At 36.3% G+C, this 56,876-nt stretch carries 64 protein-coding genes and 1 pseudogene (1 of these 65 running past the window's edge); 37 read left to right on the plus strand and 28 right to left on the minus strand.

All coding sequences use genetic code 11. The features are described 5' to 3' along the window. The 6 genes from CYP43_RS09740 to CYP43_RS07180 form a co-directional block, all read left to right on the plus strand. Positions 1 to 569, plus strand: a 569-nt coding sequence (locus CYP43_RS09740) for a M23 family metallopeptidase (protein WP_258032186.1), incomplete at its 5' end; no start/stop codon positions are given. Further along, positions 562 to 771, plus strand: a complete 210-nt coding sequence (locus CYP43_RS09745) for a hypothetical protein (RefSeq protein WP_258032187.1) — start codon at positions 562 to 564, stop codon at positions 769 to 771. The genes CYP43_RS09740 and CYP43_RS09745, both read left to right, overlap by 8 nt. Then, positions 768 to 1,241: a hypothetical protein gene (locus CYP43_RS07160; RefSeq protein WP_103583050.1), complete on the plus strand. Its 474-nt coding sequence runs from the start codon at positions 768 to 770 to the stop codon at positions 1,239 to 1,241. Before CYP43_RS09745 ends, CYP43_RS07160 begins: the two co-directional genes overlap by 4 nt. Positions 1,242 to 1,243: 2 nt before the next feature. Further along, positions 1,244 to 1,711, plus strand: a complete 468-nt coding sequence (locus tag CYP43_RS07165) for a hypothetical protein (RefSeq protein WP_180998661.1) — start codon at positions 1,244 to 1,246, stop codon at positions 1,709 to 1,711. Positions 1,712 to 1,876: 165 nt separating this feature from the next. Next, entirely contained in the window at positions 1,877 to 2,506 is a 630-nt protein-coding gene (locus CYP43_RS07175) for a hypothetical protein (RefSeq protein WP_141089844.1), read from the plus strand. 184 nt (positions 2,507 to 2,690) lie between these two features. Next, positions 2,691 to 2,948 (plus strand): hypothetical protein, encoded by a 258-nt coding sequence (locus tag CYP43_RS07180; protein ID WP_219808135.1) that lies wholly within the window; start codon positions 2,691 to 2,693, stop codon positions 2,946 to 2,948. A gap of 71 nt (positions 2,949 to 3,019) precedes the next feature. On the opposite strand, the gene CYP43_RS07185 is transcribed toward CYP43_RS07180, so the two are convergent. Further along, on the minus strand, positions 3,020 to 4,051 hold the full coding sequence (locus CYP43_RS07185) for a 3'-5' exonuclease (protein WP_103583054.1): 1,032 nt from the start codon (positions 4,049 to 4,051) through the stop codon (positions 3,020 to 3,022). 63 nt (positions 4,052 to 4,114) lie between these two features. On the opposite strand from CYP43_RS07185, the gene waaC reads away from it, so the two are divergent. The 7 genes from waaC to CYP43_RS07220 are packed head-to-tail and all read left to right on the plus strand — an operon-like array spanning position 4,115 to position 9,968. Beyond that, entirely contained in the window at positions 4,115 to 5,089 is a 975-nt protein-coding gene (gene waaC, locus CYP43_RS07190; RefSeq protein WP_103583055.1) for a lipopolysaccharide heptosyltransferase I, read from the plus strand. Continuing rightward, positions 5,082 to 5,975, plus strand: a complete 894-nt coding sequence (locus tag CYP43_RS07195) for a lipid A biosynthesis lauroyl acyltransferase (protein ID WP_103583056.1) — start codon at positions 5,082 to 5,084, stop codon at positions 5,973 to 5,975. Before waaC ends, CYP43_RS07195 begins: the two co-directional genes overlap by 8 nt. Further along, positions 5,969 to 6,673 (plus strand): glycosyltransferase family 2 protein, encoded by a 705-nt coding sequence (locus tag CYP43_RS07200; protein WP_103583057.1) that lies wholly within the window; start codon positions 5,969 to 5,971, stop codon positions 6,671 to 6,673. Before CYP43_RS07195 ends, CYP43_RS07200 begins: the two co-directional genes overlap by 7 nt. After that, entirely contained in the window at positions 6,670 to 7,731 is a 1,062-nt protein-coding gene (rfaQ, locus tag CYP43_RS07205; RefSeq protein ID WP_103583058.1) for a putative lipopolysaccharide heptosyltransferase III, read from the plus strand. Before CYP43_RS07200 ends, rfaQ begins: the two co-directional genes overlap by 4 nt. A gap of 4 nt (positions 7,732 to 7,735) precedes the next feature. Next, positions 7,736 to 8,809, plus strand: a complete 1,074-nt coding sequence (locus tag CYP43_RS07210; protein ID WP_103583059.1) for a glycosyltransferase family 4 protein — start codon at positions 7,736 to 7,738, stop codon at positions 8,807 to 8,809. After that, entirely contained in the window at positions 8,806 to 9,603 is a 798-nt protein-coding gene (locus CYP43_RS07215; protein WP_103583060.1) for a polysaccharide deacetylase family protein, read from the plus strand. Before CYP43_RS07210 ends, CYP43_RS07215 begins: the two co-directional genes overlap by 4 nt. Further along, a complete protein-coding gene (locus CYP43_RS07220) occupies positions 9,603 to 9,968 on the plus strand; it encodes a hypothetical protein (protein ID WP_103583061.1) in 366 nt (121 codons plus the stop codon). Before CYP43_RS07215 ends, CYP43_RS07220 begins: the two co-directional genes overlap by 1 nt. A gap of 189 nt (positions 9,969 to 10,157) precedes the next feature. On the opposite strand, the gene CYP43_RS07225 is transcribed toward CYP43_RS07220, so the two are convergent. The 3 genes from CYP43_RS07225 to CYP43_RS07235 are packed head-to-tail and all read right to left on the minus strand — an operon-like array spanning position 10,158 to position 13,006. Continuing rightward, positions 10,158 to 10,928, minus strand: coding sequence for a polysaccharide deacetylase family protein (locus tag CYP43_RS07225; RefSeq protein WP_103583062.1), 771 nt, complete (start codon positions 10,926 to 10,928; stop codon positions 10,158 to 10,160). Continuing rightward, positions 10,925 to 11,974 carry a glycosyltransferase family 4 protein gene (locus CYP43_RS07230; RefSeq protein ID WP_103583063.1) on the minus strand — a complete coding sequence of 350 codons (1,050 nt, stop codon included), beginning with the start codon at positions 11,972 to 11,974 and terminating at the stop codon, positions 10,925 to 10,927. Before CYP43_RS07230 ends, CYP43_RS07225 begins: the two co-directional genes overlap by 4 nt. A gap of 3 nt (positions 11,975 to 11,977) precedes the next feature. After that, positions 11,978 to 13,006: a glycosyltransferase family 2 protein gene (locus CYP43_RS07235; protein WP_180998662.1), complete on the minus strand. Its 1,029-nt coding sequence runs from the start codon at positions 13,004 to 13,006 to the stop codon at positions 11,978 to 11,980. 86 nt (positions 13,007 to 13,092) lie between these two features. Between CYP43_RS07235 and CYP43_RS07240 the strand changes: the two genes are divergently transcribed. Continuing rightward, the gene (locus CYP43_RS07240) at positions 13,093 to 14,265 is read left to right on the plus strand and encodes an O-antigen ligase family protein (RefSeq protein ID WP_103583065.1); all 1,173 of its coding nucleotides are present in this window, start codon (positions 13,093 to 13,095) and stop codon (positions 14,263 to 14,265) included. Positions 14,266 to 14,323: 58 nt separating this feature from the next. Here CYP43_RS07240 and uvrA read toward each other — a convergent pair whose 3' ends face one another. Then, positions 14,324 to 17,152, minus strand: coding sequence for an excinuclease ABC subunit UvrA (gene uvrA, locus CYP43_RS07245; RefSeq protein ID WP_103583066.1), 2,829 nt, complete (start codon positions 17,150 to 17,152; stop codon positions 14,324 to 14,326). Positions 17,153 to 17,327: 175 nt separating this feature from the next. On the opposite strand from uvrA, the gene CYP43_RS07250 reads away from it, so the two are divergent. The 14 genes from CYP43_RS07250 (at position 17,328) to CYP43_RS07315 (ending at position 29,460) form a co-directional block, all read left to right on the plus strand. Further along, complete coding sequence (locus tag CYP43_RS07250; RefSeq protein WP_021091598.1) at positions 17,328 to 17,612, plus strand: NADH-quinone oxidoreductase subunit I; 285 nt, start codon at positions 17,328 to 17,330, stop codon at positions 17,610 to 17,612. 108 nt (positions 17,613 to 17,720) lie between these two features. Then, positions 17,721 to 18,134 (plus strand): nucleoside-diphosphate kinase, encoded by a 414-nt coding sequence (ndk, locus tag CYP43_RS07255; RefSeq protein WP_087577781.1) that lies wholly within the window; start codon positions 17,721 to 17,723, stop codon positions 18,132 to 18,134. 16 nt (positions 18,135 to 18,150) lie between these two features. After that, entirely contained in the window at positions 18,151 to 18,510 is a 360-nt protein-coding gene (locus CYP43_RS07260; RefSeq protein ID WP_085658309.1) for a hypothetical protein, read from the plus strand. Between the two features lie 12 nt (positions 18,511 to 18,522). Further along, positions 18,523 to 18,669, plus strand: coding sequence for a 50S ribosomal protein L32 (gene rpmF, locus CYP43_RS07265; protein WP_002942540.1), 147 nt, complete (start codon positions 18,523 to 18,525; stop codon positions 18,667 to 18,669). Between the two features lie 3 nt (positions 18,670 to 18,672). Next, positions 18,673 to 19,662, plus strand: a complete 990-nt coding sequence (plsX, locus tag CYP43_RS07270) for a phosphate acyltransferase PlsX (RefSeq protein WP_103583067.1) — start codon at positions 18,673 to 18,675, stop codon at positions 19,660 to 19,662. Positions 19,663 to 19,665: 3 nt separating this feature from the next. Further along, positions 19,666 to 20,673, plus strand: a complete 1,008-nt coding sequence (locus tag CYP43_RS07275; RefSeq protein WP_103583068.1) for a beta-ketoacyl-ACP synthase III — start codon at positions 19,666 to 19,668, stop codon at positions 20,671 to 20,673. A 236-nt stretch (positions 20,674 to 20,909) separates the two neighbouring features. Further along, the gene (locus CYP43_RS07280) at positions 20,910 to 21,509 is read left to right on the plus strand and encodes a peroxiredoxin (protein ID WP_021091673.1); all 600 of its coding nucleotides are present in this window, start codon (positions 20,910 to 20,912) and stop codon (positions 21,507 to 21,509) included. A gap of 123 nt (positions 21,510 to 21,632) precedes the next feature. Beyond that, positions 21,633 to 22,715 (plus strand): PilZ domain-containing protein, encoded by a 1,083-nt coding sequence (locus tag CYP43_RS07285; protein ID WP_103583069.1) that lies wholly within the window; start codon positions 21,633 to 21,635, stop codon positions 22,713 to 22,715. 8 nt (positions 22,716 to 22,723) lie between these two features. Beyond that, a complete protein-coding gene (locus CYP43_RS07290; RefSeq protein WP_103583070.1) occupies positions 22,724 to 25,012 on the plus strand; it encodes a helicase HerA domain-containing protein in 2,289 nt (762 codons plus the stop codon). Positions 25,013 to 25,070: 58 nt separating this feature from the next. Further along, positions 25,071 to 25,682, plus strand: a complete 612-nt coding sequence (plsY, locus tag CYP43_RS07295) for a glycerol-3-phosphate 1-O-acyltransferase PlsY (protein WP_103583071.1) — start codon at positions 25,071 to 25,073, stop codon at positions 25,680 to 25,682. After that, positions 25,679 to 26,005: a dihydroneopterin aldolase gene (locus CYP43_RS07300; RefSeq protein WP_103559762.1), complete on the plus strand. Its 327-nt coding sequence runs from the start codon at positions 25,679 to 25,681 to the stop codon at positions 26,003 to 26,005. Before plsY ends, CYP43_RS07300 begins: the two co-directional genes overlap by 4 nt. A gap of 76 nt (positions 26,006 to 26,081) precedes the next feature. Further along, positions 26,082 to 26,753, plus strand: a complete 672-nt coding sequence (hsrA, locus tag CYP43_RS07305; protein WP_021091657.1) for a homeostatic response regulator transcription factor HsrA — start codon at positions 26,082 to 26,084, stop codon at positions 26,751 to 26,753. 38 nt (positions 26,754 to 26,791) lie between these two features. Continuing rightward, positions 26,792 to 28,009: a sensor histidine kinase gene (locus CYP43_RS07310; protein ID WP_180998663.1), complete on the plus strand. Its 1,218-nt coding sequence runs from the start codon at positions 26,792 to 26,794 to the stop codon at positions 28,007 to 28,009. Positions 28,010 to 28,011: 2 nt separating this feature from the next. Beyond that, on the plus strand, positions 28,012 to 29,460 hold the full coding sequence (locus tag CYP43_RS07315; RefSeq protein WP_103583072.1) for a Ppx/GppA phosphatase family protein: 1,449 nt from the start codon (positions 28,012 to 28,014) through the stop codon (positions 29,458 to 29,460). A gap of 102 nt (positions 29,461 to 29,562) precedes the next feature. Here CYP43_RS07315 and CYP43_RS07320 read toward each other — a convergent pair whose 3' ends face one another. The 10 genes from CYP43_RS07320 to CYP43_RS07365 form a co-directional block, all read right to left on the minus strand. Then, positions 29,563 to 30,441 carry an excinuclease ABC subunit A gene (locus CYP43_RS07320; RefSeq protein WP_103583073.1) on the minus strand — a complete coding sequence of 293 codons (879 nt, stop codon included), beginning with the start codon at positions 30,439 to 30,441 and terminating at the stop codon, positions 29,563 to 29,565. Beyond that, the gene (gene fliN, locus CYP43_RS07325; RefSeq protein ID WP_021091807.1) at positions 30,438 to 30,755 is read right to left on the minus strand and encodes a flagellar motor switch protein FliN; all 318 of its coding nucleotides are present in this window, start codon (positions 30,753 to 30,755) and stop codon (positions 30,438 to 30,440) included. Before fliN ends, CYP43_RS07320 begins: the two co-directional genes overlap by 4 nt. Next, positions 30,752 to 31,171: a chemotaxis protein CheX gene (locus CYP43_RS07330; protein ID WP_054197109.1), complete on the minus strand. Its 420-nt coding sequence runs from the start codon at positions 31,169 to 31,171 to the stop codon at positions 30,752 to 30,754. The genes fliN and CYP43_RS07330 overlap by 4 nt, the downstream gene beginning before the upstream one ends. 78 nt (positions 31,172 to 31,249) lie before the next feature. Beyond that, complete coding sequence (trpA, locus tag CYP43_RS07335; protein ID WP_103583074.1) at positions 31,250 to 31,999, minus strand: tryptophan synthase subunit alpha; 750 nt, start codon at positions 31,997 to 31,999, stop codon at positions 31,250 to 31,252. Continuing rightward, positions 31,992 to 33,173: a tryptophan synthase subunit beta gene (gene trpB, locus CYP43_RS07340; RefSeq protein WP_103583075.1), complete on the minus strand. Its 1,182-nt coding sequence runs from the start codon at positions 33,171 to 33,173 to the stop codon at positions 31,992 to 31,994. Before trpB ends, trpA begins: the two co-directional genes overlap by 8 nt. Continuing rightward, a complete protein-coding gene (locus CYP43_RS07345) occupies positions 33,163 to 33,777 on the minus strand; it encodes a phosphoribosylanthranilate isomerase (protein WP_103583076.1) in 615 nt (204 codons plus the stop codon). The genes trpB and CYP43_RS07345 overlap by 11 nt, the downstream gene beginning before the upstream one ends. Next, the gene (trpD, locus tag CYP43_RS07350; RefSeq protein WP_103583077.1) at positions 33,777 to 35,381 is read right to left on the minus strand and encodes an anthranilate phosphoribosyltransferase; all 1,605 of its coding nucleotides are present in this window, start codon (positions 35,379 to 35,381) and stop codon (positions 33,777 to 33,779) included. Before trpD ends, CYP43_RS07345 begins: the two co-directional genes overlap by 1 nt. A gap of 85 nt (positions 35,382 to 35,466) precedes the next feature. Further along, entirely contained in the window at positions 35,467 to 36,039 is a 573-nt protein-coding gene (recR, locus tag CYP43_RS07355; RefSeq protein ID WP_103583078.1) for a recombination mediator RecR, read from the minus strand. Beyond that, positions 36,036 to 37,292: an ArsS family sensor histidine kinase gene (locus CYP43_RS07360; protein WP_103583079.1), complete on the minus strand. Its 1,257-nt coding sequence runs from the start codon at positions 37,290 to 37,292 to the stop codon at positions 36,036 to 36,038. Before CYP43_RS07360 ends, recR begins: the two co-directional genes overlap by 4 nt. Continuing rightward, positions 37,289 to 37,960, minus strand: a complete 672-nt coding sequence (locus tag CYP43_RS07365) for a response regulator transcription factor (RefSeq protein ID WP_021091583.1) — start codon at positions 37,958 to 37,960, stop codon at positions 37,289 to 37,291. The genes CYP43_RS07360 and CYP43_RS07365 overlap by 4 nt, the downstream gene beginning before the upstream one ends. Before the next feature lie 121 nt (positions 37,961 to 38,081). Between CYP43_RS07365 and dnaJ the strand changes: the two genes are divergently transcribed. Next, positions 38,082 to 39,224, plus strand: coding sequence for a molecular chaperone DnaJ (gene dnaJ / locus CYP43_RS07370; RefSeq protein ID WP_103583080.1), 1,143 nt, complete (start codon positions 38,082 to 38,084; stop codon positions 39,222 to 39,224). Positions 39,225 to 39,857: 633 nt separating this feature from the next. On the opposite strand, the gene pyk is transcribed toward dnaJ, so the two are convergent. Continuing rightward, a complete protein-coding gene (gene pyk, locus CYP43_RS07375; RefSeq protein ID WP_103583081.1) occupies positions 39,858 to 41,309 on the minus strand; it encodes a pyruvate kinase in 1,452 nt (483 codons plus the stop codon). Positions 41,310 to 41,399: 90 nt separating this feature from the next. Here pyk and CYP43_RS07380 point away from each other — a divergent pair, with 90 nt between their 5' ends. Beyond that, positions 41,400 to 42,455, plus strand: coding sequence for a TRAP transporter substrate-binding protein (locus CYP43_RS07380; protein ID WP_103583082.1), 1,056 nt, complete (start codon positions 41,400 to 41,402; stop codon positions 42,453 to 42,455). Between the two features lie 121 nt (positions 42,456 to 42,576). Here CYP43_RS07380 and CYP43_RS07385 read toward each other — a convergent pair whose 3' ends face one another. The 9 genes from CYP43_RS07385 to gatC are packed head-to-tail and all read right to left on the minus strand — an operon-like array spanning position 42,577 to position 50,034. Next, a complete protein-coding gene (locus CYP43_RS07385) occupies positions 42,577 to 43,365 on the minus strand; it encodes a shikimate dehydrogenase (protein ID WP_103583083.1) in 789 nt (262 codons plus the stop codon). Further along, positions 43,362 to 44,207, minus strand: coding sequence for an SPOR domain-containing protein (locus CYP43_RS07390; RefSeq protein ID WP_103583084.1), 846 nt, complete (start codon positions 44,205 to 44,207; stop codon positions 43,362 to 43,364). The genes CYP43_RS07385 and CYP43_RS07390 overlap by 4 nt, the downstream gene beginning before the upstream one ends. A gap of 13 nt (positions 44,208 to 44,220) precedes the next feature. Further along, on the minus strand, positions 44,221 to 44,763 hold the full coding sequence (locus CYP43_RS07395; protein WP_103583215.1) for a DUF1882 domain-containing protein: 543 nt from the start codon (positions 44,761 to 44,763) through the stop codon (positions 44,221 to 44,223). Then, positions 44,763 to 46,007, minus strand: a complete 1,245-nt coding sequence (locus CYP43_RS07400; RefSeq protein WP_084041231.1) for a serine hydroxymethyltransferase — start codon at positions 46,005 to 46,007, stop codon at positions 44,763 to 44,765. The genes CYP43_RS07395 and CYP43_RS07400 overlap by 1 nt, the downstream gene beginning before the upstream one ends. Further along, complete coding sequence (lysS, locus tag CYP43_RS07405) at positions 46,004 to 47,512, minus strand: lysine--tRNA ligase (RefSeq protein WP_223154669.1); 1,509 nt, start codon at positions 47,510 to 47,512, stop codon at positions 46,004 to 46,006. The genes CYP43_RS07400 and lysS overlap by 4 nt, the downstream gene beginning before the upstream one ends. Before the next feature lie 4 nt (positions 47,513 to 47,516). Then, positions 47,517 to 47,984: a Fur family transcriptional regulator gene (locus tag CYP43_RS07410; protein ID WP_021091630.1), complete on the minus strand. Its 468-nt coding sequence runs from the start codon at positions 47,982 to 47,984 to the stop codon at positions 47,517 to 47,519. A 1-nt stretch (position 47,985) separates the two neighbouring features. After that, entirely contained in the window at positions 47,986 to 48,597 is a 612-nt protein-coding gene (locus CYP43_RS07415; protein ID WP_103583085.1) for a CvpA family protein, read from the minus strand. Continuing rightward, complete coding sequence (locus CYP43_RS07420; protein ID WP_103583086.1) at positions 48,597 to 49,736, minus strand: type IV pilus twitching motility protein PilT; 1,140 nt, start codon at positions 49,734 to 49,736, stop codon at positions 48,597 to 48,599. Before CYP43_RS07420 ends, CYP43_RS07415 begins: the two co-directional genes overlap by 1 nt. A 10-nt stretch (positions 49,737 to 49,746) precedes the next feature. Beyond that, the gene (gene gatC, locus CYP43_RS07425; protein ID WP_072594515.1) at positions 49,747 to 50,034 is read right to left on the minus strand and encodes an Asp-tRNA(Asn)/Glu-tRNA(Gln) amidotransferase subunit GatC; all 288 of its coding nucleotides are present in this window, start codon (positions 50,032 to 50,034) and stop codon (positions 49,747 to 49,749) included. A gap of 127 nt (positions 50,035 to 50,161) precedes the next feature. Here gatC and CYP43_RS07430 point away from each other — a divergent pair, with 127 nt between their 5' ends. The 7 genes and pseudogenes from CYP43_RS07430 (at position 50,162) to CYP43_RS09810 (ending at position 53,957) form a co-directional block, all read left to right on the plus strand. Further along, positions 50,162 to 50,725, plus strand: a complete 564-nt coding sequence (locus CYP43_RS07430) for a hypothetical protein (RefSeq protein WP_103583087.1) — start codon at positions 50,162 to 50,164, stop codon at positions 50,723 to 50,725. Continuing rightward, the gene (locus tag CYP43_RS07435) at positions 50,725 to 51,732 is read left to right on the plus strand and encodes an L-seryl-tRNA selenium transferase (RefSeq protein WP_103583088.1); all 1,008 of its coding nucleotides are present in this window, start codon (positions 50,725 to 50,727) and stop codon (positions 51,730 to 51,732) included. Before CYP43_RS07430 ends, CYP43_RS07435 begins: the two co-directional genes overlap by 1 nt. Beyond that, complete coding sequence (locus CYP43_RS07440) at positions 51,729 to 52,061, plus strand: hypothetical protein (protein ID WP_103583089.1); 333 nt, start codon at positions 51,729 to 51,731, stop codon at positions 52,059 to 52,061. Before CYP43_RS07435 ends, CYP43_RS07440 begins: the two co-directional genes overlap by 4 nt. After that, positions 52,048 to 52,677 (plus strand): type III pantothenate kinase, encoded by a 630-nt coding sequence (locus CYP43_RS07445; RefSeq protein ID WP_103583090.1) that lies wholly within the window; start codon positions 52,048 to 52,050, stop codon positions 52,675 to 52,677. Before CYP43_RS07440 ends, CYP43_RS07445 begins: the two co-directional genes overlap by 14 nt. Beyond that, positions 52,674 to 53,282 (plus strand): ATP phosphoribosyltransferase, encoded by a 609-nt coding sequence (gene hisG / locus CYP43_RS07450; RefSeq protein ID WP_103583091.1) that lies wholly within the window; start codon positions 52,674 to 52,676, stop codon positions 53,280 to 53,282. The genes CYP43_RS07445 and hisG overlap by 4 nt, the downstream gene beginning before the upstream one ends. 184 nt (positions 53,283 to 53,466) lie before the next feature. After that, positions 53,467 to 53,645: pseudogene (locus CYP43_RS07455) on the plus strand (cytochrome c3 family protein); the annotation flags it as partial. Positions 53,646 to 53,753: 108 nt separating this feature from the next. After that, the gene (locus CYP43_RS09810) at positions 53,754 to 53,957 is read left to right on the plus strand and encodes a NapC/NirT family cytochrome c (protein ID WP_345917497.1); all 204 of its coding nucleotides are present in this window, start codon (positions 53,754 to 53,756) and stop codon (positions 53,955 to 53,957) included. Between the two features lie 554 nt (positions 53,958 to 54,511). Here the strand turns inward: CYP43_RS09810 and CYP43_RS07465 are convergent. The 3 genes in view from CYP43_RS07465 to rpsB are tightly spaced (each overlapping or abutting the next) and all read right to left on the minus strand, a layout consistent with a single transcriptional unit that may run on beyond the window. After that, a complete protein-coding gene (locus CYP43_RS07465) occupies positions 54,512 to 55,156 on the minus strand; it encodes an ABC transporter ATP-binding protein (RefSeq protein ID WP_103583092.1) in 645 nt (214 codons plus the stop codon). Further along, complete coding sequence (gene tsf, locus CYP43_RS07470) at positions 55,156 to 56,220, minus strand: translation elongation factor Ts (protein ID WP_103583093.1); 1,065 nt, start codon at positions 56,218 to 56,220, stop codon at positions 55,156 to 55,158. Before tsf ends, CYP43_RS07465 begins: the two co-directional genes overlap by 1 nt. Continuing rightward, positions 56,220 to 56,876: the 3' portion of a 30S ribosomal protein S2 gene (rpsB, locus tag CYP43_RS07475; protein ID WP_084109563.1), read on the minus strand. Its footprint extends 132 nt past the window's final position; 657 of the gene's 789 nt are visible here — the last part of the coding sequence; its start codon lies off the right edge, out of view — the gene reads right to left on this strand; it ends in the stop codon at positions 56,220 to 56,222. Before rpsB ends, tsf begins: the two co-directional genes overlap by 1 nt.

Here is a 56,876-nt window from a genome sequence, read left to right on the forward strand (position 1 = left end):
ATAAAGATGATAAGCTTGGTATAAATTTATTAAGTAAAGAGAATATGGATGAATTTATTAGCTCTTTTAATGAATCAAAGAGTTTAACTAGAGTAGATAGTGGTATGTGGGAAGATGGGGATGAGGAAGTCTTAGTAAAAGTGGAGATGAGCAATGAGATAGTTTTTCCACTAAAAATCAAGCCTTTAAATAATAGAGGTATGGAATATGACCGGACGCTTATGTTGGGAGACAAGGGCGAGAGCCAAGCAATATTTGGCAGAAATAGAAACAATGGCAAAAGACAACACGCCGCAAGAGATCTATATACAGATATGCCTTTTAAAAAGAATGTAGACATAAAAACATTTAAGTCAGATGTAGAGATAGTATCTATAGCTGATGGCGAAGTAATAAAGACTGGTAATTTTTACTGTAAAACCGATCACATAACGATACAATACGACACAGTAGAATTTGGTAGCTTTATAATAAGATATGGCGAGGTTGATCCTTCAAGAGTAAAAGTAAAAGCGGGTGATATGGTGCGAAAAGGTCAGGTTATTAGGATATTCTGGACTAATGATTGATAACGGTGATCACCCAAATATAGTTGATAAAAAAATAGTAACCATGCTTCACTTTGAGTGCTTTACAAATGGAGCCAACAAAGATGATCCTTTAACCGTCACCAATGATCCAAACAATAAATTTAAAAGGCGTAAAGACTTAGCAGATCCTATTGAGATATTAAAAGAGGGATATAAAAATACTTTTGGGGAAATATTATGAGGATAATCTTTAAAATAATCTTAGCTTTACTTATAGCTGTAAATTTATCATTTGCAACAGATGATTATATAGATGATTATTATGATAGCTGGAAGCAAAAGACAATATCAAAAAAGTTTTTGAGTCAAGGTTGCAAAACAATATCAAAATACATTTGGAATGAAAGCAAGGTTTCCTATCGTCAAACAAATATATTAAATATATACAAAGAGCCTATTTTAAATTTATATGGAGACTACGACTTAAAAATTAAAGAAATACAACATCTAAAAAATCAAAAATGCAAAGAGTGTAATAAAAATTTTTGTTACGACTTTAATTTTAAGTGGTTAAACAACAAAAGTCTTTTGGTACAACTATATTTTCATGCTGATAAATATTCTAAATCAAGCTGTGAATTATGGCTATATGAAGAAGAAGATGGTAGCGTAGATGTATATAGTTTTACGTCTAAAAATTTACCCGATTAATAATGAACGATATATTTATGAAATCAATCTTTAAAATAATCTTAGCTTTACTTTTAGCTGTAAATTTATCATTTGCAACAGATGATCATGATAATAGCTGGGAAAAAAAGACAATACCTAAAAAGTTTTTGAATAAAGACTGTAAAAAGCTTGCAAAGAAAATTTGGGTTGAAAGTATGGTCACTTACCGCAGAGATACAATATTAAATATGTACAAAGAGCCAATTTTAGATGTTCTCATTTATGAACCTCCTATAAAAGACATAGAATGTATGAAAAATATAAGATACAAGACCTATGATGCAAATAACTATTCTTATGACTTTGATTTTAAATGGATAAACAAAGACACTCTTTTGGTTCAGTTCTTTGACACTAATCCTGAAAATATCTGTGAGCTATGGCTATATGAGGAAAAAGACGGTAGCGTAGATGTTTATAAATTTACATCCAAAAATTTACCTGACTAATAAATTTGATAAAAGAATAGAAGATGTAACCTACTTTAGTAGCCGAATATGGAAAGTATGCGATAATGAGTGCTGCTTGGTTTTGGCTTTCCAATAATTTGCACAAAATAGCAGATGAGAGTAAAAATGACTCAAATAACGAAAATGTAGTGGATAAAATAACTTATGTTATTAATAGGGGGACCGACAACCAAAGCAAAAGAGATAGAAAAGAAAATTACACAAGGATTAGAAATGCTGAAATTTTTCAAATTTTTAAATAGTGCATTTTTATTATTATCATTGCTGGCTTGCAATGGTATGGGAAAAGATGAAATACCAAATTTTAAATACAAAGACACATCTAACTATTATTTTAAAATAGGCAGTGATAGCTATTCTGTAAAGATTTTACGTAATTATAATGAGGACAACCTGGGGCGGGCGATAGACATAAAAGAGTGTGCTATTATTTACAAAGAGAAAATGAAAAAATGGAGTTTTTGTTACGACGATATGTCTATGTGGAGCGTTACGGCTAGTGGTAATATAATTGAGTTTAAAGGCGGAACCCAAGACAGAGATGGAAATATAGTGGACTTTTATATACTTTTTAAAAAATTAGTATCGGAATTTTATTTGTATGAGTACATTTGGAAATTTGGGTATATAGATAAAGCTACAAACGATGAAAAGATTAGTAAAGTAGAAAATTACTATACGAATCATGATAAAGATGATAGACTTTATATAAATCAAATCACTCCAAAAATTCTTAATGACATGAGAAAAAATTTTATGAAAAATAAGCAGTAACTAGGTAATTTGAGCAACATATTAAAAAGTAAATATATTTATAGGACAAAAATTTATATGTTTTTGAGCTCTTAATACTTAGCAAAGCCACTAGAATATCGACCGGAAAATTCAAATAAATAGAAAATAGTGAGGTAAAGGTAACTTAACAGTCATAGATGATCCAATTAGTATCAGAAATATTTTGCAAAAAGCAAATATAATAAAAGATTTCACTACAAATTCTGGTATAAAACTTGGCGACAAACAAGACCAAATTTTAAAGAAACTAGGTAAACCAAACGATCTACAAGAAAAAAACGCCATTTCTATCGTCACCTACATCACTGAGCAAAATGAAAGCAAACTCTTACAAGAATTTGATATGTCACTCTACTATGAGAAATTCATCTTTTCTAATGGAGTTTTAAAAGAGTATGAATTTGGATTTGAGTACCCGTGATATTCCGCGGATCAGGATATTAATTCCATAGAGTAGCAAAAGATATTTTACGGCCTAAAAGCGTAGAATTTTTACTCTTCGTCCAAATTTATTTCAGGTAGTTTTTCTTCTATAAAACTCTTATCTTTTTTGGTAGCTGGTGTAACTTCGCTCGCTTTTTTTAAAAGCCCATCAAGCCCTTGTCTTGCCAAACGCTCATTTAGCTGCTCTGGCGTATCTTTCACACCATCAAGATCGCTTAAATCGTCAAATTCTTCATCGTCTTCTTTTTGGATCTTTATCTCGTAATCAAGCTTGCCATTAAGCCTTGCTAACTCGTCGCTTATCGCAGAGCAAAAGACCTCGCTATATCCCCTGTGAGCGCAGTTTTTGGTTAGAAATTCACTCATCACATTTAGGTGATTTATGTAGTCATCTTGCAAGATATTTGCCTGCAAAAGCTCAAATTTCAAAAAGAGCCAGTAGGTGTTAAGCACGTCGCTTTCGCAGTATTCATTTATCTTATCAAGCTCGCCTGCATAGTATAGCTCAAGCACCTGATCGCCGTGCACGTCGTACTTGCCAGGTAAATTTAAACTAGCGCAAAGTGTGTCAAGCTTTAGTCCTCTTACGCTTCCAAAATCGCTTATAAAATCAAGCAGATCAAGGTGAAATTTAGGCGAATACCTTGCCCTATAATTTTCCCATTTATTTTTATTTAGCTCTTTGTTTTCGCTCTCGTAATACGCCGCTGCATTTAGATTGTAGCGCATCGCACGCACCATTAGCATCGGTAGGTCAAAGCCACGGCCGTTAAAGCTAACAAGCCTTGGGTTATAGTCATTTATAAATTTTAAAAATTTAGCGATGATCTCGCGCTCATCCTTGCCCTCCATCGTGCTAACTTTTAAAAATTTACCGTACTCATCAGCCATTACCGCAGAGATCGCGACCACTCTATGAAACATCACAGGCAAAAAATCACTACCACTGGCCTCTTTTTGCAAGGCCATCGCTTGCACGCTCACATCTTCATCGCTCCCATCAATGCCATAAATTTTTCTTATCAAATTTGCATCAGGTATCGTCTCGCAGTCAAAGACACAGATGTAACTTTTCGCCATTTTAGCCCTTTTTTAAGCATTTTTTTTTAAAATCATACCAAAAATTTATATCTAAAGTGATCAATGCAAAATAAAAATCAACTAAAAATAGCCATCGTCAAACTCTCCGCTCTTGGGGATATCGTGCATGCAGCTATTGTGCTTCAGTTTATCAAAAAGCACTATCCAAATGCTCATATCACGTGGCTAGTTGATGCTCGTTTCGCAAGCCTTTTAAAAGATCATCCGCTTATCGACGAGCTAGTCGTTTTACCACTTAAAGAGAGCTTTAAAAAGAGCTACAAGATCATAAAAACGCTTGGTAAATTTGACAAAGTGATCGATCTGCAAGGACTTTTTAAATCAGCTGTCGTCGCAAAAATAATATGCAAGCAAACTTATGGCTTTAGTAGAGAAAGTATCAAAGAAAAGATCGCAGCTAGGCTTTATAGACATAAATTTAAAATTGATTACAACGAAAATATAATCATTAGAAATTTGGCACTTGTGGCTTTCGCTCTAAATTTTAGCTTTGAAGCAAGTGAAATTTTAGAAAAAGCACCTTGCTTTGAAGTAAGTGAAATTTATAAAAATGAAAGTGGTAAAAAACGCGTTTTAATCGCTGCCTTTGCAAGCGAAGAGAGCAAAATTTATAACAAATTTAAAGATGTGATTAGGCTACTTGATGGATGTGAAATTTACCTTTGCTACGGAAGTGAGAGCGAGAAAGTAAGGGCTGAGGCGATCATCTCAGGCACCTCAGCAAAGCTACTTGAAAAACTTAGCATAAAAGAGATGATAAGCTTCATTACAAGCTGTGATTTAGTAATTGGCAACGATAGTGGCCTAACGCACCTTGCTTGGGCTGTAAATAGGCCTTCTATCACACTTTTTGGCAACCGTCCAAGCCACAGAAATGCTTACATCACGGATAAAAATTTAGTTATAGATATGGGCAAGCAAATAGACGCGAGAAGTATCGATAAAAACGACTTTTGTATAAAAGAAATTTACCCAGAAACAGTTGCAAATTTTGCAAAAAGGCTACTTCATGGATAAGCTATATCTAGCTGGCTTTTACACCTTGAAATTTTTTATATTTTTACTGCCTCACTCACTTCAAAATTTGCTTGCAAAATTTTTAGCTTTTGCGTTTATGAAACTTAAAAAAAAGAGATTTCATATCGTTATGACAAATTTAGATCTTGCGTTTGGCGAGTCAAAAACTAAAGAAGAGAAGCTAGAAATCGCAAAAAAATGCTACTACAACTTTGCAAAATATCTTGGTATAAATTTCATCCTAAATCAAAACACGACAAAGCAAAAGATACTTGATCAAGTTGTTTTTAAAAATGAGCATTTTTTACTTGATGCGATGAAGTCTGGCAGGCCTATCATAGTTACAACTGCGCATTTTGGGCAGTGGGAGATATTTGGCCTAGCAGTTGCAGCTCATTTTGGACCGTCTTCAGTGCTTGGCAGAAGGCTTGATAGCAGCGTCATGGATAAAATTTTAAGAGCAAATAGATCGCAGTTTGACGTGGAGCTCATTGACAAAGATGGCGGCGCAAAAGACATCTTAAAAGCGCTAAAAGCTAGGCGAATAGTGGGAATTTTAGTCGATCAAAATACCGCTCCAAAAGATGGCATAAAGGTGAAATTTTTTGACAAAGATGTACTTCACACACCAGCTGCGAGCGTGCTAGCTCAAAAAACAAACGCCCTAATAATTAATGCATTTATCTATCAAAAAGATGAAAATATAAGTGAAATTTGCTTTTCGCCAGCCATTGATATAAATAAATTTGACAAAGAAGAGGCGGTGCAAAAAGTAACGCAAATGCAGTGTAGCGCGTGCGAAGAGATGGTTAGAGCAAGGCCTGAGGAGTACTTTTGGTTTCACCAAAGGTTTAAGAGATTTTACAAAAATGAATATAAATGCTAAGTGTCGTCATCTTAACTTTTAACAGCCAAAAATATCTGCAAGAAGTGCTAGAAAGTACAAATTTTGCAGATGAGGTCATTGTGGTTGATAGTGGCTCAAGCGATGGCACAAAGCAAATTTGTCAAAATTTTAGTAATGTTAAATTCTACGAGCAAGCATGGCTTGGATTTGGCGCACAAAAGCAAAAGGGAGTGGATCTAGCTAAAAATGAGTGGATCTTTGTGCTTGACAGCGACGAGGTGATCACTGATGAACTTAAAAACGAGATCATAGATACGCTAAAAGAGCCAAAATTTATGGCTTACAACGTAGCTAGGCTAAATTTTTTCTTTGGTAAAGCGATCAAAAATATGGGGCTCTATCCAGACTACACAGTGAGGCTTTTTAACAAAAATTTTGCCAAATTTGATGGCAGAGCCGTGCATGAAAAGGTCATTTTAAATGATGACTCACAAAAGCTTGGAACGCTTAAAAATCACTTCTTGCATTACGCATATGAGAGCATCGAGCAGTTTATCGCTAAGCAAAATCGCTACTCAAGCATGGGCGCAAAAAAGAATTTATTTAAAGCTCTAACAAGCCCAGCGTGGACATTTTTTAAGCTTTATGTGCTAAAAGGCGGCTTTAAAGAGGGCTTTGCGGGCTATGTTATCGCTAGACTTTACGCTCAGTACACATTTTGGAAATATATAAAATGAAAATACTTGTAATTAAATTTAGAAATATCGGCGACGTACTTTTAACCACGCCACTCATTGAAAATTTGCACCACTACTACCCAGACGCAACCATCAACTTTGCCCTAAACAAAGGCACAGAAGCGATGATAGAAGGAAATCCTTACATAAACAAAATCCACATTTACGATAGACAAAGTGCAAATTCTGGCTTTTTTAAAAAACTAATTACTGAGATAAAATTTATAAAAGCCATCAAAAAAGAAAAATACGATATGGCCGTACAAACAACCACAGGGGATCGCGGCATCATCATCTCAAAATACGCAAAGATCAAAAAAATAGTAGGCTTTCTTGGCAAAAATCAATCAATAAATAAACTTCTAAACGTCAAAGCGAAATACTATGAAAATTTTTCACATACGATCGATCATAATCTAAACGCTTTAAGAGCTTTGGGGTTTGAACCGGTTAGCAAAAAGGTGAGCGTATTTTCAGACGAGAGCGTGGAGCATCTAAATTTACCAAAACGCTTTGTACATATGCATCTTACAAGTCGCTGGATGTTTAAATGCGCAAACGATGAGAGCATGGCAGAGCTCATTGACTACTGCGAAAATGAGCTTGACGTAAAGGTCGTGCTAACAAGCGACAATAAAGAAAATGAGCTAGAAAAGCTAGCAAGCGTACTAAAAATTTGCAAGAGTGAGCCCATAAATTTAGGCGGCAAGCTAAATTTGAAACAAACGATCGCCCTATCAAAGTGCTCAAGCCTTTTTATCGGAGTGGATACAGCTATCATGCACATCGCTGCGGCAAATGACGTGCCTGTGATCGCTTTTTTTGGTCCAAGCAATGCTTTTGAGTGGGGGCCTTGGGATAACTCACTCATGGAAAATGGCTACACAGCGCAAAATGGCATCCAAAATATGGGCAAACACATCGTCTATCAAAAAGACTGGGACTTTGTACCTTGCGATAAAGAAGGTATAGCAAAGCATGGCATAGAAAAGACCTTGATGGATTTTAGCGACGAAATGCCAAAAATAAAAGCCAAAATAAAAGAAATTTTAGGATAGACGGATGAATATTCTTCACACGCAGACACTTTTTAACTGGGGTGGCGAGCAAAATAAGACGCTAAACGAGATGCGTTTTATGCGCGAGATGGGTCATAATGTCATACTTTTTTGCAACCCAAACTCTCAGATAGAAAGCATTGCAAAAGAAGAAGGCTTTAGTGTTATAGTACAAGAGATGAATAAGAAAAATTTTCATAAAAGCGTGCCAGCACTTTGCGAAGCGATAAGCTCAAACAAGATAGATGCCTTGATCACGCATGGCTCGACTGATAGCTGGGTTGGAGCCGTTGCTGGACTATTTTACCGAAGCAAAGGCGTTAAATTTTACAAGGAAAGGCATAATCTTTTTCCTATAAAAGGCTTTCTCTCAAAACTCATGCACAAAAGACTATTTGATAAAATTTTATACATCTCAGATAGTGTCAAAGAGTACCTGCTAAGCATCGGCGTTAGCAAAGATAGGCTAGTTTTTATGCCGAGTACGGTCGATGTGGAGGCGATAGATGCCACAAAAAGCACATTTAGAGATGAGTTTAATATATCTCAAGATGAACTAGTTATCGGTACTTTCACCTCTCTTTACCGCAAAAAAGGCGTCTTTGACTTTGCAAGTGCCGCAAAAGAAATTTTAAAGTCAAAGGATGCGACTATTGTATTTTCTGGCAACATTAGTGACAGCACAAAAGAGCAGATCGCCTCTATGTTTGATCAAAAAGATAAGATTATCTTCACTGGCTTTAGAAATGACGCAGCAAATATTATAAAAAGTTTTGATATCTACGTCTTTGCATCGCACTCTGAGGGGCTTGGTACAGTTTTACTTGAAGCGATGAGCTCAAAAGTGCCAGTCGTTGTCTATGACAACGCGCCGATGAACGTACTAGTTAAAGATAGAGAGCGTGGGCTTTGTGCTAAAAATTTAGATGAAATTTCACTAAAAGAGTGCATTTTGGAGCTGATAAATGAGCCTGAAAAAGCTAAAATTTACTCTCAAAATGCCTTTAAATTTGTGGATGAAAACTTTAGCCATAAAGCGCTAAAAGAAGCTATTAAAAATTTACTGGAGCAAAAATGAACTACCCAGTTTGCGTGCTAACGATGCACCACTGTAATAACAATGAAAATGACTTTGCCATTAAACCAGAGCTATTTAAAAAGGCGCTTTTGATGGCGTTAAATGAGGGCTATAAATTTATAAACTACAACCGGTTTAAAGATATAGCTAGTGGCCGAGCAAAAGCCTCAAGAAAGAGCATTTTACTAACTTTTGATGACGGATATTTTGATAATTATAAATTTGCATTTCCTATCCTAAAAGAGCTAAAAATTCCAGCTGTTTGCTTTTTGATAACAGATAAGATCAAGGATTTTAAAAGACAAGATTACGACTTTGCATTTAAAAAACATAAAGAAATAGACTACGAAAAAGATGCAGAGTATTTTTTAAATTTAGACGAGATTAGGCAGATGCAAGAGAGCGGGCTTTTTGAGTTTGATAGCCATACAGCGAGCCACTTTTCTTGCAAAAGTAACGATGAAACAAAGTTAAGAGAGGAATTTTCAAGCTCGCTAGCCAAGATAAAAGAGCTATTTCCTGAAAAAAAAGAATTTGGCTTTTGCTTTCCAAAAGGGCACTTTAACGAGCTTTCACTAAAAGTTGTGAGAGAGTATTATGACTTTGCCTTTAGTGTGATAGATGGTGGATTTTGCGCAGGAGATGATAAATTTAAGATAAGACGTATCGATATATCAAACAATGCAAAGAGCGAGAGTGACTACATTTTTAGGATCAAAAAGAAGCTTTTTATCTATTCTACACCAGTGCTAGGAAATTTGTATTCAAATTTTAGAAATAGAGGATATAAATAATGCTTGAAGCATTAAATGAGGCTTGTAAAGAAATTTTAAAAGATAAAAAACGAGCCTTAATCGCTCTCACTGGGCTTCACGGCAGTAGCAAAAGCACACTTGCAAAGCAAATTAGAAAAAATGGATTTAAAAACTTTAAACCTTACCAAATCGCTGTAATCGATGATGATGTAATGAGCCTAAATTTATTTATAGCTCGTCCAAAGATAAAGATCAAAAGTGATCATCAAGATGAGTTAAAGCCATTTTTTAAATTTATCATGCCGTTTGTAAAAGTCGTAATATACGTAAGCGCAAATCCACTTTTACGTATAAGTAAATGCGACATTCTTTGTGTTTTAAATGCTGATGAAGAAGCTGCTTGAATAGCTGGAATTTATAAGAAAACTTGAGCAAGTATTCAAGCAGCACACAAAAACAAATAGATAAAAAAGAACTTGATCTAGCGGGTCTTGAGTATAAATTTAAATTAGAGTTCAAATCACCAATAAAGCAAAATCTTACAAAAACATATAGCCAAAAATGAAAAAATTTTTACCAAATAATTTAGCCCATTAAGACCTTATCGCCGCGTAGATAGAGCCTAAAATATCATTTTGATATATAAACATGGTCTTTTTTAGCCATTTCTCATCACGTTTTGTCACTATCCGTTTTATCTCTTCAAGATTGCCGTCAGCTTTATTAATGCCACGTTTTGTAGTAAAAAACGCGCTGTATCCGTGCTTTTTAGCAGTACTTAGATACTTGTCATTATATTTGCCTCTTGGCCAGCAAAGTGCGTTGTCTTCAAAGCCAAAGTTTTTCTTCATAAACTCACGGCAAAGGCCAAATTCCTCGTCCAAACTAAGCTGCCCAAAATATCCATCAAAATGACCATGCGTATGTGAGTGAAAGTAAAAACAATCACTCATTTTCTCGATCTGCTCTAAATTTAATATTACATCTTGCGGCCTACTTGGAGCAAGCCTCTTGCACTCGTTGTGATCAACATTTAAAAAGTTAGCAGGCCTCATCTCGTGTGCCTTTTGTGCCGCTTCTATCCAGCCAGTAATTATAAAAATATTTGCCTTTAGCCCAAATTCCTTCACAATAGGATAGGCGTAAATGTAGTTATCCATCCAGCCATCATCAAATGTTATGCAAACGCTCTTTTTTGGCACCTCAAGCTCGCCTTTTTTATAAGCGATAAACTCATTTATACTTAGCGTTTTGTAGCCATTTTCAGCCAGAAATTTCATATGCGATCTAAACTCATCCACGCTACTAGCGATAAAGCCGCTCTTTTCAAGCACGTGGTGATACATCAAAACCGTTACGCTCATTTTACAAGTTCCATATATAAATTTTGTGTGTTTTCTATCATTTTTTCGATGCTAAATACCTCTTTTACGTACTCTCTGCCAAACTCGCCCATCTGTTTTCTTAAATTTTCATCCAAAATGAGCCTTTCAAGCACCTTTTTTAGCCCCTCTTTATCGCCATTTTGAAATAAAAATCCACTCTTTCCGTCGCTTACTGCCTCGCCAAGACCACCCACGTCGCTTCCGATGGTAGCCAGCTTACACGAAGATGCCTCAAGCAGCGCTCCACCGATAGCCTCCATATCTGAAGGCAACACACAAATATCAAGAGAGCCCAAAAAATCGCTCACATCGGTTCTATTGCCAAGCATAAAGATATTTTTTTTATCTTTTATATATTCTTGTAAATTTTTATTTTGCGGGCCATCACCTACGATAAAAAGGGCTGATTTTTCTAAATTTAACTCGCTAAATGTATCGATTAAGAGCTTATGATTTTTAGCAGCTCTTAACACTGCTACAATACAAATGCCTATTACATCGTCACTTAAGCCAAATTCTTTTTTCATATTTATCTTAAATTCTGGTGTATATTTTTGCGTATCGATGCCTGTATAAATTTTGACAACTTTTTCTTTTTTCACGCCTCTTTTTATAAGATCCTCGCATACTGAGTCACAAACGCCGACTACTTTTGTACTTATATTATAAGGCAAAGGCGATGTTATAGGAAGCTGCAAATGCCTAGTACGAACCACACTAACGCCACAAATTTTACCCACAATCGCCCCAATGGTACCATCTTTCCCTGAGTGTGTTGAGATGATTTTTATATTATTTTGCTTTACAAATTTGCAAATTTTTAAAATTTCAAAGATATTGAAAGACTTTTTGAGATTAAACTCAACGAATTCACACTCTATTTGCTTCTCAAAGCTTTTTGAGCCAGGATTTAGCCCATAAAAAACCTTAAATTTACTCTTATCTAGCCCATTTATCACACGCTGTGTACGGTGTTCTTGCCCACCAAATCCAAGAGAGCTTTCAAGCTCAAGTATATTTATCATTTTCTACTCTTTAAATTCTTTCATTTTTTTATTTGACAAAAAGCCATTTATTGTATTAAAGATTTTTAAAATTTTTGATACATTTTCGTACGATTTTATATTTTTTAGCACTTTAAGCAAAATTCTTTGTTTTAATCTAAGCTTTGAAAAACCAGATGAGTTTATGATGCTATCACTATCTGCATAAAAAAGATCAAGTGCCTTTACATAGCTACTATTTTTTAGATTTGGTCTCGCTAAAATAGCTGGCATATAGACGCTTTTTATTTTTCTAAGCTCTAGATCTGACACCATTTCAAGAGCTAAATTTTTGTTTTTTAAAATTGAGATTATGTCGTCATAGACAAATTTATGATCCATCACAGCTTTTAGTTTTTCAAAGCCAGCAGTGTTGTTATCTCCGATCTTATAATAATAAAATGCCTTATTTAGCTTTACAAGAGTTTTTGAAGCGATAACATTTCTCACTACAGTGTGAAAGTCTTCAGCTTGTGTGATCCCAACTGGAAATAAATTTTCTTTTAAAATTTTAGTCCTAATCGCCTTGTTTGCCGCATTATGCAAGACTTTGTTGTGCCTTGAGGCTAAAAGTCTTTTTAGGTACTCATTTTTATCGATTGCACCATCCTCTTTTGTCTCAAAATCCTTCAGAAGGAGCTTTTTATGACCATAGACCTTACACATATCTGTTATCACTATGTCGGCATCAAATTTCTCTGCAATATCATAAACACTTGAAGCATAATCTTTTTCCACATAGTCATCAGCATCTACGCAGATAGTATATTTGCCACTAGCTAGCAATATACCGTCATTTCTAGCAGCACTAACACCGGCATTGCTCTTTGTTTTTAATATTATTTTATCTTTATATTCTTCTAATATTTCTAGCGTATTGTCAGTACTTCCATCATTAATAACTATAATCTCAATATCATCCATGTCTTGAGATATAAGCGAATTTAAACAATCCCTAATGTGCTCTTTTTTGTTAAAAACAGGCACTACAAAGCTTATTTTCACATTAGGCACGATACTTCCTTTTAATTTTTGTTTAATTGTATATTATTTTTAGTTCAGCAATGATAAAATGTCCACTTAAATTTTAAAGGATCTGCATGAAAAACGACATTGTCTCTAAGCTCTACAATCTCTTTTTGGTTATTGTCTTATTTACACTGCCGGTAACTGAGGGTTTAAAACAAATTTCACTCACACTTTTCGTCTTGGCTGGAATTTATATTTGCGTCAAAGAAAAAAGGCAATTTAAATTTGATCTCATAAATATCTCGCTTTTTATCTTTGTTTTGGCTACTTTTATAAGCTGCCTTGTAAATGGAGTTTCTGCATCAAGAGCGCTTGATCCACTAAGGTGTATGCTATTTTTCTTTGTGGCTAGAAGTGTTGGTATAGAAAAAATAAATTTTAAATTTTTATTTTTTGCCTTATTTGCCGGTTTTATCGCTGCATTTATTCCAGCTTGTATTAAGAAATTTACATCAAGTGATCCGACTGCACTTTTTGAGCTTAAATCAATAGGGCATGTAAATCATAGTGCTATTTTTATGCTACTAGTTTTTTGTGTAGCATTAGTTTCGATAAATAGCAAAGAAATTTTTGAAAAGTATATAGGCATAAGTGTTGCCGGATTTTGCGTCCTTGGTATAATGATAGCTGGCTCTAGAGCTGCAATGTATCTTTTGCCAATCATTATTTTTACTTGCTTGCTTTTTGAAATTTTAAATAAACAGATAAAAATAAAATTTTTATTAAGTTTGATAATTTTATTTGGTGTAATAGCCATTTCTTATATGTACATATCAACAAATATCACTCAAGATCAAAGATTGTATAGTCAACTAACAAAGGGGGTCACTGGATCAGAGACTAGATATCCAATCTTTGCTAGCGCATTTTATACGTGGTTAGAACACCCTTTATTTGGGATAGGTTCTGGTGAGTTTAAGATCATTGATATAACAAAATATTTTCCAGGCAATGTTGAAGTTCATGTTAGTCACGCACACAATACCTTTTTAACATTTTTAACCGAAAAGGGTATCATTGCATTACTTTCATATTTGGTATTTCAACTATCACTATTTATAAAATTTATTAAAAATTTTAGACAAAATAGCATAGTTTTTCTTGCACTTTTAATGCTTGTTTTTCAAAACGTCATCTCTCTTGTAAATACAACGTTTCACCATGAAAATGCACTTTTAATGCTGTTATTTTGGGCACTAGCTACAAGTGCTATAGATGAAAAATCGACCTTAAAAATTAGCTAACGCTCCAACATGCCTCAACCGTTTTAAATTGTATAAAGAAACGGTTGAAGCAAATTTTTTATTTTTTATTCATCTCCTCAAGCTCTTGTGCTAGAAATTCCCCTGTGTAGCTGCCAGTTTTTTTATAGTTTTTAGCTACTTCTTTTACGTTGCCGCATGCTATCACTTTGCCGCCTTTTGCGCCGCCCTCTGGTCCCATATCTACGATATAGTCGCAGTTTTTGATAACATCCATATTATGCTCGATCACAAAGACTGAATTTCCAAGATCAACTAAGTGATTTAGCACCTTTACTAGCCTATCGACATCGGCAAAATGAAGCCCAGTCGTTGGCTCATCAAGGATATAAAGCGTATTTCCGGTATCACTTCTACTAAGCTCTTTTGCTAGCTTCACACGCTGCGCCTCGCCACCACTAAGTGTGACTGCATTTTGTCCAAGCGTGATGTAGCCAAGCCCTACATCTTGCAGTGTGGTAAGTTTTGAAGCGATCTTTGGCACAGCCTTGAAAAACTCAACCGCCTCATCTATGCTCATATTTAGTACTTCGGCGATGTTTTTGCCTTTGTATAAAATTTCCAAAGTTTGAGCGTTATATCTAGCACCATTACAAACGTCACAAACCACGTTTATATCAGGTAAAAAGTGCATCTCGATAGTGATCTCGCCCTCACCTTGGCACTTCTCACAGCGCCCACCTTTGACATTGAAGCTAAAGCGCCCTATTTTATAGCCTCTAAGCTTTGCCTCTTTGGTCTGTGCAAATAAATTTCTTATCTCATCCATCACGCCAGTATATGTCGCTGGATTTGAGCGTGGGGTGCGGCCGATCGGGCTTTGATCAAGATATATGACCTTGTCTAAATTCTCAAGTCCGCTTAAATTTACCCCAGCTATCTTTTTTACCTTTTTGGCTCTATTTAGCTGCTCCTGCGCCTCTGGAAGCAAGGTCTGAAGTATTAGCGAACTCTTACCAGATCCTGAAACGCCAGTGATACCCACAAGGTTTCTAAGTGGAAATTTTGCGGTTAAATTTGAGATATTGTTGATATTTACATTTGAAATTTCAAGCCACTTCTCAGCTTTTCTATTTTTTTGATAGTCGATCTTTTTCTTACCGTTTATGTATTGTGCGGTCTGAGTGTTTGAGCTTAAAAGCTCTTTTGCCGTACCTGCAAAGACCACATTACCACCAAATTTACCAGCTCCAGGGCCGATATCTACGATAAAATCAGCCTCTTCTATCGTCTTTTTATCATGCTCGACGACGATTACAGAGTTGCCTTTGGCTTGTAAATTTCTAAGCGTTTTTATGAGTTTTAGTGTATCTCGCTCGTGTAGGCCAATACTTGGCTCATCAAGCACGTACATGACGCCACTTAGCCCACTTCCTATCTGGCTGGCGATCCTGATGCGCTGTGCCTCGCCACCGCTGATCGTCCTAGCATCACGTCCAAGCGACAAGTAGCCAAGCCCCACGTCATACAAAAAGAAAAGCCTCTCGTTGATCTCTTTTAAGATAGGCTTTGCGATCGCCTTGTCGTAGTCGCTAAGATATGCGAAATTTTTCTCATTCGAGAAAAAAGCGGTGCAGTTTTCTATGCTCATATCTAAAATTTCACCAAGTCCAAGGCCAGCGACCTTGACCGCTAAACTTTGAGGCTTTAGCCTGTGACCGTTACAAGCGTCACAAATTTTCTCACTCATATACTCATCAAAGTCTTTATAATCCTTCAAAAGCCCGTGTGAAATTTTAACAACACCATCAAACTTTCTAAGTAGTTTATTTCGCTTCCAAAAAAACTCAACTTCTTTGACATTTCCATATAAAACAAGCCTCTTTTCATCTTCGCTAAGCTCATAATAAGGCTTTTTGATATCGATGCCATTTTGCTCGCAAAAAGCAAGTAAAAATTTATAATAATAGCTCATGTTATAGCCATAAAGTAGCTTGATAGCACCGTTTTCTATCGACTTTTCCTCGTCGATGATCTTGCTCATATCTAGGCTATATCTTATGCCAAGTCCGTCGCAGTGCTCGCAAGCACCCTTTGGTGAGTTAAAGCTAAAACTAAGTGGCTCAAGCGGCGTAAATGAAATTTTACAATCAAAACAAGCCATGTGCTCGCTGTAATGTATAAAGCTCTCTTTTAAGCCCAGCTCATCAGCGTTTGCGATCTCTATCTCGACCTCGCCAAAACTCTCATTTAGCGCCTTTTCTACGTCACTTGCAAGGCGTTCGTGATTTTGCTCATCGATAGCGATCCTATCAACGATGACCTTGATCGTATGTTTTTTCGTTTTTGCAAGCTCGATCTCCTCATCAAGCCTCACTACCACGCCATCTATCTGCGCTCTCACAAAGCCTTTTTGACGTAAATTTTCGATCAAATCCGCCCATGTGCCCTTTTTCTCACGCACTAGCGGCGCATAAATGATCACCTTTGAACCAAGCGGGAGCTTTGAAATTTCATTTATGATATCGCTTGCACTCATTTTTGAGATAGGTTTGCCACATTTATGGCAGTGCTGCACGCCGACCCTTGCGTACAAAAGCCTTAGATAGTCATAAATTTCTGTAATAGTACCAACTGTCGAACGAGGGTTTTTAGAAGTCGTCTTTTGATCGATCGCAATAGCCGGCGTTAAACCCTCGATCTTATCGACATCAGGCTTGCCCACACGGTCTAAAAACTGCCTAGCATAGCTGCTAAGGCTCTCCATATATCTTCTTTGCCCCTCAGCATAGAGTGTATCAAAGGCTAGCGTGCTCTTGCCACTGCCACTAAGACCGGTAAAAACTACTAATTTATTTTTTGGAATTTTGAGATTTATATTTTTTAAATTATGTTCTCTTGCGCCAGTTATTTCAATAATATCGTTCATTAAATTTATACAACCTTTTTAAAATTTTTAATCTGTAAATTTAGTCTAAAAGTGATAAAAGATTTATAAAGTAGTTTTTCTAAAATTCAAGATCGTAGTTAAATTTAAGGGCTTATTTATATCATTTTCAGCTTTTTTTGATATTCTACACCAAATTTTAATCTAAGGAGAAAAAATGTCTGTAAAAATAACTGATATATGCATAAGCTGTGGTTCATGTATTGATGAATGCCCAGTTTCAGCTATCGTTGATGATAGCGACAACCCAACTGGAGCAGATACATACTATGTTTATTCAAATAAATGCGTTGAGTGCGTAGGCTATAACGATGAGCCAGCCTGTGCTTCTGCCTGTCCAACTGATGGTTGTATCGTATGGGACGCTGTTGTAGCAGGACAACCTTCTCGCGATCAGATCGGTGCTGATGCACGCAATGGCTCTATTCCAGTTATTCAATAAATTTATATTTATAAATTTTAGGCTCGATTTGAGCCTATTTTATTTTTAAGCTTTATTTGATATAATTGCCAACTTCAATTTAAATAACCTAGATTTAAGGAAAAATTTATGCAAAGAACACTTTCTATTATTAAGCCTGATGCTGTTAAGAAAAATGTTGTTGGAAAAATTATAGATAGATTTGAAAGTAACGGCTTAAGAATCGCAGCTGCAAAGAAAATCCAACTTAGCAAATGCGATGCAAAAGCATTTTATGCAGTTCATAAAGATAGACCTTTCTTCAACGATCTAGTCGAATTTATGATAAGCGGGCCAGTTGTGGTTATGGTTTTAGAGGGCGACAATGCAGTTGCTAAAAACCGCGAGCTAATGGGTGCAACTAACCCAAAAGAAGCAGCTCCTGGCACTATAAGAGCTGATTTTGCTGATAGCATTGATGCAAATGCGGTTCACGGAAGTGATAGTCTAGAAAATGCTGTGAATGAAATAAATTTCTTCTTTGCTTCAAGAGAAATTTGCTAATTTTAGGTCAAGAAAATTGATTATATCTTTTTCTAAAATAGCAAACAAAGATATAAGCTTTGAGCTAGTAGGAAATGATAATTTAGTTTTTATTGGAATTTTAAAAAGAAAAGACCCTTTTTTGGTAAAATGCCAAGGCAAAATAAAAGGGAATATAAATTATGTTTGCGATCGATGCGGTGAAGTATTTATGCTACCTATCGATCAAGATGTAGAGCTAAATTTAAGTGACGGTATTTATAAAGATAGCGAAAATGAGCTTAGCGATACGATGGAATTTTTTGATGGCAATATTGATTTAAAAGAAGTCCTTGAGAGCGAGCTAGAAGCTTTTAAGAGTGATTATTTCTATTGTGAAAAATGTAAAAATTTATAAAGGAGAGTAAAAATGGCAGTACCAAAGCGAAGAGTGAGTCATTCTCGTGCAGCAAAACGCAGAACACATTATAAAGTTACACTTCCAGTACCTGTAAAAGACAAAGATGGTTCTTGGAAAATGCCTCACCGTATAAACAAAACTACAGGTGAATATTAAAATATGATTCGCATTGCTATCGATGCTATGGGTGGTGATTTTGGTGCAGATCCTATAATATTTGGTGTTATTGATGCACTAAAAGAGACAGAATTTAAAGCTGTATTAGTCGGCGATAGCAGTGTCATCAAACCACTCATTCCACAATCTTATTTAAAAAATATCGAATTTTTAGATGCTAGCGAAGTTATCTCAATGGCAGATGGCGCAACTGATGCGCTTAAAAGAAAAGATAGTACGATCTACAAAGCAATTGAACTCTTAAAAAATAGGGAAGTTGATGCTGTAGTTTCTGCTGGTCATAGTGGTGCAACTATGAGTTTAGCTACTCTAAGAATCGGCAGGCTAAAAAATATCTCTCGTCCAGCAATTGCAACACTTATGCCAAATTCAAAAGAGTCTGCGACTTTGGTTTTAGATGTTGGTGCAAATGTTGATTGTAGAAGCGAGCATTTGTTTCAATTTGCCATAATGGGTGAAGCCTATGCAAAAGAAATTTTAGGTAGAAAAGAGCCAAAAGTTGGTCTCTTGTCAAATGGTGAAGAAGAGAGTAAAGGCAATGAAGTTAGCAAAGAAGCATTTAAATTAGTTTCTAGGCTTGATAGCTTTGTTGGTAATGCAGAAGGCAATCAAATTTTTGATGGTAGTATCGATGTAATGGTTTGTGATGGTTTTATGGGAAATATTCTTTTAAAAACTAGCGAAGGTGTTGCAGATGCGATAGGCAAAATCATCAAAAAACAAATTAAAAAATCACCTCTTGCTATGGCTGGCTCTGTACTCATGAGAAAAGTTTTTAAGACGCTTAAAAAGCAGGTTAGCTATGACGAATATGGCGGTGCACCACTTCTTGGCGTAAATGGTTGCGTTATCATAAGTCATGGTAAAAGTAATTCAAAAGCTATAAAAAATGCAATTTTTCAAGCAATAAAATTTGCTAATTCAAACATAAATAAAGTTATCGAAGAAGAACTTTCGCACTTTGCAAGGTAAAATATGCCAAAAGCTTCACTGATTTCTATCGCTTCTTACATTCCAGAAAAAATTCTGACAAATTTTGACTTTGAAAAGATGGTTGAAACGAGTGATGAATGGATAGTAAAGCGAACAGGTATCGAGCAAAGGCATATTGCAACTAACGAAACAACAAGTGACCTTGGTACAAAAGCTGGTGAATTAGCTATAAAACGCTCAGGACTTGATAAATCTCAAATCGATGCAATCATCTGTGCCACAATATCTCCGGATCATCTTTGTATGCCTTCTACTGCTTGCAAAATAGCTGCAAATTTGGGTCTAAATTATGGAGTTACAGCATTTGATATAAGTGCGGCTTGTACAGGTTTTATTTATCTTTTAGAGCTTGCAAATTCTCTCATTGTTAGCGGTGCCAAAAAAAATGTATTAATTATCGGAGCCGAAAAATTAAGCTCTATTGTTGACTATACAGATAGAAGCACTTGTATACTATTTGGTGATGGAGCAGGCGCGGCTGTAATTAGTAGTGGTAATGAAAATGAGATCATTGATATCCATACAGCAAGTGACGGCAAGCAAGCTGAACTTTTAATAACTCCAGGATGCGGGAGTGTATTTCCAGCCAGTGAGGAAACACTAAAAAATAGATTAAATTTCATTCATATGAGTGGAAATGAAGTTTTTAAAATAGCAGTTCAAACACTTAGCAAAAGCGTAATAGAAATTCTGCATGCAAACAAAATGCAAAGCGAAGATATCGATTTTTTTATACCTCATCAAGCAAATATAAGAATAATAGATGCAGTAAAAAATAGATTAAATTTTAAAGATGAGCAATGTGTCTTGACTGTTGCTAAATATGGCAATACAAGCTCTGCTTCAATTCCGATGGCTATAAATGATGCCTATGAAGACGGCCGTATCAAAAATGGTTCAATTTTGCTTCTTGATGCATTTGGTGGCGGCTTTACATGGGGATCAGCGATTCTAAAATTTGGTGGAAAAAATTTTAGCGACTTACAATAATTACAGCAAGTAATTTTCTAAATTTTTAGTAACGCTTTTACTAATTTCTTTCAAGTATTCTCATCAATAAAATTTTTAAAATTCAAATTTTTAACACTTTTAACAAAAATCCATTTTCTACTCTTATCAATAACGCTAAATTTACTACAAAAAATTTCTAAAATATGTTTAAACTAAATTTAATTTTGAATAGATATAATTTCGCAATCAATAAAATTTATTATTAAGGAGAACAAATGTTAGTAACAAAAAAAGCACCTGATTTTACAGCTGCAGCAGTTTTAGGAAACAATCAAATTGTAAATGATTTTAATCTTTATAAAAATATTGGTGAGAAAGGCGCGGTTGTATTTTTCTATCCAATGGATTTTACTTTTGTTTGCCCAAGCGAAATTATCGCATTTGACAAAAGATATGACGAGTTCAAGTCACGTGGTATCGAAGTTATCGCAGTTTCATGCGACAACCAATTCTCTCACTTCGCATGGAAAGAGACCCCAGTAAACAAAGGCGGTATTGGTAAAGTTCGCTTCCCTATCGTAGCTGATATGACAAAATCAATCGCTCGCGGATTTGACGTACTTCTAGAAGATGCTGGTGTGGCACTTCGTGGCTCATTCTTACTAGACAAAGATGGCACTGTTCGCCATGCAGTTATCAATGATCTTCCACTTGGTAGAAACATCGATGAGATGATAAGAATGGTAGATACTATGCTATTTACAAATGAGCACGGCGAAGTTTGTCCAGCTGGCTGGAACAAAGGTGATGCTGGCATGAAACCAAGCACTGAAGGTGTTGCTGACTACCTTTCACACAACGAAGGCAAACTATAATCAACAGAAATTTCTAGGTATCCTTTACCTAGAAATTTCTCCTCCAAATAAATTTAAATACTTTTTTAATATAACTTTTTATATCATAGCCTTGGCTTTAATCAATAACATTCCGGAGACTACATGGATTTTAAAGGCAGGCAAGAGCTTGTAATAAATTGCGAAGATAGCATACTTAAATTAAGAGATAAATTTATCGATGACGGTATCAAATTTTGTAGGCAGCTAACATTTATCGTGCCGCACGATCAGGTAAAAATTTGTCTTGAAAACATTTTTGATACACTGCTTATTCAAAAGCCAAATGCTACGCAGCTACAAGATGATTTAAATAATCTAATACTAAAATCAAATGCAAGAGATGAATTAATCAATTTTCTACTTTTAAATTTGACCTTAAATTTTAGTCACTCTTGCGACAACAGTACCTTCGTAGGCTATTTCGTAAATGCCGTTTCAAGAATCAAAGAAATTTTATGTGGTGCCAAAGACCAGCAAGAAACAAATGTAAAAGATATGATTGAAACCGGAACATTTTTTTATGAAGATCCGATCAATACATTCACTCGCATGAAAAAGGCCAAGGTAAGGCCAGAGCTTTTAAATTTATATGATGGATTAAATATAAAATATGAGGCTGAAATTTTAGAAGTTAAAGAAGATAGTGTCGTTTTTCGCGTGGATATGATGCAAATTTTAGCCATGAAACAAGACGGCAAAGGTTTTATTTTGCCAAATAGCTTTTTCTCAAAACCATTATGCGCTGATATTGTTAATTACAATATAGTCAATAAAGGTGTCACTCTTTCAAATTTCTTACGAAATACGACGATGTACGCATATAAAAGAAAATTCCAACGTATCTTGCCAAATCGTTTCACCAAAACTATTATCAAAGGCAAGCAAGACAAGATCGAAGGTAGCCTTTATGATGTTTCCGAGGGTGGCATAAGCGTATTAAGCCCGCAAACTACAAATTTTCAAGATGGAGAAGAACTAGAAGCGACCTTTGATATCTCAATCGCGCCAGATAAAGTAAAAAACGTGACTTTAAAGCTAAGACTTGTTACAGAGCTAGCATATAAAGGCTACATTAGATACTGCATGAAGCTTATCGATGATGATGAAACGATAAAAGATTTTACACAAAAGCGCATAAAAGAGACACTTGATGAGCTTCGCTCACGTATAAATTTATACGAATAAGGCAGTTAGTGAAAACAATACAAGAAAATTTAAAACTTTTTTATATCGGATTAAAAGATAAAGAGCCATTTTTTTATAAAAATAAGGATCTAACCACCCACGCAGCTATCATAGGTATGACAGGTAGCGGTAAAACAGGCCTTGGTATCACGCTTTTAGAAGAAGCCTGCATAGACAATATACCTTCTATCATCATCGATCCAAAAGGCGATATCACAAATTTAGCCCTCACTTTTCCGCAGATGAGGCCGGAGGATTTTTTACCATACATAGATGAAGCAGAAGCGGCCAACAAAGGTCAAAGTGTAGAGGAATTTGCCACTGCTCAAGCCGAGCTATGGAGAAACGGCATAGAGTCGAGCTTTCAAGATCTTGAGCGAGTAAAAATTTTAAAAGAGAGCGCTAACTTTAACATCTACACACCAAAAAGCTCAGCTGGCATAGGCGTGGCGCTACTTAGCGACTTTGCCTGCCCAAATATCACTGATGAAGAAATTTTTAGCAACTATATAAATTCGCTTGCAGCCTCGGTATTATCTCTTGTAGGTATAAATTCCGAGGACATGAATTCAAAAGAACAGCTTCTCATCTCAACCATATTTGATACTAAATTTAAAGAGCAAAAAGACGTCAGTATAGAAGAGCTCATAAATTTCATCGCAAATCCGCCTTTTAAAAAGATAGGCGTCTTTGACGTGGATACCTTCTATCCAAGCAGTGAGCGCCTAAAGCTTGCCATGAAGATAAACGCACTTATCGCAAGCCCAAGTTTTAAAGGCTGGACGCAAGGCATTAGGCTAGAAATTTCAAAGATGCTTTTTGATGAAAACGGCAAAGCAAAGTGCAATATCTTTACGATCTCACACCTAAATGACGCCGAGAGGATGTTTTTTGTCACCCTTTTACTAAACGAGATCATCGCGTGGATGCGCGGCACCGAGGGTACTAGCTCACTTAGAGCGATCCTTTATATGGATGAAATTTTTGGATTTTTCCCACCAAACGCAAACCCTCCATCAAAAACACCGATGCTTACACTATTAAAGCAAGCTCGTGCGTTTGGCCTCGGTTGTATATTGAGCACACAAAATCCAGTCGATCTTGACTACAAAGGCCTTAGCAACATCGGCACTTGGTTTATCGGCCGCTTGCAAACAGCCCAAGACAAAGCACGCGTTATAGATGGGCTAAGCGGCATCTCTGGCTCAAACCTAGATAAAGCCTCGCTTGAAAATCTCATATCAAATTTGGCAAAGAGAAATTTTTTAGTTAAAAATATAAACGAAGACGGGCTAAGCGTTATTTCGACACGGTGGGCATTAAGCTATCTAAAAGGGCCACTTAGCCGCGAACAAATTTCAAATTTGATGAAAGAGCAAAAAGAAAATTTATCTGATACAAGGATCGATAAAAGTGAGATGAAATTTAGCATAAAGCCTATCATTTCAAATGAAATCACGCAACTTTATGCTAATTCAAAAAGCCTCACGCCAAATTTACTAGCAAGCGCAAAAGTGAGAATTTATGATGCCAAAAAAGGCATAGACAGCGTTTGTGAGGTGAGCTATCTTTACGAGCTTAGTGAAAATGACAAAGAGCCAAACTGGAGTGAGGCTAGTGAAGGCATGCATGTTGATGTAAGCAAAAATGAACCAAGTGACGCAAGCTTTGCAGCCGTGCCAAATTTCATCTTAAAAGCTAAAAATTTTGATAATATCCAAAAAGATTTTAAAGAGTATCTGTATAGAAATTTCAAATTTAACATCTTTGAAGCATTGGGAATTTATTCAAAAAACAATGAAACAAAGGAGCAGTTTTATATTAGGCTTCAAGATAAGTGCAATGAAATTTTAGAAGAACAAACTGCAAAACTCACGGCTAAATTTGAAAAAGAGCGAAAAAGCTTGCAAGATAAGCTAAACAAGGCTCTAGCAAAGCTTGATAAAGAGCAAAAAGAGATGACCACAAGTGGGCTTGATGCTGCCATAAATATAGGCGCTAGCATACTTGGAGCGATATTTGGCAACAAGCTTTTATCTCGTCAAAATGCGGGTAAAATCGCATCAAGTGCAAGAAGCGCTAATAGAGTCTTAAAAGAGCGAAGTGACGTCAAGCTTAGCGAGCAAAGCGTAAATGATATAAATTTAGCCATTATCGAACTTGAAGAGAAATTTGCACAAGAGTGCGATGCGTTAAAAGAAGCAAATGATGTTAAAAACATCACGATAAACGAAACGCAAATTTCACCAAAGAAAAGCGATATCTATGACGACAAAATCGTACTTTTGTGGAGATGATTTATAAAATAATTAGTATTTTTTTACTATCATTTCTGTTAAATTTAAAAGGTAAAATATGCAAAATTTAATACTTTATGCCATTAGTTATTTACTTGGAAGCATTCCGTCTGGCCTTATTCTTGCAAAAATTTTTGGGCATGTTGATATAAAAAATGAAGGTAGCAAGAGCATCGGTGCGACAAATGTTTTAAGAGTTTTAAAACAAAAAGATCCAAAACTAGCCAAAAATCTAGCCATTTTAACGATAGTTTGTGATGTTTTAAAAGGTGTTTTACCACTCATGGTCGCCTCTTCTCTTGGTGTAAGCCAAAGCGTGCTTTGGACTATGGCGGTTTTAAGCGTGGCTGGACATTGTTTTTCAATATTCTTAGGATTTCAGGGCGGCAAAGGAGTCGCAACTGGAGCTGGTGTGATAGCATTTTTCTTACCAGTTGAGATCATAATCGCTCTAGCTGTTTGGTTTGTGGTCGGAAAATTTTTAAAAATTAGCTCTCTTGCCTCACTTTGCGCGTTGATAGCTCTGATCGTATCAAGCTTTATAATCCATCCAGAGTTAGATGAAATCTATACACACGCTCCGATACTAATCATCGCATTTTTGGTGGTTTATAAACACATACCAAATATCGTTCGTTTAATATCCGGTAAGGAGAAAAAAGTCGTATGAAAAGCGAGATGACGACGATCATTAAAGATTACAAATTTGAAACGATCATCGGAATGCTTGATTTTGAGCGAGTCACTAAGCAAGAGGTGCAAATGAATCTAGAAATTTGCTCAACTAGTTTTATTGATTATGTTTTAATTATTGACTTTGTTAAAAATTTTTATAATGAAAGACAGTTTCAAAGCGTTGAAGAGTCGCTTGAAGAAACTAGCAAAGCGTTAAAAGAGAAATTTGGCTCACTAACTAGCCTTAAAATGGAAATTTTAAAAACTGAAATTTTACCAAACGCAGTTGTTGGAGCAAAAATAAACACTATTTTTTAAAAATTTATTAAACTATCTTGAAATATTGCTTAATTTATGATACAATCGCCCATAAATTTTAGTTTAAGGAAGCAAAATGCGTATTTTAATAGTTGAAGATGAAGTGACGCTAAATAAGACGATTGCTGAGGGCTTGCAAGAGTTTGGCTATCAAACTGATAGCTCTGAAAATTTTAAAGATGCTGAGTACTATATAGGTATCAGAAATTACGATCTAGTTTTGACTGACTGGATGCTCCAAGATGGCGATGGCATAGATCTTATAAACATCATCAAACATAAATCTCCACGCACTTCAGTTGTAGTTCTTTCTGCAAAAGATGACAAAGAAAGCGAAATAAAAGCACTTAGAGCTGGTGCTGATGACTATATCAAAAAACCATTTGATTTTGATATCTTAGTAGCTAGACTTGAAGCAAGACTACGCTTTGGCGGCACAAATATTATAAAAATTGATGAGCTTATCATCAATCCAGATGAGGAAAAAATCACATATTTAGGTCGTGATATTGAGCTTAAGGGCAAACCTTTTGAAGTCCTAACTCATCTTGCAAGACACTCAGATCAGATTGTATCTAAAGAGCAACTACTTGATGCTATCTGGGAAGAGCCAGAGCTTGTAACTCCAAACGTCATTGAAGTCGCTATCAACCAAATCCGCCAAAAAATGGATAAACCACTAAATATTTCAACAATTGAAACTGTTAGAAGACGCGGATATAGATTTTGTTTTCCCAAAAAAGCCTAAGGAATAGATTTATACTACAATTAGCATCTGGTGCTATGATGCTAATTGTAGTTATTTCGGTAATGCTTTATCACTATATAAGGGTTACCGTTTTTCAAAGTGTAGTTAATGAGCTAAACTATCAAGCAGAAGCTTATAAAAAAAATCCTCAAAATTTCAATCCTTTAAATTCAAAAACATTTACGATAGAAAATCCAAATAAAACTCTAGCAACGATAAAAACAGACGGGCCACAAGATAGAGAAACATATATCGTAACACGAAAATCAAAGGATCAGAGTAAAACTTTTTTAATAACAAAACTTGATGAAAGCAGTTATTTAAGCCTAGAAAAAGATACTACTCTTCAAGCCCATATAGTAGAAGAAATTTTTATAGATATTATAATCGTAAATGTATCAGCGATACTTTTGGTACTTTTTTATGCACTATTTTTATCAAGAATGCTTTTAATACCTATAAAAATTTTAAGTCACAAGCTTACAAATTTAGATGAAAAATTTCTTCATGAGATCGATATAAAAAGTCTACCAGATGAGTTTTTACCACTTGGACAGAGCATAAATAGGCTAATCTCTCGTATCCAAACATTTGTCTTATACCAAAAAGAGCTTTTTGTAGGCGTGGCACATGAGTTAAAAACACCGTTGGCCGTAATGAAAACAAAAAATGAAGTTACGCTTTTAAAGCCACGCGAGAGCGAAAAATATATCGAGGCACTAAAATCAAACAATGAAGCTATAAACGGCATGAACGCGATGATAAGTTCTGTGCTTGAGATCGGTCGCCAAGAGGGAGTCCAGTTTGAAGAGCCAGTAAATACCGATGTCATAGGATTTTTAAAAAAACTTGTGAAAAACTATGAGATACTTGCGAAAAATGATGAAAAAAATATAAAACTGGACCTAAAACCAGAAATTTTAAATCTAAAAATACAAACTAGCTTGCTAACTCACATTGTGCAAAATTTTGTTCAAAATGCCATTAAATTTTCACCAAAAAATAGCACCATTACGATTAGCTCTAAGCTTATAAAAAATAAATTTATCATCGAAGTAATAGATGAAGGAATAGGCATAGATGAGAGTAAAGATTTATTTGCTCCATTTAAAAGATATGGCGACAAAGGTGGTGCTGGACTTGGATTATTTCTAGCTAAAGGTGCGGCACAAGCTCTTGGTGGCGAAGTAGACATTAAAAATAGAAATGATAGAAGCGGTGCAGTCGCAAGCCTAGTTTTAAATATAAAAGGATAAAAATGGCAAAAAGAACCGCAGTAATCGACCTTGGCTCAAATTCTATGCGAATGGCGATATTTGAGAGAACGTCACGCTTAGCGTTTTTTATACTAGCTGAATATAAAACAAAAGTGCGTCTAGGCGAAGGCGGATATGGCTCAAACAATAAAATATCCGAAAGCTCAATGGAAAAAGCGCTAAAGGCTTTTAGCGAATTTTCAAATATCATAAAAAGCTACAAATGCAATAAAGTCTTATGTGTTGGAACTTCAGCGCTTAGGGACGCTCCAAACTCAAATATTCTGATCTCTCTTTTAAGAAAAAAGCTTGGTATAAATTTAAAAGTCATTGACGGCAAAGAAGAGGCTACTTTTGGTGCGATCGCAGCCAAAAATTTACTCCATAATATCGATGAATGCGTCACTATCGATATCGGTGGCGGATCAACTGAACTTGCCAGAATAAGCAAAGGCAAAATAATAGATACGCTCTCACTTGACATTGGCACAGTTAGGTTAAAAGAGCTTTTTTTTGATAAAAAAAACTTAAATAAATTGCCAAAATTTTTAGAACAAGTTACAAAACAGATAGATGAGCGATTTAAATGCCAAAATATAATCGCTATTGGAGGCTCTCTTAGAGCGATATCATCTGCCATAATGAGCAAAAATTTATATCCGCTCTCTTCACTGCATGGCTTTTGCTATAAGTTTAGCGACGAGCAAGCCTACATCGAGAGCTTCGCAAACGTTAGCGTGCTTGAACTAAATAAATTTCCTATAAAAAAAGATAGATACGACACCATTAGAGAGGGTGCACATATCTTTTTAGCCCTTGCCAAAGCTCTAAATGCCAAAAATATCATCACAAGCGGCGTTGGTGTAAGAGAGGGTGTATTTTTAAAAGATTTTTTACGTCCAAGTCTTAAATTTCCACAAAATTTTAACCCAAGTATTAAAAGCTTGCAAGATCGCTTCATACTTTCCTGCAACAAGACTGTGTCAAGATATGCAAAAGATATATTTATGGTATTAAAAAAACTTCACGGTCTAAGCGATAACTATCTTGAAGTGCTTTTAGTTGCTACAAAACTTCACAATGTCGGTCAAGAGATTGGCTTTTATGGCGATCATAAAAACTCAGCCTATATAGTCCTAAATGCCTTAAATTATGGCTTTTCGCATGAACAAAAAGCATTGATTGCAGTAGTAATTGGCACAAACGGAAAGAAAAATATCTATGAATTTGAGCGATATAAAAATTTACTTCCAAAAGCCGAGTGTATAAGATGGCTAAGCTTTATACTCTCACTAGCAAAGGCACTTGATCTAACCTGTGAAAGGCTAAATTTAAACTTCGAATTTAGTGGGCATACGTTAAAAATAGAAGGCGCAAAAGAATTTGCTATGGCAAAAGAAGAGATAAAAAAGATCACAAAACCTGAAATTTTTGCTATTTCGTTTGTATAAATTTTGAAACTAGCTTTAACGTATAAAAATTTTAGGCAAGTAAGGTTAAAAATTTACTCAGAATAAGACCTGATTATTGGATGAGAATTTTAGCTAAAACTACTAAAATTCTCCACTCATCTTATCTTTATAGTTACTTAAACTATTTTTTCGCTCTTCTAAAAATGAGCTTAGTTTTTTCTTGTTCTCTTCGAAAAATATAGCAAAATCTTGCTCGTTTTGGATCTTGTCCTCACCAAAGCTATCAAGCATTACATTTGAGCTACCAACTATCACTAAATAACGTCTATTTTCATAGCTTAATAGCATTAGTTTATTAGTGCGATCAAGATATTTTTCATAGATGATATTTACGCCACTATTTTGATTTTTAAGTAGCCAGTTCATTGATTTTGTATCATTTTGAGACTGATTTCTAGGTGTTTTAAACCCGCTAAAATCATTACTCTTTGAAGTAATATATCTTTTAAATACATATAAAAATACAAGAAGCACAATAAGCACACTTAAGACTATAAAATACCTTGAGTCTATATTCAGCATAGGCTCTTCATCTATCTTTGGTGTGCTAGGAGTCTCTATTTTTGCACTAGCTTGAGGCATATTTTGTATTTGAGGTTTTGTATTTTTTAGAGTTACACGAATGCGGAGCCCAAAACTATCAGTCGTCTTTGATGCATTTACGATAATAGCATCATTTGAGCGCAAATTTAAGACAAGCGAGTTTTGCTTTGGCTCTATCTCAAGCTCTTGAATAATCTTTGAGTTTATGTCTTTACTAGCACTTTGATCGTAATTTAGCGAATTTAATATCAAAGATGTTGTGTCTTTTTCGCGCTTTTGAAAGATATTGCCCTCGTAAGGCGCATCAAAACTAAGCATGATATCGACCCTGTCGGTGCGCTCATAGATGTTATACGTTAGCAAGTTAGAAGCTAAAATTTGTGTCGCAAAAAGCAGAAAAAATAGTATAAATTTCATAAAAGTTCTTTTTTGAAGTACTGAATAACTGACTTTGAGTCCAAAATTTCATTTATCCTGATGGCTAAATTTTTCTCATAAACCATTACTTCGCCTTTTCCAAAAATTCTATTATTTATATATAGCTCCACACTCTCACCAGCTGGCTTTTCAAGGTCTATGACCGAGCCAGCTTCAAATTTCAAAAGCTCATTTATGCTAACCGTGGTAGTTCCTAGCTCAGCTATAAAATCAACGCTTATATCCATAAGCTCATCATAGCTCTTAAAAAGCCCTAGCTGCTCTAGCGTCTCTATCGCACTCTCGTCGTTCATTGTATGTCATAGCCTATTTGAAATGTTCTATTTTTTATTTTATATATAAATTTTTCTTTTAGCTTTATGCCAAAATTTTCAACTTCGCCTAAAAATTCAGGCGTTCCAAGCTTATAAGCATTTGGCTCTTTTTCATTTAGTAAATTTTTAGCTTTGCCAATGATCTGATTTGCTATCTCTTTACAAAGATCGTCTAGATCACCACCATCAACATCTTCGTGACCAAAAAAGGCATTCATAAAAATTTTCAAAGTATCTTTTTTAAAAAATAGGTAAAAATGATACTCGCTTTTGCCCTTATAGACTGGTATGCTAGCTCCGTAAAATCCTTTGCCCAGACTCTTGCCAAACTCTAAATCTAGCCCTAAAGTATCCTTGCAAAGATAGCTTGTAGCTTCATCTATAACTTTTCTCATATCTCTTCCTTAAGACTTGAAATGCATTTTCAATTATACTTTGGCTTTACTAAATTAGCTATAAATTTATTAAGCATTTTAAAAGAGTTTATCTATCTCTTTTGCTAGCTTTTCACCGCTAAATTCGGCACAAAGCTTAACTATTTGCGTACCTATGATTGCTCCATCAGCATATTTTTTTACTTCATTAACATCATCTTTGTTTTTGATACCAAAGCCAACAGCCACCGGTAAATTACTCTTTTTCTTAAGCTCTAGGACCAAATTTTTTATCCTATCTTCATCAGCCCTTTTTGAGCCACTAACGCCTATCGCACCAAGAGCGTAAATAAATCCTGAGCCAAATTTTAAAATTCCATCCGCTCTACTACCAGATGTGACGCTGATAAGTGGTATCAGGCTTAAATTTAGATCCTTGCACTTTAGAGCAAATTCCTCGCACTCCTCGCAAGGCAGATCCGGCACGATAAAGCCGCTAACTCCAGCTTCAACTGATCTTTTTAGAAATTTATCAACGCCATAAGCAAAGATGATGTTGTAATAAACCAAAAATACAAGTGGCTTTGTCACTTTTGCCTTACAACTCTCAAGTATGTCAAAGACAACGTCGGTATTTACGCCATTTTGCACCGTCTCAAAGCTAGCTTGCGCTATGAGTTTGCCATCAGCCAGCGGGTCAGAGTAAGGGATGCCGATCTCGACTAGATCAAGCGTGCTCTCATCTAAATTTTCTAAAAATTCCTTCGTTTTTTCTAAGCTTGGATATCCAGCCACTATGTAGCCGATGTTTGCCTTTTTGCCGTTAAATGCACTTTTTATCTTATCCATAAATTTTTCCTTTTTCGTAGCCGATAACTGTGTTTATGTCCTTATCGCCCCTGCCTGAGACGTTTACAACTATGACGCTTTTTTTATCTAGTTTTGGGCAAAGCTTTTCTAGATATGCCAGTGCATGCGCGCTCTCGATGGCTGGGATGATACCCTCCATCTTGCTTAGAAAATACAAAGCATTTATGCATTCATCATCGGTTACGGCTTCGTATTTTACCCTTTTGATATCGTTTAGGTGGGCGTGCTCTGGGCCGATGCCTGGGTAGTCAAGACCAGCTGAGATACTATGTACTGGCGAGATCATGCCATACTCATCTTGCAACACGGTCGTTTTCATACCGTGGATGATGCCGGTTTTGCCTTTGCTAAGCGTAGCTGCGTGATAAGGTGTCTCTATGCCAAGACCGCCAGCCTCAATACCTACCAAATTTACGCTCTCATCGTCCAAAAACGCACTAAAAACGCCAATAGCATTACTGCCGCCGCCGACGCAGGCGATGACGTAGTCGGCCTTTTTGCCGTAGTCTACAAGCTGAGCTTTGGCCTCTGTGCCGATGATGCTTTGGAAGTCACGCACGATCTTTGGATATGGGTGCGGGCCAACGGCTGAGCCAATGACGTAAAATGCGCTCTCTATCTCATTTACCCACGCTTGTATGGCCGCCGTAGTCGCCTCTTTTAGCGTTTTTAAGCCGTCTTCTACGCTCACCACCTTTGCGCCAAGAAGCTGCATACGAAAGGCATTTAGCTGCTGTCTAGCCATGTCTGTTGCGCCCATATATACATCACACTCTAAGCCCAAAAGTGCCGCTGCAGTCGCTGTTGCCACGCCATGCTGACCAGCTCCAGTCTCAGCTAAAATTTTCCTTTTACCCATTTTTTTAGCAAGCAGCGCTTGAGCAAGAGCGTTATTTATCTTGTGTGCACCCGTGTGGTTTAGATCCTCTCTTTTTAGATAAATTTCATGTCCGTAGTGCTCGCTTAGGCGCTTTGCAAAAAAGAGCGGACTAGGCCTGCCAACGTAGTTTTTAAGCAGATCATCAAGCTCGACTTTAAACTCTTTTGTCTTTGCGATGCTCTCATAAGCATTTTCTAGCTCATCAAGTGCAAACATCACCGTCTCAGGCACAAACTGCCCGCCAAATTTTCCAAAATATGCTTTACTGTTCATATTCTACCTCACCTATGATCTTTAAAATTCTCTCTATCTTTTGTGCATCTTTTATGCCGTTTTCGTCCTCGACTTTTGAGTTGATATCGACTAGAGCTGGCTTAAATTTGAGTGCCTCTTTTATGTTGTGCTCGCCTATGCCCCCAGCCATGCCAAATTTAAACTTGACCTCTTTTAAAATTTCCCACTCAAAGCTAGTGCCGTTTCCACCAGCATTTTCGCCCTTGTAGTCAAAAAGCGCCATGTCAAAATGCTTAAAATCAACCTCTGGCAAGCTATCTTTCACGCTAAAAACCTGCCAAATCTCAAGCCCCATATCTTTTAAATTTGCACCTAAATTTTCACTCACCACTCCATGCACCTGAGCCACGTCAAGACCAGCAAACTGGCAAATTTCCATTATCTCGCACTCACTTTGCTCCACAAAAACGCCAACTACTTTTTTGCCATTGCTGTGAGCAAATTTTGCTATCTGCCTAGCTAAATTTAGCTCGACCCTTCTTTTACTTTTGGCAAATATCAGCCCTATAAAATCAATCTCCAAAGCACAAACCGCACTCGCCTCATCTAGCGTTTTGATGCCACAAATTTTAACTAGCGCCATTACACTTGCGCCTTTATAAACTCTTCATAAAATTTATACGCCTTGCCAGAATTTATCGCTTCAAGCACCATTTTTTTGGCCTCGTCCGGGCTCTTTGCGCCATCAGCCGCGTAGAGCGCAAACATCGCGTTAAAGACCACGATGTCAAATTTTGCCCCCTGCTCCTCGCCTTTTAGCGTGCGGATCAATGTTTTGGCGTTTTCTTCAGGCGTGCCGCCCTCGATATCGCTGTGAAGCGCTCTTTTAAAGCCAAACTGCTCTGGCGTGATGCTGTACTCAAAAATTTCGCCATTTTTTAGCTCTACAACGCTTGTTTCACTACAAAGCGTGATCTCGTCTAGTCCGTCATCGCCACGGACGACCAAAGCGTGCTTTCTGCCAAGGATTTTAAGCGTCTGGGCGTAGAGCTTTAGCACTGGTTTGTGATAGACGCCAACTAGCTGATTTGTAAGGTTTAAATTTGGATTTAAAAGCGGCCCAAGCACGTTAAATACGGTCCTTATGGCAAGTCTTTGGCGCACTTCTCTCACCTCACCAACTAGCGGATGGAAAAATGGTGCGTGAAAGAAGGCTAAATCTTTACTAGCTAAATTTTCACGCTGTTTTGCCAGTGATTTTTCACTTTTTACGCCTAAAATTTCAAGCACATCAGAGCTGCCTGACTTGCTTGAAACTGCCTTATTGCCGTGTTTTGCGACCTTTATGCCAAGACTTGCAAGGATAAATGCCACCGTGGTTGAGATATTTATCGTCTTAAAGCCATCGCCTCCAGTGCCGCAAAGATCGATCATAGGCGTATCGTCGCGGTAAGTTTGCGAGTATTTTAGGATGTTTTTTGCAAGCGCAGCGAGGCTTTTTGGGTATAAGCTCTTTTCGCTAATGAGCACCAAAAGGGCTGAAAGCTGCACGATCTCGTACTCTTTGCTGGCTATTATCTCGCAAATTTGCTCAAAGTCACTATCATCAAGCGGTATGCTCTCTTGAAGCTTGATAAGATATGGCTTAAGCGAGCGAATTTTTGGCTCTTTTACCTCATCTTTTGCCTTGTGATTTACAAAATTTTCAACGATCTTTTTGCCGTATTGTGTGAAGTAGCTCTCGGGGTGAAACTGGATGCCAAAGATCGGCTTATCTTTAACGCTAAGTGCCATAACTACGCCATCATCGCTTACCGCATCAGCGCTTAAGCTAGCTGGGAGCTCATCTACATAAAGCGAGTGGTAGCGCATAACCTCAAAGCGCTCAGGTAGCCCTGCAAAAAGTGGCTCTTTGTTTTTCACATCAATAAACGAGGTTTTACCGTGTAATGGGTTATCTAGTCTTTTTATCTTTGCGCCAAAACTAAGTCCTATAGCTTGGTGTCCGAGGCAAATTCCAAGCACCGGCACGCCAAGGTCGGCTTTTAGAATTTCTAAACAAACTCCGCTATCTTTTGGGTGCTTTGGCCCTGGGCTTAAAATGATCTTGCTTGGGTTTAGTTTTTTGATCTCGTCAACCGTGATCTTGTCATTTCTAACACATCTAACCTCTTCATCTGTAAGCTCTTTTACATACTGTTCAACATTAAAAACAAAACTATCGTAATTATCTATGAGTAAAATCAACCTATATCCTTTAAATTTAGCAGCCGTTGAGCCTTAGCTAAATTTCTATAAATTTAGGCAAAATTATAACTAAAAGAAAGTTTAATTAGGCTTTTGTACGGCTTTCGTAGGCTTTTAAAAGTGAAAGCATGTCAACGTTTTCTAAATTTACACCAGTTGGCACGCCCTGAGCGATCTTACTAAATGAAATTTCACTCATGGCAAGCTTGTCCTCGACGTAAAGCATAAGCGCGTCAGAATTTAATCCCGGCGTAAAGGCAAAAACGACCTCTTTTGAGCCATTTTGTTTGATAGCATTTCGCAGCCTCTCTATGGCATCCTCGTCGATCTCGTCAAGCACGAAGTAAAGGCCATTATAGATGCCATTTTGCTCAAAAACTAAGATATCTTTTGGGCTCTCAACCAGCAAGATGACCTCACTGTCTCTGCTCTCGTCGCTACAAATATCACAAATTTCATTTTCACTTAGCCCACCGCAACGCTCACAACGTTTGATAAATCTCACCGCATCTTCGATATTTTGGGCAAGTCTTAGCCCTGTAAAGCTATCTTGCATGCAGACAAAATAGGCAAACCTTGCGGCTGATTTTTTACCAACACCAGGGAGCTTAGCAAAAGACTCGGTTAGCTCGTTAAATTTTTCTAAGCCTCTTTTCATGCTCGCTTCGCCTTTGATCTAAGTAAAATTTTAAATACATGATAGCCATCCTCGTAGTCGTAGGCAAGCTCAAATTTTTGCATCTGACAAATTTGCTCAATGATATAAAGTCCAAGCCCCATACCGCTTCCCGCACTCACCTTATCACCGCGCACAAAAGCTTGTTTGTAGTAGTCAATCGGATGATTTAGCTTTTTGCCTAAATTTTTAACCGCTATAAATTCGCTATCGCAGATCAAAATAGCCTTTTTATCCTCTGCGTATTTTAGGGCATTGTCTATCAAATTTTTAATCGCTAAACTAAAAAGCTGAAAATCCACTCTTAATATGACGTCATCTCTGATATCACAGCTCACTCGCTCTTCAAATTTATCAAGCATGAGCATATCTTGCACTTGCTCTAAAATGAGCGAGAAATGACACTCTTGATAGTTTAGTGCGTAGCTTTTAGAAAGGAGCTGCTCGACCTTGCTAAATTCATTTATCAGCATCTCAAGGCGCTCAAACACATTGATGAGCCTCATTTTTTGAGTCTCATTTGCGACCATTTCAGAGACGATCCTGCCTTTGCCAATCGGAGTCTTTAGCTCATGCATGATCGCACGTAAAAATAGCTGCCTTGAGCGGATAAGCTCTCTTATCTTGCAAACGGCATTATCAAACTCAACCGCGACCTGTCCGATCTCATCTTGCTCGTTTTCATTTAGCCTAGCCGTCATCGCCATTTCCATATTTCCACTGGCAAATTTTCTGATATCTTTACTAAGCCTTCTAAGCGGCGAAAGACTTCTAAGAACAGAAACATAAAGTGAGATGAGAAGGGCTGAAACTATCAAAAATGCGACCCAAAGTGGATCATTTACGTGTCTTGCGTCGTTACTTTCAAGAAGCAGCTGAAAAGACGGATTTTTAATAAGCAAATACAAATCGCCTTTATAATTAACCGATTGCACCACTCCAAGAGGCGTGTGCTGTGTAAAAACAACAGTCCCATTTGTAGCTATTGAAGTAGCTAAATTTTTATTTCCAACATACTCTAAGTAAAAATTTTTAAAATAATGTTCTAAATCTCTTGGGGGATTTCCGCGTTCATAGAGTGCGACAAGATAGTTCATCGCACTTATTTGTCTATCCTTTAGTTTTTCTAAAGCGCTTTCTTGCTGAATGTTTGCAAAAGTTACAAAGAGCAAGCACATCAGCGAGAAAGCTATGGCAAAGATAATAGTTATCTTCGTAGTTATGGAATATTTCATCCGATAAGCTTATATCCTATGCCTCTTACTGAAAATATATGTTTTGGGGCTTTTGAGCTATCACCGATTTTTGATCTAAGGCGTCCGATAATAACATCTAAGCTCTTTGAATCTTTATCTTTTAGGCTTTTGCAGTTATAAACTAGCTGTTCGCGTGATACTGAAAAGCTGTGTTGCTTAATGAGATAAGTTAAAATTTCATACTCAGCTGGAGTAAGCGCTAAAGGCTCATTGTTAAAGTAAATTTCGTGACGTTTATCATCGATCCTGAATGCGCTATCAACGACCTCTTCTTGTACTTCATTTGTCTTTTTATATCTTCTTATAAGACTTGTGATACGAGCATACATCTCTTTTGGATCGTATGGTTTTGGCAAATAATCATCTGCTCCTAGTTGAAGTCCAACAACCTTGTCGCTAATATCGCTTCTAGCTGAACTTATGATGATAGGAATGTCATATTTTTGGCGAATTTCTTTACAAACCTCAAGCCCATCAATACCCGGCAAAGTAAGATCAAGTATTAGCAAATCATAGTTTTTTATTCCAGCACTAAGCCCTAAATAAGGATCTTCAAAATTCGTAACTTTTATATTAAAACTATCAAGATATTCAGATAAAATTTGCGCAAATTCTGGATCGTCTTCTATCATTAAAACATTAACCATGAATTATCCTTTTTATTAAAAATGTAGAGATTATACGGCAAAAATGTAAATTCTTTTTTAAATTTAAACTTTTTTGGGTAAAATCCCATATTTAAAATAAGCTTAATTAACAAGGAAAAATGTGGAATTTGACTATTACGAAATCCTTGAAATTTCAAGAAATGCAAGCGGAGATGAGATCAAAAAAGCCTTTAGAAGACTTGCTTTAAAATATCACCCAGATAGAAATTCTGGCGACAAAGAGGCTGAACTAAAATTTAAACAAATAAATGAAGCTTATCAAGTTTTAAGTGACGAGCAAAAACGCTCTATCTACGACAGATACGGCAAAGAAGGCCTTGAGGGTCGATTTGGTAGCGGTGGCGGATTTAGTGCCGATTTTGATCTTTCAGATATTTTTGACTCATTTTTTGGTGGCGGTTTTGCAAGTAGTTCTAGGCAGAGAAAAAGATACTCTGAAAAATACTCAGCCGATCTTGAAATTCCTATAAATTTGGAGTTTAACGAAGCTATTTTTGGTTGTGAAAAAGAGATAAAATTTGATCAAAAAGTGCCTTGCCCAACATGCAATGCAACTGGCAGTAAAGACGGCAAAAGTAAGACTTGCCAGCACTGTGGCGGAAGTGGCAGGATAACACGCGGAAATGGCTTTATGAATATCGTCCAAGAGTGTCCATATTGTCACGGAAGCGGTGAAGTAATAAGCGAACCATGCCCCGATTGTAACGCGAAAGCTTATAAAATCCAGCAACAAACTGTAAAGATTACCATCCCTGAAGGCGTTGATAGCGGCATGAGAATGAGAGTGGCTAGCAAAGGCAATATCGGTACAAACGGCGTTCAAGGCGATCTTTATGTAAGCATAAACGTAAAAGAAGATAAGCATTTCATTCGCCACAACGACGATGTTTATCTAGAAATTCCTGTCTTTTTCACGCAAGCTATACTTGGCGAAAGTATAAAAATTCCAACTCTTCGAGGAGAAACTGAGCTAAAACTACCTGTTGGAGCAAAAGATAAGCAGCAATTTATCTTTGAAAATGAAGGTATTAAAAGCGTAAATTCGCGTAAAAAAGGTAGGCTCGTAGCACAAATTTCTATTCAAACGCCTGAAAAACTAAGCGATGAGCAAAAAGAGCTTTTAAATAAGCTTCAAGCTAGCTTTGGTATAGAATCGGGCAAATCAAATACTGATGAAAGCGTCTTTGATAAGATAAAAAGCTGGTTTAAAGGCGATGAGCCAAAAAGCAAAAAGAAAAAATAAATTTAGATTTGTGGCGTTAAATTTTGCGTCACAAATTCTTTCAAAATAAATTTTATATATCCTAATTTTTACAAGTAAATTTCATACAAATTTTAAAATTTCATAAGCGAGCAATTTCAGCTCTAAAATTTGAGCTAAGCGGTAAATAAAGTCAAATTTTAGTAGTCAATTCTTGCGAGTGAATGAAAGTTTTAAAATTTACAAAGCAATCTAGTTAAATTTAAATGTTTGTTTCTTTTGTTAAGGGGGAAGAGGCTTGAATTACGAAGTCGCTCCCTTCCCCCTTAACAATCCCCTAACCCAGACGACGTTAGAAATGGCATGCCTCAGTACTAACGCACTGCATGTGTTATATTAAAATTATAAAATTTATTATCGAGCATATCACAGCCCTAAATTTAGTGCTAAACTAAGTGTAGCCTAAATTTAGTAGTTTGCTAAGGTGAGAGAGTAAGATTTTAAAATTTGCAAAATTGCTTTGTTATATTAAGTAGGCATCAGGCAAATTTTAAAATTTCATGAGCGAGTAATTTCGGCTATAAAATTTGAGCTAAGCAAAAAGCAAAGACAAATCTTAGCAGTCAATTTTTACAAGCAAGCAAAATTTTAAAATTTACAAGAGAGTATATAAATTTACTCAGTTGCAAGCTCCAAATAATAATCAAGCTGATCGCGTCTGATGATGCGTATAAGGTTTGTGCTACCCTCAACGCCCGTAGGGTGACCTGCTGTGACAAGATAAGTCTTGTCGTGTTTGACATATCCCTCTTCATACGCCTTTTTCATGACATTTGCCAAAAGTGAGCTAAGCTTTGTTTTTTCTAGTACAAGCGCTGGCGTAACACCCCAAGCAAGGGTAAGCATGTGTGCCGTTTGCTCATCGTGAGCGACTGCAATGATGTCAATGTTTGTGCGGTTTCTAGCTAATTTTATAGCCGATTTTCCTGAGCCAGTGATTGAGATTAATGCATCTGCTTTTATGCGAACAGCAAGAGATGCGGCGCTACTTGCCACCATATCAGTCTCGTCAAAAAAGTCAAACTCATCAAATTTATTATATGGATAGATGCTTTGAGTTTGGATAATCGTTTTACTCATCGCCTCTACGACCGCGACTGGGTTTTTACCAATCGCACTCTCCTCGCTTAGCATAACAGCATCAGTACCGTCTAGCACGGCATTTGCCACATCACTGATCTCCGCTCTTGTGGCAGTCTCATGCTCCGCCATGCTTAGCATCATCTGGGTTGCTGTGATGACTGGCTTGCTTGCTGCATTTGCTTTTTTGATGATGAGCTTTTGGATAGTTGGGACCTTATAAAATGGCACTTCTATGCCAAGATCGCCACGAGCTACCATGATACCATCGCTCTTTGCAATGATATCGTCTATATTTTCAACCGCGTCAAATTTCTCGATCTTAGATAAAACAGCAGCTCTTGAGCCAAATTCTTTTAAGATATTTTTTGCCTTTATTACGTCATTTGCATCTTGCACGAAGCTAATAGCAACAAAATTTACACCATGCTTTGCGCCAAATTTCATATCTTCTTTGTCTTTTGGTGTGATGATATCGATGCCAAGAGCCGTATTTGGGAAATTCACGCCTTTATTTGAGTTTAAAATTCCATCATTTTCAATGATAGTTTTTACTATTTCTTTACCTTCGCTGACAACCTTTGCTCTTATAGAGCCATCATAGAGATAGACATACTCGCCAACTTTCAGCATAGGCAAAATTTGAGGCTGGTTTAGGCTTACTTTATAAATTCCGTTTTCCACTTTTTCACCGATGATCTCATCAGCATGGATACTAAGTTCATCACCAGCCTTTAGATAAAATGACTCACTAAGCTTGCCAACTCTGATCTTTGGCCCGCAGATATCTTGTAAAATTCCTATTCTTTTATTTAGCTTTTTTTCGATATTTCTTATCTTGTCAATGTTTGATTTATGGTATTCGTGTGTCCCATGGCTAAAATTTAAACGAAAGACATTAACACCTGCTTTTACCATCGCTTCCATTGTCTCTTCATTATCACTTGCTGGCCCCAAAGTAGCTACGATTTTTGTCTTTTTTATCATTTTATGCCCCATAAATTTGATTTTTGCGATTATAACACATTTTAATAATGTAATTTTTTGTATAATAGGCAAAATTTCAAAGGAGAAGATATGAATAAATTTTTATTAGCGTCTCTTGGTCTAGCAGCTTTTGCTTGCGTTGCTATGGGAGATGATAAAGTTTATAAGCTAAAGCTTGCTAGCTCATGGGAGAGCACCATGCCAGTGCTTGGTGATGTGCCAAAAGAGCTAAAGGATAAAGTTGAAAAGATGAGTAATGGCAGACTTGAGCTAAGGATTGATTATCCATCAAAACATAAATCACCTTTTGCGATGCTTGATTTTGCTAAAAGCGGTCAATACGACATTACCTACACAAGTAGCTATTATTATAAAGGCAAAGATGCTAAAACTATATTTTTTACAGCAACTCCATTTATGATGAATACTGATGAGCAAACAGCTTGGTATGAATTTGGCGGTGGTAAGGAGCTTGAGGCAAAAGTTTACGATCCATACAATATCAAAATTTTTAGAGCTGGAAATACCGGCATGCAAATGGGTGGCTGGTTTAAAAAAGAGATAAAATCACTAGATGACATCAAAGGCTTAAAGATAAGAATTCCAGGCTTTGGTGGTGAAATTTACGCTAAACTTGGTGCCAACATCAACACTATCCCAACAGGTGAGCTTTACATGGCCCTTGAGATGGGAACGATCGACTCAGTCGAATGGGTAAGCCCAGCTTATGATATGGCGCTTGGCTTTCATAAAGTGGCAAAATACTACTACACAGGCTGGCAAGAGCCAAACGGTGAAACTCAGTTTTTCTTTAATAAAAAATCATACGAAAAACTTCCAGATGACCTAAAAGCGATCTTTGAAGCAGCTGCAGCCGAAGTAGCAAGAGATGCGAATACAAAAGTATTTTATTCAAATGTCGAGTACTGGGATAAAATGAAGAGCGAGTATCCAGACATCCAAGTAAAATCTTTCCCACCAGAAGTAATCGCAGCTCTTAAAAAAGCCACAAATGAACTTCTTGATGAAGAGAGTGCTAAAGATCCATTATTTAAAGAGATCGTTGAGTCTCAAAGGGCCTTCCTTAAAAAAGCAAGAGAATGGACTAAAATTTCAGACTACGCTTATATCAAAACAAACGAATAGTAAAATTTAGCAGGGATTTTCCCTGCTTTTTATATTTATTCTAATTACTTTCAATAAAATTTTTAATCAAAACGTTTTTATGCAAGCCATAAATTTTTATAAAAATAAATACTGGCGGCTATTATAGATAGAAAATTTCTCTCATTGAGCGCTCGATCTTTGACTCATCGAGTGTATTGTTAAAAAATAAATTTAGTGCTAGAACTGCTTGATATAAAAGCATATCGGCGCCATCTTTTACGTCAAGGCTATTTTGCTTGGCCATTTCTAAAAATGGTGTTTGCTTACCATAAATCACATCAAATGCGAATCTAGCATCTTTAAAAATGCTTTTTAAAATTTCTTTAGGTGCTGGTAGAAAATTATCCTTTAAACCAGCAGAGGTCGAGTTAATAACTAGATCAAATTTTTGCTCTTCGTAGTTATCCCAGCTAAAACATTTGTACTCATCTTTAAATTTCTCAAGCCTATCTTTGCTTCTATTTAGTATGCAAACATCAATGCCTTGTTCTTTTAATGCATAAGTTATGGCATTTGCAGTACCGCCAGCTCCAAGAACAATAGCTTTTTTTACATCTTTAAAATTTTTTATTGCTTTTAAAAATCCAGGTGCATCTGTATTATATGCATAAATTTTGTCATTTTTAAGCACAAGCGTATTTGCAGAGCCTATTTTACGAGCTATATCTGAAGCTTCATCGGCTAAATTTAAAGCCCACTCTTTATGTGGAAGAGTTACGTTTGCACCGTTTAATTTTAAGGATTTAAATTTATTGATTAATTTGCTACCATCTTTTAGCAAGACTCTTGTGTAAAGTGCTTTTAAACCCAGGTCTAAAATGGCTTTGTTGTGCAGCCTCGGAGATACCGAGTGAGCTATTGGATCTCCAAAGACTGCGAATGTTTTCATTTTGCTCTAAAGATAAAAGCGTCTTTATTGATATCTTTTCTAATATCGCCTACTACTTTTTGAAGTATTTTTTCATCAAATGGACCAACTAAAATTTTAGTCAACTCGCCAACTTTTATAGTCTTGTAGCTATATCCCTTAGCAGCGATCTTTTTCATATATTCAGCATTTGGATTAAATTTACTAGTCACAAATACTTGAACATAAGAGCCTTTTGTAGCAGGTTCAGTTTTAGCTACTTCAGTTTTTTTATCCGTTTTTTCTATTTTGGTTTCAGCCTTTTTTTCAATCTTTTTATCTACTTTATTTTCAGTCTTGGCTGGTTTTGCCTCACTCTTTTTATCAGTAGCTGCTACTTTTTCGACTTTTTTAACTGAAGTATCTACCTTTGTCTCAGCTTTTTTTGCTGGTATTTCAGCAGGCTTTTCAATAGGCTTAACTATCTCTTTTGACTCTTCAGTTTTAGAAACAGGCTTATTGTTTTCTTTATCTTTTAGCTTTTTGATCATATCTTCAAATTCGTCTTGTTGCTTATTTTCAGGCACGATCGGTACTTGCTCAAAGAGCTGTGTATCGCCTTTTTTATTGTCTGAATTTGTATCAGCTATCGGAGCTTGTCTATCTACTGGCTGCTCAGCTGGTACTGGAGGAAGCACTAGTCTTGAATCAGCTTCATTTTGCGCTTGTGAAGGGTCGCTTGAATTTACTAGCTTCATAGCCACTACAATGATCAAAAAAAGTATAATAAGAGCTGCTATAAATATAAGAAGTTTTTTTAGCTTCAATCCTCTTGCATCATCGTCTCTTTCTAAAAGAATATCTTTTAACTCATCATTTTCCACTTTTTATCCTTAATTACATATATTTTGACCAACTTGCCCCGCGCTCTTTTTGATAGAGTTTATAAGGTAAAGTTAGTATGTTAAATTCTTTTGGCATATCGATATTTGGAAACATCCTCCACTCTTTAGGCAACTTCTGTGAAAGCTTTGCGTTGAGTACGTTTGCCAGCTGACAAGCCTCATTTAGCGTAGTGTGACCTTTATGCACATAAAGATGCAGATGCCCTGGCGTCCTACTCTCGTAGGCTGTAAAATTTATAAATCCCTCTTCTCTTAAAAGAAGCTGTGCTTTATGCCAAAATCTATCTGGGGTTCTGCCGTTATAGTCAAAGACTATATTTTCAACTTTATCGTATGCATTTATTAAAGAGTGTGCGATAACAGCTTTGCCCTCTTCATGCTCTTTCATAATATTATAGGTCAGTGGCTCATTTATCTTTTCAAATTTATCAAAGAAAATTTTGCCTCTATATTCTATTTTATTAACGATCGTATCACGCTTGATATAGTAGTGAGTTGTAATAATCTTTATAAGTGCCGTATCAATACTTTGCATCAAAATGTCGCTTTATCATAGATTATAAATTTATGAGCAAGTTCAACTAGCTCAGCTTTTGTCTTTTCTTGCAAAGATGTGTTGTTTATATCGCTTAGCACATCAGCTATTTTGTTTGCTATTAGTTCAAACTCAGCCTCTTTCATACCACGAGCTGTAAGCGCAGGACTACCAACACGTATACCACTTGTGATAAATGGGCTTCTTGTCTCGCCTGGAACCGTATTTTTATTTACTGTTATGCCTGCATTTCCAAGAGCGATATCAGCGTCCTTACCGCTAAAATCTCTATTTAAAAAGCTCATCAAAATTAGGTGGTTATCAGTGCCACCACTCACTAGGTCAAAGCCTCTTTTTATTAGCACTTCACCTAATTTTTTAGCATTTGCTTTTACTTGTTTAGCATAAATTTTCCACTCAGGGCTAAGGTTGTGCTTAAAGCCAACTGCCTTTGCTGCGATGACATGAACTAGTGGTCCGCCCTGAATGCCTGGAAAAATAGAGGCATTTATCTTCTTAGCATACTCTTCGTTGTTTGTCATAATGATACCGCCTCTTGGGCCTCTTAGGGTTTTATGCGTAGTTGAGCTTACGACATCGCAGTATGGGAAAGGACTTTGATGCTCACCAGCAACAACAAGACCAGCAATGTGAGCAACATCTGCAAAGAGTATCGCCCCAACAGCATCAGCTATCTCACGGAATTTTTTAAACTCGATCTCTCTTGTGTATGCACTTGCGCCACAAACGATCATTTTTGGTTTTACTATCTTTGCGATATCCATGACTCTATCATAGTTTATGCGGCCATCAAGCTCGACGCCATAGAAAAAGCTCTCATACATCTTGCCAGAGCTACTGACCTTTGCACCGTGTGTTAAGTGTCCACCATGGCTTAGATCCATTCCTAAAATTTTATCGCCTGGATTAAGTAAAGCGCCATAAACACCTTGATTTGCCTGAGAGCCTGAGTTTGGTTGAACGTTTGCAAATTCACATCCAAAAAGCTCTTTACATCTATCGATCGCTATTTGCTCGATCTCATCTACAAATTCGCAGCCACCATAATATCTCTTGCCAGGATAGCCTTCAGCGTATTTGTTTGTTAGGATTGAACCCATTACTTCCATAACTTCTGGATATGTAAAATTTTCACTAGCGATCATCTCAAGGTGATCACATTGGCGTTTTAACTCTAAATTTACTAGATCGTAAATGTCCTTATCATAGCTTTGCAAACTCATTTTTCATTCTCCTTTATCTCATTTTTAAGTGGCCTCATCGCTGGGAAGAGCACAACGTCACGTATTGATTTTTTATCCGTTAAAAGCATAACAAGCCTATCGATGCCTATGCCCTCACCTGCAACTGGTGGCATACCGTATCCTAGGGCCTTTACATAGTCCTCGTCCATCTCGTGTGCCTCATCATCGCCTGCGTTTTTAGCATCGATTTGCGCTTTGAAGCGATTATATTGATCGATTGGATCGTTTAGCTCATTAAAGCCATTTGCTAGCTCGCGACCAGCGATAAATAACTCAAATCTCTCAGCCACATCAGGGTTTGCGTCACTTCTTCTTGAAAGTGGACTGATCGAAATCGGATAATCAATAACAAATGTTGGGTGTATAAGCTTGCTCTCTACATAGTTATCAAATAGCTCAGCCTGCAAGTGGCCAAGATCAAGCTTCTCATTTGCTTCAAGGCCATCAGCTCTTAGTTTTGCTAAAATTTTATCTTTGTCGTTTATGATATTCTCATCTAGTCCGCCGATCTCAACGAGAGCTTTTTTGTAGCTTATTCGCTTAAATGGCTTACTAAAATCAATCTCCATACCGTCAAAATTTACAACTTTTTCCATATCTAGCTTGTCTAAAATGACATTAAAAAGATCCTCTGTAATGCCCATTAAATCGTGGTAGTTGTGGTATGCCCAGTAAAACTCTATACTTGTAAACTCAGGATTATGAGTAAGATCCATGCCTTCGTTTCTAAAATTTCTATTCATCTCATAAACAGCTTCAAAACCACCTACTATAAGACGTTTGAGGTATAATTCAGGTGCGATCCTTAGGTATCTCTCGACTCCAAGTGCATTGTGAAAAGTGATAAATGGCTTGGCGTTTGCACCGCCTGCTATTGGGTGCAACATCGGTGTTTCAACTTCTAAAAAGCCTTTTTCTTCAAAAAATCTTCTAATCGTGCTAATAATCACTGAGCGTCTTTTAAAATCTGCTCTAACTTCAGGGTTCATTATCATATCAAGGTATCTTTGGCGATATCTTGTCTCAACATCAACTAAGCCATGATACTTCTCAGGAAGTGGGCTTATCGACTTTGAAGCAAGGCTAAGCTCGCTTACATGCATGGAAAATTCGCCAGTTCTTGTTATAAAAGCATAACCTCTAACATAGACAATATCGCCTATCTCTACGTATTTTTTAACGATTTTAAACCACTCTGGATCAAGCGTTTTATTGCTAAAGTAAATTTGTAAATTTCCATCTTCATCTTCGATATTTGCAAAAACCGCTTTTCCAGCATCACGAATTAGTTTTATTCTACCTGCAAGACCTACTAGCTGACCTTCGGCCTTTTTTTCTTCTGTATCATTAATGTAGTTAAATTTTAGTCTAAATTTAGAGATATTCATATCTCTTCTAAGAAAATGCGGATATGGATTAATGCCTAAATTTCTTAGTTCGTCTATGCTTTGTAGTCGTTGAATCTCATGTTGGTTGTCAAATATCACCTTACTTTCCCTTTATATTATTTTTTGAGCATTTTTCACAAATTCCATAAAGCTGCATCATATGACCAGTTAGTTTAAAACCATGATCTTTTGCGATACTGATTTGTCTTTTTTCTATCATTGGATCTTCAAATTCTATGATAAGGCCGCACTTTCTGCATATCATATGGTCGTGATGTGGCTTTGTGGCAAGCTCAAATTTTTTACCTTGTGAACCAAAGCTGATTGATGTCACCATTTCTGATTCTTCAAGTAGATTTAGTGTTCTATAAACAGTTGCGATACCAATATTTAGCTCAGGGTGCGTTTCTTTTATAAAAAGATAAAGTCTTTCTGGAGTAAAGTGTTCACCATTGTTGTATAGCGTTTTTAGTAAAATTTCACGCTGTTTCGTGTATTTTAAACCATTGTCGCGAAGCACTCTTTTGAATTTCTCAAGCAACGCATCATATTCTAAATTTTCTATCATTTTATTCCCCTTTTGTGATATTAGAGTCGGTATTTACACTAGCATTTGCATCCATTGAGATAAATGCGTCAGTTTTATTTGTATCCGTTGGTCTTGCCACTATCTCATCTAACTCACTTTTGATATTTTTCACATCAAGATTTGTTATCCATTTGCCAGTTTCTATCAAAACCGGATAAACTTTACTGTTCGCAAAATAAGGAGCAATTATATTATTTAGCGAAGTACCAGATATTACAGCAACTACTGCCGAAAATGTTAAGAAAATTTTTCCACTTCCCATAACAAATCCACCAAGTCTATCCAAAAAACCAAGTCCGCTTACCGAAACTATTTTTGATAAAAATTTACCGACTAGCAAGCAAACTAGCCAAAAAACTAGCCAAAGAGAGATAAATGCGACAAACTGTAAAAATGAAGGATTTTCAAATTTATATATATTTTTAGTTATAAACTCACCAGATAGATCTGAAAACCTGCTAGCTATAATTAAGCCACCGATAAGTCCGATAAGTCCGAAAGCTTCTTTGATAAGTCCATTTAATATGCCTTTTATGCCAAGCATCAAGACAAGAGCAATAATAATAATATCAAACCACGTTACTAAATCCATTATATAGTTCCTATTAAATTTTGAAGTTCTTGCTGGCTAGTTGAATAAGCTAGCGCATTTTCTTTTGTAATCTTACCCTCTTTTAGTACTTTCATCAAAGCCTGAGTTTGCGTACCCATACCAGTTTGTTGTTGATTTAGCTGCATCTGAGAGTAAATTTGATGTATTTTGTTTTCACGTATCAAGTTTGAGATAGCCATATTGTTTATTAAAATTTCATGCACCGCACACCTTCCACCGCCTATCTTTGGGATCAGGCTTTGTGAAACGACAGCAGTTAGCGAAACACTAAGCATATTTCTTACTTGCAATTGCTCACTTCCATCGAAACTATCAACGATCCTATTTATAGTTTGAATGGCTGAATTTGTGTGAAGCGTACCAAAGACTAAGTGTCCAGTCTCAGCCGCCGTGATAGCCGTTGAAATCGTCTCTCTATCTCTCATCTCGCCCACAAGTATGATATCCGGATCTTCACGAACCGCAGATTTTAGAGCCCTTGAGTAGGAAGTTGCGTCAGTGCCGATATTTCTATGAGAAAATAGAGCTTTTTTATTGTTATGTACAAACTCGACTGGATCCTCAATTGTAATAATATGCTTTCTATAATTTAAATTTATCTCATTAAGCATGGCTGCAAGAGTTGTTGATTTACCACTTCCTGTCGGTCCAGTAACCAAAATAAGACCTTTTTCACGCTTAATAATATGCTTAAAAATTTGTGGGGCATTTAGCTCATCAAGAGATGGGATATTGATTGGGATTATACGAAAAGCAGCAGCTAAATCGCCATTCATGGTATAGTAATAGTTGCCACGAAAGCGACCAATATCTGGAAGCTCGATCGCAAAGTCAAGCTCTTTATTATTCTCAAGTTCACTTTTTTGTTCATCAGTAATCAAAGCAAAACATAAATTCTCTATATCCTTGCCTCTTAGTACGCCAAAATCAATAGGCTTTAAAGCACCATCTACTCTTATTTGCGGCTCAGATCTTGAAACAAGGTGAAGATCACTTGCCTTATCACTCACAACAGTTTTTAAAAGTGTTTTTATATCGCCAGCAAGATTATTAAGGCTATTATCTTCTGGTATTTTTACACTTAAATTCTTTGCCTGAAGCTGTTCGATTAGATCCATATTTTTACCATTATTCTATTATTTTTGGTACAGCAAAAAAATGCCCTTCACGTGAAGGAGCGTATTTCAAGATCGTATCAATCACATCACTTGGTCTTGGCTCATCTTCTCTTAAAGGTGTGCCACCTTTTATAGAGCTAACTACAGCTTCATCACTGCTTAGATCAAGTTCATTTAAAATATCAACAAAAGATACAATCTCGCTTAGTTGTTTTTTTACTTCTTCTCTTTTTTCATCACTGATTTGTAAGGCAGAAAGTTTTTCTAATTTATTTAAAAGAGTGTCATCTATTTGCATTATATAAGTAACCTTATTAATTAATTTTGAGCCATTATATCACATTCAAGCTTTAATTTTGGGATAGTTTTAATTTAATTATGTTAAAATCTGCGAATTAAAATTTTTTAAAAATAAAGGAAAAGCGTTGGCTATAAAAGAAGATCTAACACAGATAAAACAAGAGATTGGTGCTCAAGAACAGTTTTTAGAAAGCATGATCAAAGGTGAGCGTTTCTTTAGAAAGTATAAAAAATTTATGATAATTGCCATTATTGTTGCCGTCATTGCAATTATTGGATTTTATTCGAACAAAATAATAAATGATAATAGAATTGAAGATGCAAATTTGGCTTACTCAAAGCTCATTTTAAATCCAAACGATGCAAATGCCTTAAGCATTTTAAAAGAAAAAGAACCAAATTTATATGCACTTTTTTCACTTCAGCAAAAGCTTGATAAAAATGAGACAAATGGCATTAGCGAGCTTGCAAATTTAAAAGTAAATCCTATAGTAAAAGATATTATTCTTTCACAAAATGGTAATGCAAACACTCAAATTTTAAGCGAATATAGCATACTCTTAAAAGGTTTTGAGCTTTTAAAACAAAACAAAATCAAAGAAGCAAATGATGAGTTTAATAAAATTTCACTCGACTCTCAACTTCAAACTTTAGTTAAAAATTTAAAACACTATCAGGGAATAAAATAATGAAAAAAATTACTCTTTTCTTGGCTTTTGCCTTGGCCTTAGTTTTAAGCGGATGTGGCACAAAAAGACAATATTTCGAGCCAGCTCAAACCTCTGGCAAAATTTCTTTGTCAAAAGATATGCCATCTTATATCAAATCAACAAATGCAAATGGTGCCACTCTTGACAACGGCAATATCGTCACCAAAAATGGCCTAAATACAAGCATTAAGTTGCCTGAAAATTTTAATTTCTTAAATGAAAACAACGGCTTTATCATCTCAGCTAGCATAAATGGCGATCTAAATGTGACAGATCCTAGTGGACACAGCGTTTATAGTAATAAATTTCCAACAGCAATTGTTGCTGCTTCTCTTGATCAAAACCTATTAGCAGCTATCAGTGCAACAAACCACATCTATCTAATAGATATAAATAATGCAACAACAATAATGGAATACAGCTCGTCTAATATAGCAGCAGTTGATTCAAGGATCGTAGCACCATTTTTTATGAGCTCACTGATTGTATATCCGGCATTAGATGGCAAAATTTATATAGTACAAAAAGAGACTGGTAGAATTTTACGTGACGTGGTCGTAAGCTCTGAAAATTTCTTTAATAACATCATATTTTTAGGCGTTGAGGGCGATAATCTAATCGCAGCAACAGCTAAAAAACTTATCGTCATTAACCCAAACCAAACAGTTTATTATGACGGTGAGATCAAAGATGTACTAGTTAATAACGATGAAATTTATATCTTTAAAAAAGATGGTACGATCGTAAGAACAAATCTTATGCTAAAAGAGCAAAATAAAGTTAATTTCAAATTTGCCATCTTCTCAGCAGCTACTATTATCAATAATAAGCTCTACGTAATCGAAAAAACAGGCTACGTTATAAAAACAAATTTAGACCTCAGTGGAGCTGAAATTTATGAGTTTAGCGATGAGATAAAGGATAAAAGCTTTATGGGCAATGGTGCCTTTTATTATGATAATGAGCTTGTTAATCTAGGGCAATGAACCAAAAAATTTGGGAGCTTTTTGAAGCCAAAAAAATCCTTTTAAAAGATATCAAAGCACTTAATACAAGTGAATTTAGCACAAAAAAGACGCTTGATATCTTTTGGGGGGTGGACAATAAGAGCTTTTACAATCTTGTCTTTTTAAGAACAGCAAAAAGTAGATTACTACGCAAAGAGGCTTTGGAGCTTGAAGAAATTTCTAAAAAAATAGAGATGAAATTCCAAACAAGCCTAAGAAAAAAAACTATATTTTATAACTCAGAAATTTGTTCTAAAGCCTTAAAAGAACTACAAGATAATAATTGGCGATGTTATGATTTTGTGTAATATAGGCAATACTAACGCTACATTTTTAGAAGATGGCAAAATCTCACGTATGAAAATTTCTGAGTTTAAAAGCTATAAGCCAGAAAAAAAAGTATATTTTATATCCGTAAATGATGAAATTTTAAATATTTTAAAAGATAATAAGATGTTTGTGGATCTAGAACCATTTTTTACTATTGATACGATATATCAGGGTCTAGGAGTAGATAGAATCGCAGCATGTTACTCTATAAATAATGGCGTAATCGTTGATGCTGGAAGCGCCATAACAGTTGACATTATGGCAAATTCTATCCATCTTGGAGGATATATCTTGCCAGGCATTTCAAGTATGCTAAACGCCTACAAAAGTATCTCGCCACGACTTGATATTACTATAAATTCACAAATTGACATAGATGCACTACCACAAAAAACAGCTGATGCCGTGAGTTATGGCATTATTAAACCGATAATAACTCTACTAGATAAGCTAGCCGGTGATAAAAAAGTCTATTTTACTGGTGGAGATGGCGATTTTTTGTCAAAATTTTTTAAAAATGCTATTTGCGACAAGATGCTAATTTTTCGTGCCATGCAAAAGCTAATAACTGAAAAGAAAGATATGATAATATGATAACAGTAGCACTACCAAAGGGAAGAATAGCCGAGGCAACACTAGAAATTTTTAGAAAAATTTTTGGTTCAAGTTTTTTATTTGAAGATAGAAAATTAATCCTTGAAGAAGGAAATTTTAGATTTTTAATGGTTCGCAACCAAGATATCCCAACTTATGTCACTGAAGGTGCAGCTGATATTGGTGTAGTGGGGCTTGACGTACTTGAAGAGCACAAGCCAAACGTTGTAAGACTACTAGATTTAAAAATCGGACAGTGCAAAGTTTGCATTGGCATAAAAAACGACTCTGAACTAGATCTAAACCAGCCAGAGCTAAAAATAGCCACAAAAATGCCAAATATAACAAGAAATTATTTTACAAAACAAGCCGTAGCTGTAAAGATCATCAAGCTTTATGGCTCGATCGAACTTGCACCATTAGTTGGCTTAAGCGACGCGATAGTTGATGTAGTAGAGACTGGCTCAACCATGAAACAAAATGGACTAAAGATCGCTGATGATATCATGCAAAGCTCAGCTTATCTAATAGCAAATAAAAATAGTTTTATCATTAAAAAAGATGAGATTTTAGAGCTTTATAAAAAAATCAAAGAAGAAATTTAAAGTCCTGCTGCCTCATCATAAAGTACAAAAATTTCTCTAGTGATATAAAGTCCAACTATTCACTTATAAATTCTTTTAGAATAATGCATTGGTAGCTATTGGCGCACATTAGCACTTAGCAATACAAATTTAATCATGAGAGATTATTATTTAATCAAATTTTAGTCTATTGATTGCCATCAAAAACCAAGGCAATGATCCTAGCAAATTTAAAGCGACCAGTGATAATGGCTTCTTATCCTGTCATAAGAGTAAAAGCTCTTAGCTGATGGACTAAAATTTATGGATACTCTAAAAGCAAATCCTCACAACTCAGTTTATGATGGTCCGACTTTATACTGCGATGAGTGCCACGAGCATAAAATTCCACAATGAATGGGGAGGGTAACACCTTGAAAATTTCAAAAACTATTAGTGCCTATAATCTTTATAAGTAAAATTTTGGATTTTTAGTTGTTTTGCCAGTTCATTATGCATTTTATGATACAAGCGGAGATAAATTTCTGTATAGTTTGTCATGAGATGGATCCTATGGTCATTGCATATAACGACGACATCCACAGTGGTAATGGTAAAACAGGCATCAAAGCAAGATGCGTAGACTGCCACATACCACATGACAATATCGCAAAATACGCTCTAACAAAGGCAAAAAATAACATCTTAGAGGGCTGAGTATATTTCTTTGGTGATCATGATGTGATTGATTGGCATAAGAATATAAAAAATCTCGAGTATTTCGTATTTGATAATAGCGACACTAGCTCCACACAAATGTAATAGATAACAACACTTCAGCACAAATTCAAAAGATGCATGCTCACCATCAACAACTTAAAGAGTTAAAATGTGCAAGCTACCAATATGATGTATGACATGGGTATGGTTTAGAAATTACCTTGAATACCGAAAGCTAACATATAAAATTTATGAGAAGATTATATTAGAGCAAAAGATTGATGTTAAGAAAAAATCTTCAAAGATGAATATAAACCTACAAAAGAAGAAGAGGAATTTTTAAAACAAAAGGCTGATAAGAATAATGCAAAACATGTTGGTGGATAGTCTAAACTTTCTATTAATCAGGCAAGCAATTTGGTCTTACCTGATTTTACATATTACATAAAGCTTTTTAATACAAATTTTTATTACAAAGATATAGATAAATCTAAATTGGAAAAATTTATAAAAATATTAAAGATAAAATAATAAATTTTAGTTTTTAAAATTTAAGAAATTTGCACAAGCTCTTTGTTCTCAAGCTTGTAGGAGCTATCGCATTTTGCTGCTAAATCGTTGTCGTGAGTGACTAGAACAAGGGCGGCATTGTTTTCATTTATATAGTCAAATAAAACTTGCATCACCTCATTTGCAGTTTGCTTGTCAAGGTTGCCCGTTGGCTCGTCTGCAAAGATGATCTTTGGCTTTTTAGTAAGCACTCTAGCGATACTAACGCGCTGCTGCTGACCGCCACTTAGTTCGCCAACTTTTTGGTTCATAACGCTTGAAATTTTAAGCGCTTCAAGATCATTTTTTTCTATATTTTCACCAGATAAGATACTTGCAAGCTCGATATTTTCATAAGCACTAAATCCTTTAAAAAGATAGTGCGACTGGAAAATAATGCCAAAATTAAGCCTTCTAATAGCCAAAAGCTCATTTTGAGAAAGCTCGTAGATCGATCTATCTTGATAGATAACCTCGCCAAAATTTGGCTTCAAAAGTGTTGAAAGTATGTGTAAAAGTGTTGATTTGCCACAACCGCTAATGCCGGTTATCGCGATGCTTTGTTTTTGATTGAGAGTTAAATTTATATTATTAAAGAGCGTATAATCATACGCAAAGCCTAGATTAGACGCTCTTAAAATTTCCATTAGCCTATTTGAGCAGCAACTTCTGCAGCAAAGTCATCTACTTTTTTCTCTAAGCCTTCGCCAAGCTCGAAACGAACGTATTTTACGATCTCGATCTTGCCGCCAAGCTCTTTGCTCTTCTCTTCGACAACTTGTTCGATAGTCTTTTTATCGTCCATTACATAAAACTGACCTAAAAGTGTAAGGCGTTGATCAAGCACTGTGTTATCAGCGTAAAATCTCTCGATCTTACCAGGGATGATCTTATCCCAAATTTTCTCAGGTTTGCCCTCAGCTTTTAACTCTTCTTCAATCGCTTTTGTAGCTTTTGCAAGCTCAGCGTCGCCTATCTGGCAGCGGCTAGCATACTCAGGGATGTGGTGAAGTGGCTTGCCTAGGCGTTTTAGCTCTTCATTGTCTTTTTCAAGCTCAGCGCGGAGTGCGATAAATTCTTTCTCAACAAACTCTTTATCTAGGTCTTTGTAGCTTATAATGCTTGGCTTCATTGCAGCTGCGTGCATACATAAATTTCTTATAAATTCAGCTGCTTTGTTTGCAACTTCAGCACTTTCGCAAGCTGCACCGATAAGCACGCCAACACGGCCATTTGAGTGAACATAGCCATTTACCACGCCCTTGTCATCAGCGCTAATTGTCTCAAAGCGGCGAACTACAAGGTTTTCACCGATAGTTGCGATCTGAGTTTTGAAGTAATCTTCAAATTTAACACCATTTAAAGTGCTTGCGTTTAGCTCTTCAACTGTTGTTATGCCACTTGATTGGATATGAGCTGTTGCATCTTTTGCAAGTGCTTGAAACTGTGGGTTTCTAGCAACGAAGTCAGTTTCAGAGTTGATCTCGCTGATAGTTGCTTTTTTGCATTTTGAGCAAACTTCAACACTTACCAAGCCCTCGCTTGCAAGGCGATCAGCCTTTTTAGCAGCTTGACCAAGACCCTTTTCACGAAGGATATCAACAGCTTTTTCCATGTCGCCATTTGCTTCGCCAAGTGCCTTTTTGCAGTCCATCATGCCAGCTCCGGTTGATTCGCGGAGCTCTTTTACCATTTGTGCAGTTATTTCCATTATTCTTCGTCCTCGCCAAAGTCTTCTTCGCTCATAGCCTCAGCTACAACCGCGTCTTTCTCGTCTTGGCTTACTTCTTCGCCAGCAACTTGCTCGCCACCATCTTGTTCAAGAAGTGATTTACCTTCGTTGATCGCTTCAGCCATCTCTTGGCAGAAAAGCTGAACAGAGCGGATCGCGTCGTCGTTTCCTGGGATCGGATAGTCAACAACGTCAGGATCGCAGTTCGTATCGATCGGTGCTACAACTGGAATTTTTAAGCGGTTAGCCTCTTGAACAGCAATTTTTTCTTTAACTGTATCAACAACGAATATCATATCAGGTAGGCTTTTCATATTGCGGATACCACCAAGAGTTGCGATAAGCTTCTCTTTTTTGCGGCGAAGCATTAAAGCCTCTTTTTTAGTTAACAAATTTATCGAACCATCTTCTTCCATAGTTTCGATAACTTCTAGTTTGCGGATAGACTGTCGGATAGTGCCAAAATTTGTCATCATACCACCTAGCCAGCGGTGATTTACATAAGGCATTCCACATTTTTCAGCGTACTCTTTGATGGCGTCGATAGCTTGTTTTTTAGTGCCAACAAATAGCACTGACTTTCCCTCAGCAGCTGCGTCACGAACGATATTATAAGTGTAGCGGAAGTAGCGGAT

Source organism: Campylobacter concisus (assembly GCF_002913045.1).
In the GTDB taxonomy this organism is placed as follows: domain Bacteria; phylum Campylobacterota; class Campylobacteria; order Campylobacterales; family Campylobacteraceae; genus Campylobacter_A; species Campylobacter_A concisus_AP.

Bases quoted from the DNA above. Each gene is read 5' to 3' on its own strand.
- fliN (WP_021091807.1), bottom strand. From the start codon at position 30,755: ATGAACGACGAGAGTGCGATAGAGACGCTAGAGCAGCTAGGGCTTTTT.
- CYP43_RS07285 (WP_103583069.1), top strand. From the start codon at position 21,633: ATGGATTTTAAAGGCAGGCAAGAGCTTGTAATAAATTGCGAAGATAGC.
- CYP43_RS07330 (WP_054197109.1), bottom strand. From the start codon at position 31,171: ATGAGAAAAGTTATAGATGAAGCTACAAGCTATCTTTGCAAGGATACT.
- CYP43_RS07225 (WP_103583062.1), bottom strand. From the start codon at position 10,928: ATGAGCGTAACGGTTTTGATGTATCACCACGTGCTTGAAAAGAGCGGC.
- CYP43_RS07420 (WP_103583086.1), bottom strand. From the start codon at position 49,736: ATGGATCTAATCGAACAGCTTCAGGCAAAGAATTTAAGTGTAAAAATA.
- hsrA (WP_021091657.1), top strand. From the start codon at position 26,082: ATGCGTATTTTAATAGTTGAAGATGAAGTGACGCTAAATAAGACGATT.
- recR (WP_103583078.1), bottom strand. From the start codon at position 36,039: ATGAAAAGAGGCTTAGAAAAATTTAACGAGCTAACCGAGTCTTTTGCT.
- CYP43_RS07280 (WP_021091673.1), top strand. From the start codon at position 20,910: ATGTTAGTAACAAAAAAAGCACCTGATTTTACAGCTGCAGCAGTTTTA.
- CYP43_RS07465 (WP_103583092.1), bottom strand. From the start codon at position 55,156: ATGGAAATTTTAAGAGCGTCTAATCTAGGCTTTGCGTATGATTATACG.
- CYP43_RS07275 (WP_103583068.1), top strand. From the start codon at position 19,666: ATGCCAAAAGCTTCACTGATTTCTATCGCTTCTTACATTCCAGAAAAA.
- CYP43_RS07345 (WP_103583076.1), bottom strand. From the start codon at position 33,777: ATGGCGCTAGTTAAAATTTGTGGCATCAAAACGCTAGATGAGGCGAGT.
- CYP43_RS07415 (WP_103583085.1), bottom strand. From the start codon at position 48,597: ATGGATTTAGTAACGTGGTTTGATATTATTATTATTGCTCTTGTCTTG.
- CYP43_RS07310 (WP_180998663.1), top strand. From the start codon at position 26,792: ATGCTAATTGTAGTTATTTCGGTAATGCTTTATCACTATATAAGGGTT.
- CYP43_RS07440 (WP_103583089.1), top strand. From the start codon at position 51,729: ATGAACCAAAAAATTTGGGAGCTTTTTGAAGCCAAAAAAATCCTTTTA.
- plsX (WP_103583067.1), top strand. From the start codon at position 18,673: ATGATTCGCATTGCTATCGATGCTATGGGTGGTGATTTTGGTGCAGAT.
- CYP43_RS09810 (WP_345917497.1), top strand. From the start codon at position 53,754: ATGCATTTTATGATACAAGCGGAGATAAATTTCTGTATAGTTTGTCAT.
- CYP43_RS07215 (WP_103583060.1), top strand. From the start codon at position 8,806: ATGAACTACCCAGTTTGCGTGCTAACGATGCACCACTGTAATAACAAT.
- CYP43_RS07315 (WP_103583072.1), top strand. From the start codon at position 28,012: ATGGCAAAAAGAACCGCAGTAATCGACCTTGGCTCAAATTCTATGCGA.
- trpB (WP_103583075.1), bottom strand. From the start codon at position 33,173: ATGAACAGTAAAGCATATTTTGGAAAATTTGGCGGGCAGTTTGTGCCT.
- ndk (WP_087577781.1), top strand. From the start codon at position 17,721: ATGCAAAGAACACTTTCTATTATTAAGCCTGATGCTGTTAAGAAAAAT.
- rfaQ (WP_103583058.1), top strand. From the start codon at position 6,670: ATGAAAATACTTGTAATTAAATTTAGAAATATCGGCGACGTACTTTTA.
- tsf (WP_103583093.1), bottom strand. From the start codon at position 56,220: ATGGAAATAACTGCACAAATGGTAAAAGAGCTCCGCGAATCAACCGGA.
- CYP43_RS07230 (WP_103583063.1), bottom strand. From the start codon at position 11,974: ATGATAAATATACTTGAGCTTGAAAGCTCTCTTGGATTTGGTGGGCAA.
- waaC (WP_103583055.1), top strand. From the start codon at position 4,115: ATGCAAAATAAAAATCAACTAAAAATAGCCATCGTCAAACTCTCCGCT.
- CYP43_RS07165 (WP_180998661.1), top strand. From the start codon at position 1,244: ATGAACGATATATTTATGAAATCAATCTTTAAAATAATCTTAGCTTTA.
- CYP43_RS07365 (WP_021091583.1), bottom strand. From the start codon at position 37,960: ATGGTTAATGTTTTAATGATAGAAGACGATCCAGAATTTGCGCAAATT.
- CYP43_RS07300 (WP_103559762.1), top strand. From the start codon at position 25,679: ATGAAAAGCGAGATGACGACGATCATTAAAGATTACAAATTTGAAACG.
- plsY (WP_103583071.1), top strand. From the start codon at position 25,071: ATGCAAAATTTAATACTTTATGCCATTAGTTATTTACTTGGAAGCATT.
- CYP43_RS07400 (WP_084041231.1), bottom strand. From the start codon at position 46,007: ATGAGTTTGCAAAGCTATGATAAGGACATTTACGATCTAGTAAATTTA.
- CYP43_RS07445 (WP_103583090.1), top strand. From the start codon at position 52,048: ATGATTTTGTGTAATATAGGCAATACTAACGCTACATTTTTAGAAGAT.
- CYP43_RS07250 (WP_021091598.1), top strand. From the start codon at position 17,328: ATGTCTGTAAAAATAACTGATATATGCATAAGCTGTGGTTCATGTATT.
- hisG (WP_103583091.1), top strand. From the start codon at position 52,674: ATGATAACAGTAGCACTACCAAAGGGAAGAATAGCCGAGGCAACACTA.
- CYP43_RS07435 (WP_103583088.1), top strand. From the start codon at position 50,725: ATGAAAAAAATTACTCTTTTCTTGGCTTTTGCCTTGGCCTTAGTTTTA.
- CYP43_RS07210 (WP_103583059.1), top strand. From the start codon at position 7,736: ATGAATATTCTTCACACGCAGACACTTTTTAACTGGGGTGGCGAGCAA.
- CYP43_RS07320 (WP_103583073.1), bottom strand. From the start codon at position 30,441: ATGAAATTTATACTATTTTTTCTGCTTTTTGCGACACAAATTTTAGCT.
- CYP43_RS07160 (WP_103583050.1), top strand. From the start codon at position 768: ATGAGGATAATCTTTAAAATAATCTTAGCTTTACTTATAGCTGTAAAT.
- trpA (WP_103583074.1), bottom strand. From the start codon at position 31,999: ATGGATAAGATAAAAAGTGCATTTAACGGCAAAAAGGCAAACATCGGC.
- CYP43_RS07395 (WP_103583215.1), bottom strand. From the start codon at position 44,763: ATGCAAAGTATTGATACGGCACTTATAAAGATTATTACAACTCACTAC.
- CYP43_RS07240 (WP_103583065.1), top strand. From the start codon at position 13,093: ATGAAAAACGACATTGTCTCTAAGCTCTACAATCTCTTTTTGGTTATT.
- rpmF (WP_002942540.1), top strand. From the start codon at position 18,523: ATGGCAGTACCAAAGCGAAGAGTGAGTCATTCTCGTGCAGCAAAACGC.
- CYP43_RS07360 (WP_103583079.1), bottom strand. From the start codon at position 37,292: ATGAAATATTCCATAACTACGAAGATAACTATTATCTTTGCCATAGCT.
- CYP43_RS07385 (WP_103583083.1), bottom strand. From the start codon at position 43,365: ATGAAAACATTCGCAGTCTTTGGAGATCCAATAGCTCACTCGGTATCT.
- CYP43_RS07380 (WP_103583082.1), top strand. From the start codon at position 41,400: ATGAATAAATTTTTATTAGCGTCTCTTGGTCTAGCAGCTTTTGCTTGC.
- uvrA (WP_103583066.1), bottom strand. From the start codon at position 17,152: ATGAACGATATTATTGAAATAACTGGCGCAAGAGAACATAATTTAAAA.
- CYP43_RS07200 (WP_103583057.1), top strand. From the start codon at position 5,969: ATGCTAAGTGTCGTCATCTTAACTTTTAACAGCCAAAAATATCTGCAA.
- CYP43_RS07220 (WP_103583061.1), top strand. From the start codon at position 9,603: ATGCTTGAAGCATTAAATGAGGCTTGTAAAGAAATTTTAAAAGATAAA.
- gatC (WP_072594515.1), bottom strand. From the start codon at position 50,034: ATGCAAATAGATGACACTCTTTTAAATAAATTAGAAAAACTTTCTGCC.
- CYP43_RS09745 (WP_258032187.1), top strand. From the start codon at position 562: ATGATTGATAACGGTGATCACCCAAATATAGTTGATAAAAAAATAGTA.
- CYP43_RS07185 (WP_103583054.1), bottom strand. From the start codon at position 4,051: ATGGCGAAAAGTTACATCTGTGTCTTTGACTGCGAGACGATACCTGAT.
- CYP43_RS07195 (WP_103583056.1), top strand. From the start codon at position 5,082: ATGGATAAGCTATATCTAGCTGGCTTTTACACCTTGAAATTTTTTATA.
- CYP43_RS07410 (WP_021091630.1), bottom strand. From the start codon at position 47,984: ATGATAGAAAATTTAGAATATGATGCGTTGCTTGAGAAATTCAAAAGA.
- CYP43_RS07175 (WP_141089844.1), top strand. From the start codon at position 1,877: ATGTTATTAATAGGGGGACCGACAACCAAAGCAAAAGAGATAGAAAAG.
- pyk (WP_103583081.1), bottom strand. From the start codon at position 41,309: ATGATAAAAAAGACAAAAATCGTAGCTACTTTGGGGCCAGCAAGTGAT.